Annotated in this window: 52 protein-coding genes and 2 tRNA genes (1 of these 54 running past the window's edge); 18 read left to right on the top strand and 36 right to left on the bottom strand. The window is 62.0% G+C overall.

All coding sequences use genetic code 11. The annotated features are described in order from the left end of the window. The 10 genes from ABE528_RS05990 to mrcB form a co-directional block, all read right to left on the bottom strand. Positions 1 to 191, bottom strand: a 191-nt coding sequence (locus tag ABE528_RS05990; RefSeq protein ID WP_346652436.1) for a hypothetical protein, incomplete at its 3' end; no start/stop codon positions are given. A gap of 214 nt (positions 192 to 405) precedes the next feature. Further along, positions 406 to 1017, bottom strand: coding sequence for a protein-methionine-sulfoxide reductase heme-binding subunit MsrQ (msrQ, locus tag ABE528_RS05995; protein ID WP_346652437.1), 612 nt, complete (start codon positions 1015 to 1017; stop codon positions 406 to 408). Continuing rightward, positions 1017 to 2030, bottom strand: coding sequence for a protein-methionine-sulfoxide reductase catalytic subunit MsrP (msrP, locus tag ABE528_RS06000; protein ID WP_346652438.1), 1014 nt, complete (start codon positions 2028 to 2030; stop codon positions 1017 to 1019). The genes msrQ and msrP overlap by 1 nt, the downstream gene beginning before the upstream one ends. Before the next feature lie 79 nt (positions 2031 to 2109). Further along, a complete protein-coding gene (gene pssA, locus ABE528_RS06005; RefSeq protein ID WP_027917652.1) occupies positions 2110 to 2952 on the bottom strand; it encodes a CDP-diacylglycerol--serine O-phosphatidyltransferase in 843 nt (280 codons plus the stop codon). A gap of 150 nt (positions 2953 to 3102) precedes the next feature. Continuing rightward, positions 3103 to 4119: a ketol-acid reductoisomerase gene (gene ilvC / locus ABE528_RS06010; RefSeq protein WP_003250043.1), complete on the bottom strand. Its 1017-nt coding sequence runs from the start codon at positions 4117 to 4119 to the stop codon at positions 3103 to 3105. A gap of 56 nt (positions 4120 to 4175) precedes the next feature. Continuing rightward, positions 4176 to 4667, bottom strand: coding sequence for an acetolactate synthase small subunit (gene ilvN, locus ABE528_RS06015; protein ID WP_003250040.1), 492 nt, complete (start codon positions 4665 to 4667; stop codon positions 4176 to 4178). 1 nt (position 4668) lies between these two features. Further along, entirely contained in the window at positions 4669 to 6393 is a 1725-nt protein-coding gene (locus ABE528_RS06020) for an acetolactate synthase 3 large subunit (RefSeq protein WP_346652439.1), read from the bottom strand. 408 nt (positions 6394 to 6801) lie between these two features. Continuing rightward, the gene (locus tag ABE528_RS06025; protein ID WP_152955866.1) at positions 6802 to 7134 is read right to left on the bottom strand and encodes a YqcC family protein; all 333 of its coding nucleotides are present in this window, start codon (positions 7132 to 7134) and stop codon (positions 6802 to 6804) included. Continuing rightward, complete coding sequence (locus ABE528_RS06030) at positions 7134 to 7937, bottom strand: tetratricopeptide repeat protein (RefSeq protein WP_152955867.1); 804 nt, start codon at positions 7935 to 7937, stop codon at positions 7134 to 7136. Before ABE528_RS06030 ends, ABE528_RS06025 begins: the two co-directional genes overlap by 1 nt. A 16-nt stretch (positions 7938 to 7953) precedes the next feature. Continuing rightward, a complete protein-coding gene (gene mrcB / locus ABE528_RS06035) occupies positions 7954 to 10275 on the bottom strand; it encodes a penicillin-binding protein 1B (protein ID WP_346652440.1) in 2322 nt (773 codons plus the stop codon). A 117-nt stretch (positions 10276 to 10392) separates the two neighbouring features. On the opposite strand from mrcB, the gene ABE528_RS06040 reads away from it, so the two are divergent. Both ABE528_RS06040 and ABE528_RS06045 read left to right on the top strand, forming a co-directional pair. Then, a complete protein-coding gene (locus tag ABE528_RS06040; RefSeq protein WP_346652441.1) occupies positions 10393 to 11955 on the top strand; it encodes a bifunctional aminoglycoside phosphotransferase/ATP-binding protein in 1563 nt (520 codons plus the stop codon). A gap of 185 nt (positions 11956 to 12140) precedes the next feature. Continuing rightward, positions 12141 to 12416 carry a TfoX/Sxy family protein gene (locus tag ABE528_RS06045; protein ID WP_152955870.1) on the top strand — a complete coding sequence of 92 codons (276 nt, stop codon included), beginning with the start codon at positions 12141 to 12143 and terminating at the stop codon, positions 12414 to 12416. A 200-nt stretch (positions 12417 to 12616) separates the two neighbouring features. On the opposite strand, the gene ABE528_RS06050 is transcribed toward ABE528_RS06045, so the two are convergent. The 4 genes from ABE528_RS06050 to ABE528_RS06065 are packed head-to-tail and all read right to left on the bottom strand — an operon-like array spanning position 12617 to position 16193. Then, positions 12617 to 13504: a ChaN family lipoprotein gene (locus ABE528_RS06050; RefSeq protein WP_346652442.1), complete on the bottom strand. Its 888-nt coding sequence runs from the start codon at positions 13502 to 13504 to the stop codon at positions 12617 to 12619. A 12-nt stretch (positions 13505 to 13516) separates the two neighbouring features. Next, on the bottom strand, positions 13517 to 14284 hold the full coding sequence (locus tag ABE528_RS06055; protein ID WP_346652443.1) for a heme ABC transporter ATP-binding protein: 768 nt from the start codon (positions 14282 to 14284) through the stop codon (positions 13517 to 13519). Continuing rightward, positions 14284 to 15267: an iron ABC transporter permease gene (locus tag ABE528_RS06060; RefSeq protein WP_346652530.1), complete on the bottom strand. Its 984-nt coding sequence runs from the start codon at positions 15265 to 15267 to the stop codon at positions 14284 to 14286. Before ABE528_RS06060 ends, ABE528_RS06055 begins: the two co-directional genes overlap by 1 nt. A 50-nt stretch (positions 15268 to 15317) precedes the next feature. Beyond that, positions 15318 to 16193: an ABC transporter substrate-binding protein gene (locus ABE528_RS06065; RefSeq protein WP_346652444.1), complete on the bottom strand. Its 876-nt coding sequence runs from the start codon at positions 16191 to 16193 to the stop codon at positions 15318 to 15320. A 148-nt stretch (positions 16194 to 16341) separates the two neighbouring features. Between ABE528_RS06065 and ABE528_RS06070 the strand changes: the two genes are divergently transcribed. Beyond that, complete coding sequence (locus tag ABE528_RS06070) at positions 16342 to 16659, top strand: Rieske (2Fe-2S) protein (protein WP_152955875.1); 318 nt, start codon at positions 16342 to 16344, stop codon at positions 16657 to 16659. On the opposite strand, the gene sfsA is transcribed toward ABE528_RS06070, so the two are convergent. Together sfsA and ABE528_RS06080 are read right to left on the bottom strand one after the other, a co-directional pair. Next, positions 16649 to 17362, bottom strand: coding sequence for a DNA/RNA nuclease SfsA (sfsA, locus tag ABE528_RS06075; protein WP_346652445.1), 714 nt, complete (start codon positions 17360 to 17362; stop codon positions 16649 to 16651). The genes ABE528_RS06070 and sfsA overlap by 11 nt on opposite strands. Beyond that, the gene (locus ABE528_RS06080; protein WP_346652446.1) at positions 17363 to 18535 is read right to left on the bottom strand and encodes a pyridoxal phosphate-dependent aminotransferase; all 1173 of its coding nucleotides are present in this window, start codon (positions 18533 to 18535) and stop codon (positions 17363 to 17365) included. Positions 18536 to 18745: 210 nt separating this feature from the next. Here ABE528_RS06080 and dksA point away from each other — a divergent pair, with 210 nt between their 5' ends. The 13 genes from dksA (at position 18746) to ABE528_RS06145 (ending at position 37191) form a co-directional block, all read left to right on the top strand. Then, positions 18746 to 19192 (top strand): RNA polymerase-binding protein DksA, encoded by a 447-nt coding sequence (gene dksA, locus ABE528_RS06085; RefSeq protein ID WP_152955878.1) that lies wholly within the window; start codon positions 18746 to 18748, stop codon positions 19190 to 19192. Positions 19193 to 19255: 63 nt separating this feature from the next. Beyond that, positions 19256 to 20143 (top strand): tRNA glutamyl-Q(34) synthetase GluQRS, encoded by an 888-nt coding sequence (gluQRS, locus tag ABE528_RS06090; RefSeq protein WP_346652447.1) that lies wholly within the window; start codon positions 19256 to 19258, stop codon positions 20141 to 20143. Positions 20144 to 20289: 146 nt separating this feature from the next. Then, on the top strand, positions 20290 to 20466 hold the full coding sequence (locus ABE528_RS06095; RefSeq protein WP_003250005.1) for a hypothetical protein: 177 nt from the start codon (positions 20290 to 20292) through the stop codon (positions 20464 to 20466). Further along, the gene (locus ABE528_RS06100; protein ID WP_346652448.1) at positions 20450 to 23425 is read left to right on the top strand and encodes an ATP-binding protein; all 2976 of its coding nucleotides are present in this window, start codon (positions 20450 to 20452) and stop codon (positions 23423 to 23425) included. Before ABE528_RS06095 ends, ABE528_RS06100 begins: the two co-directional genes overlap by 17 nt. A gap of 4 nt (positions 23426 to 23429) precedes the next feature. Continuing rightward, a complete protein-coding gene (locus tag ABE528_RS06105; RefSeq protein WP_346652449.1) occupies positions 23430 to 24881 on the top strand; it encodes a sigma-54 dependent transcriptional regulator in 1452 nt (483 codons plus the stop codon). A gap of 732 nt (positions 24882 to 25613) precedes the next feature. Next, entirely contained in the window at positions 25614 to 27005 is a 1392-nt protein-coding gene (locus ABE528_RS06110) for a polynucleotide adenylyltransferase PcnB (protein WP_152955882.1), read from the top strand. Beyond that, the gene (folK, locus tag ABE528_RS06115) at positions 27002 to 27481 is read left to right on the top strand and encodes a 2-amino-4-hydroxy-6-hydroxymethyldihydropteridine diphosphokinase (RefSeq protein WP_346652450.1); all 480 of its coding nucleotides are present in this window, start codon (positions 27002 to 27004) and stop codon (positions 27479 to 27481) included. The genes ABE528_RS06110 and folK overlap by 4 nt, the downstream gene beginning before the upstream one ends. A gap of 262 nt (positions 27482 to 27743) precedes the next feature. Continuing rightward, a complete protein-coding gene (panB, locus tag ABE528_RS06120; RefSeq protein ID WP_346652451.1) occupies positions 27744 to 28544 on the top strand; it encodes a 3-methyl-2-oxobutanoate hydroxymethyltransferase in 801 nt (266 codons plus the stop codon). Next, entirely contained in the window at positions 28541 to 29404 is an 864-nt protein-coding gene (panC, locus tag ABE528_RS06125) for a pantoate--beta-alanine ligase (protein ID WP_152955884.1), read from the top strand. Before panB ends, panC begins: the two co-directional genes overlap by 4 nt. A gap of 144 nt (positions 29405 to 29548) precedes the next feature. Then, positions 29549 to 31213 (top strand): glucose-6-phosphate isomerase, encoded by a 1665-nt coding sequence (pgi, locus tag ABE528_RS06130; protein ID WP_152955885.1) that lies wholly within the window; start codon positions 29549 to 29551, stop codon positions 31211 to 31213. A gap of 115 nt (positions 31214 to 31328) precedes the next feature. Next, complete coding sequence (gene acs, locus ABE528_RS06135; RefSeq protein WP_346652452.1) at positions 31329 to 33263, top strand: acetate--CoA ligase; 1935 nt, start codon at positions 31329 to 31331, stop codon at positions 33261 to 33263. A gap of 42 nt (positions 33264 to 33305) precedes the next feature. Continuing rightward, a complete protein-coding gene (locus ABE528_RS06140) occupies positions 33306 to 34175 on the top strand; it encodes an oxygenase MpaB family protein (RefSeq protein WP_346652453.1) in 870 nt (289 codons plus the stop codon). A gap of 79 nt (positions 34176 to 34254) precedes the next feature. Continuing rightward, positions 34255 to 37191, top strand: coding sequence for a DUF748 domain-containing protein (locus ABE528_RS06145; RefSeq protein WP_346652454.1), 2937 nt, complete (start codon positions 34255 to 34257; stop codon positions 37189 to 37191). A 31-nt stretch (positions 37192 to 37222) separates the two neighbouring features. Here ABE528_RS06145 and ABE528_RS06150 read toward each other — a convergent pair whose 3' ends face one another. Beyond that, positions 37223 to 37636, bottom strand: coding sequence for a VOC family protein (locus ABE528_RS06150; protein ID WP_054885629.1), 414 nt, complete (start codon positions 37634 to 37636; stop codon positions 37223 to 37225). A gap of 60 nt (positions 37637 to 37696) precedes the next feature. Here ABE528_RS06150 and ABE528_RS06155 point away from each other — a divergent pair, with 60 nt between their 5' ends. Continuing rightward, on the top strand, positions 37697 to 37999 hold the full coding sequence (locus ABE528_RS06155) for a putative quinol monooxygenase (protein WP_346652455.1): 303 nt from the start codon (positions 37697 to 37699) through the stop codon (positions 37997 to 37999). Positions 38000 to 38076: 77 nt separating this feature from the next. Here the strand turns inward: ABE528_RS06155 and ABE528_RS06160 are convergent, their stop codons facing one another. The 16 genes from ABE528_RS06160 to rlmE all read right to left on the bottom strand — a co-directional run bounded on the left by ABE528_RS06160 (position 38077) and on the right by rlmE (position 54063). Beyond that, positions 38077 to 38427, bottom strand: a complete 351-nt coding sequence (locus tag ABE528_RS06160) for a BON domain-containing protein (RefSeq protein ID WP_152955890.1) — start codon at positions 38425 to 38427, stop codon at positions 38077 to 38079. A 263-nt stretch (positions 38428 to 38690) separates the two neighbouring features. Then, positions 38691 to 40796 (bottom strand): polyribonucleotide nucleotidyltransferase, encoded by a 2106-nt coding sequence (gene pnp, locus ABE528_RS06165; protein ID WP_346652456.1) that lies wholly within the window; start codon positions 40794 to 40796, stop codon positions 38691 to 38693. Positions 40797 to 41045: 249 nt separating this feature from the next. Next, positions 41046 to 41315, bottom strand: coding sequence for a 30S ribosomal protein S15 (rpsO, locus tag ABE528_RS06170; RefSeq protein ID WP_016391796.1), 270 nt, complete (start codon positions 41313 to 41315; stop codon positions 41046 to 41048). 149 nt (positions 41316 to 41464) lie between these two features. Continuing rightward, the gene (gene truB / locus ABE528_RS06175) at positions 41465 to 42382 is read right to left on the bottom strand and encodes a tRNA pseudouridine(55) synthase TruB (protein WP_346652457.1); all 918 of its coding nucleotides are present in this window, start codon (positions 42380 to 42382) and stop codon (positions 41465 to 41467) included. 3 nt (positions 42383 to 42385) lie between these two features. After that, complete coding sequence (gene rbfA, locus ABE528_RS06180; RefSeq protein WP_152955891.1) at positions 42386 to 42784, bottom strand: 30S ribosome-binding factor RbfA; 399 nt, start codon at positions 42782 to 42784, stop codon at positions 42386 to 42388. 116 nt (positions 42785 to 42900) lie between these two features. After that, positions 42901 to 45447, bottom strand: coding sequence for a translation initiation factor IF-2 (gene infB / locus ABE528_RS06185; RefSeq protein ID WP_152955892.1), 2547 nt, complete (start codon positions 45445 to 45447; stop codon positions 42901 to 42903). Positions 45448 to 45474: 27 nt separating this feature from the next. Next, the gene (nusA, locus tag ABE528_RS06190) at positions 45475 to 46956 is read right to left on the bottom strand and encodes a transcription termination factor NusA (protein WP_152955893.1); all 1482 of its coding nucleotides are present in this window, start codon (positions 46954 to 46956) and stop codon (positions 45475 to 45477) included. Positions 46957 to 47015: 59 nt separating this feature from the next. Then, the gene (gene rimP / locus ABE528_RS06195; RefSeq protein ID WP_346652531.1) at positions 47016 to 47474 is read right to left on the bottom strand and encodes a ribosome maturation factor RimP; all 459 of its coding nucleotides are present in this window, start codon (positions 47472 to 47474) and stop codon (positions 47016 to 47018) included. A 132-nt stretch (positions 47475 to 47606) separates the two neighbouring features. Further along, positions 47607 to 47683, bottom strand: a tRNA-Met gene (locus ABE528_RS06200). A gap of 100 nt (positions 47684 to 47783) precedes the next feature. Further along, positions 47784 to 47869 (bottom strand) — tRNA-Leu (locus tag ABE528_RS06205). 20 nt (positions 47870 to 47889) lie between these two features. Beyond that, on the bottom strand, positions 47890 to 48285 hold the full coding sequence (gene secG / locus ABE528_RS06210) for a preprotein translocase subunit SecG (RefSeq protein WP_110639658.1): 396 nt from the start codon (positions 48283 to 48285) through the stop codon (positions 47890 to 47892). Between the two features lie 4 nt (positions 48286 to 48289). Beyond that, the gene (tpiA, locus tag ABE528_RS06215) at positions 48290 to 49045 is read right to left on the bottom strand and encodes a triose-phosphate isomerase (RefSeq protein ID WP_346652458.1); all 756 of its coding nucleotides are present in this window, start codon (positions 49043 to 49045) and stop codon (positions 48290 to 48292) included. A 66-nt stretch (positions 49046 to 49111) separates the two neighbouring features. Then, on the bottom strand, positions 49112 to 50452 hold the full coding sequence (gene glmM / locus ABE528_RS06220; protein WP_346652459.1) for a phosphoglucosamine mutase: 1341 nt from the start codon (positions 50450 to 50452) through the stop codon (positions 49112 to 49114). 16 nt (positions 50453 to 50468) lie between these two features. Further along, a complete protein-coding gene (gene folP, locus ABE528_RS06225; protein WP_346652460.1) occupies positions 50469 to 51320 on the bottom strand; it encodes a dihydropteroate synthase in 852 nt (283 codons plus the stop codon). 8 nt (positions 51321 to 51328) lie between these two features. After that, on the bottom strand, positions 51329 to 53233 hold the full coding sequence (gene ftsH / locus ABE528_RS06230) for an ATP-dependent zinc metalloprotease FtsH (protein WP_152955897.1): 1905 nt from the start codon (positions 53231 to 53233) through the stop codon (positions 51329 to 51331). Between the two features lie 203 nt (positions 53234 to 53436). Next, entirely contained in the window at positions 53437 to 54063 is a 627-nt protein-coding gene (gene rlmE, locus ABE528_RS06235) for a 23S rRNA (uridine(2552)-2'-O)-methyltransferase RlmE (RefSeq protein ID WP_060509365.1), read from the bottom strand. A gap of 102 nt (positions 54064 to 54165) precedes the next feature. Between rlmE and yhbY the strand changes: the two genes are divergently transcribed. Then, positions 54166 to 54474 carry a ribosome assembly RNA-binding protein YhbY gene (gene yhbY, locus ABE528_RS06240; protein WP_027917692.1) on the top strand — a complete coding sequence of 103 codons (309 nt, stop codon included), beginning with the start codon at positions 54166 to 54168 and terminating at the stop codon, positions 54472 to 54474. Between the two features lie 12 nt (positions 54475 to 54486). Here yhbY and ABE528_RS06245 read toward each other — a convergent pair whose 3' ends face one another. The 3 genes in view from ABE528_RS06245 to carB are tightly spaced (each overlapping or abutting the next) and all read right to left on the bottom strand, a layout consistent with a single transcriptional unit that may run on beyond the window. After that, the gene (locus tag ABE528_RS06245; protein ID WP_079226471.1) at positions 54487 to 54936 is read right to left on the bottom strand and encodes an MFS transporter; all 450 of its coding nucleotides are present in this window, start codon (positions 54934 to 54936) and stop codon (positions 54487 to 54489) included. Next, on the bottom strand, positions 54914 to 55396 hold the full coding sequence (gene greA / locus ABE528_RS06250; RefSeq protein WP_152955898.1) for a transcription elongation factor GreA: 483 nt from the start codon (positions 55394 to 55396) through the stop codon (positions 54914 to 54916). The genes ABE528_RS06245 and greA overlap by 23 nt, the downstream gene beginning before the upstream one ends. Then, positions 55393 to 57671, bottom strand: partial view of a carbamoyl-phosphate synthase large subunit gene (gene carB / locus ABE528_RS06255; protein WP_152955899.1) — the 3' portion only. Its footprint extends 943 nt past the window's final position; 2279 of the gene's 3222 nt are visible here — the last part of the coding sequence; the start codon falls outside the window, past its right edge — the gene reads right to left on this strand; the stop codon is at positions 55393 to 55395. Before carB ends, greA begins: the two co-directional genes overlap by 4 nt.

A 57671-nucleotide genomic window follows, 5' to 3' on the forward strand; every position in this document is an offset into this window, starting at 1 on the left:
TTAAAGAGCGTTTGGTTAAGAGCTTTTCGTCTCAACCGAGGCGCGCATTCTACGCTTTCCTCAGGGTCTGTCAAGCGTTTATTTTGAAGTTTTTTGCGAGAAACTCGTTTAGCTTCAAACACTTGACTCGCTGCGATCTCTCGTAGCGGGAGGCGAATAATACAGCGTTTAAAACCGCTGTCAACCTTCATCTCGACCGCTATCGATCATTTGATCGAAGCCCTTTCAGCTATCTCTTAACAACCTAACCCATTGAATTTCAAGGAGTTTGTCGTTCCGATGTCGCTGGAAGTGGGGCGCATTATAAGGGGATTCGAAAGGCCGTCAACCTTTAATTTCAATAAATTGAAATATAAGAGGAAAAGACCGCGTGAGGGCCACCAGGTGCTCGCCAGCCCCCAACCCTCAAACCGCCCTCCCCTGCCTCCGAGCAAGCCTCGGAAGCACCCGCGAAACCACAGGAACCCGCATCAACATGAGCACAGCACCAACGCATGCATAAACAGCCCACTCCCTCAGATCCGAGCGAACGATCCACAGGAAGTGCAGCAGCCCCAGACCAAGCACCCCATAAACCAGCCTGTGCAGCTTCTTCCACCGCGCGCCCAGTCGCCGCTGGCTATATCGATTCGAGGTAACCGCCAGCACCAGCAACCCGAGAAAGCCGAGCGCACCGACAATAATGTAAGGCCGCTTGCGCAGCTCAACTGCCAACTGCCCCCAATCCAACCCAAGGATAAAGAACAGGTAGGCCAGGATGTGCAGCACGATATAGGCAAACACCCACAACCCCAGCTGTCGCCGCACCACGATCCAGCCCGACCACCCCGTGGCTTTCTGCAGTGGCGTCATGCTCAAGGTAACCAGCAGGAAGGTCAGCGCCCCAAGCCCAAGGCGGTCCATCATGATCTTCCCGGGGTCCGGCCCCAGCAGGCTCATTGCGGCCTCATACAACCACCACACGGGGAAGAAACAGCCCACGACAAAGATGCCCAGACGCAACCAGGGATAGCGCATCAATAGTTCTTCCGCAGATCGAGACCGGTATACAGCGACGCCACTTCATCGGCGTAGCCATTGAACATCTGTGTCTGCCGCACATTGGGGCTGAACAGCCCGCTGGGCAAGCGCCGCTCGCGCGCCTGAGTCCAGCGCGGATGGTCAACGGTCGGATTCACATTGGCATAGAAGCCATACTCATCAGGTGCCAGCCCCTGCCAGGTAGTCTCCGGCTGCTCGGCCACCAGGCTGATTCGCACGATAGACTTGATACTCTTGAAGCCGTACTTCCAAGGCACCACCAGACGCAACGGTGCACCATTCTGGTTAGGCAGCTCCCGGCCATACATCCCTACGGCCAGAATTGCCAGCGGATGCATCGCCTCATCCAGGCGCAAGCCTTCTCTATATGGCCAGTCGATCAAGGCAAAGCCTGAACGCTGCCCGGGCATATGCTGCGGATCGTTCAGCGTCTCGAAACGGACATAGCGTGCCCTCGACGTCGGCTCGACCTGTTTGAGCACCTGCGCCAAGGGAAAACCCAGCCAGGGAATGACCATCGACCACGCCTCGACACAGCGCAGCCGGTAGATGCGTTCTTCAAGTTGATAGGGTTTGACGAAGTCTTCCAGTGCATAACGCCCTGGCTTGCCCACCTCGCCATCCACCACGACCGACCAAGGCTCGGTTTTCAAGCTGCCGCCATTGGCGGCCGGGTCGCCCTTGTCGGGCCCGAACTCGTAGAAGTTGTTGTAGTGGGTGGCATCCTTGAACGGTGTGATCGCCTCGTCCTTGACCGTCACCGCCTGCCAGCGAGCGGCAGCGAGCTTGTCAGTGAACCAGCCTGGCGCAGCGCCGGGCGCCACATCGGCATAGCGCGACACATCAGCCGCGCTCGCCCCGCCGGGCAACGCGCCCAGGGCCAGACCGGCCAGCGAGCCACCGAGCAAAGTACGACGGGAAAGGTAGATACCTTCGGGGGTGATCTCCGCTGCCTTGCAGTCGGAAGACCTGGGAAGCTTGAAGAGCATGGTCGGCTCCATAGCACTGGATATCGGATGTACCAGTAAGACTATGGAGCCGGAGGGTTATTCCAGCATTAAATCATTATCACGCTTTGCGCCGACGACCGCGCAGCAGGAACTGGATCGGCCCCGATGCCGCATAGGCGAGGAATATCAGCAGCAGGATGCGCGGTGGGTCGCTGAACACCACGGCAAACACCAGCACCACCGCGAGGATTGCCACGAACGGCACGCGCCCCTTGAGGTCCAGCTCCTTGAAGCTGTTGTACTTGATGTTGCTGACCATCAGCATGCCGGCAGCGGCAACCAGCAGTGCCACCAGGAACGACAGCTTCGAACCCTGGATGCCGTAGTCGCTGAATGCCCAGACGGTCCCGGCGACCACACCGGCGGCGGCCGGGCTGGCCAGGCCAATGAAGTAGCGCTTGTCGGCAGTGCCGACCTGGGTATTGAACCGCGCCAGACGCAACGCAGCACCCGCTACATAGATGAAAGCGACCATCCAGCCGACCTTGCCCATGTCACCCAGCGCCCAGCCGAAGGCCAGCAAGGCCGGGGCCACGCCAAAGGCGACCATGTCCGACAGCGAGTCGTACTCGGCACCGAAGGCGCTCTGGGTATTGGTCATGCGCGCCACACGGCCGTCGAGGCCGTCGAGCACCATGGCCACGAAGATCGCAATGGCGGCGAAGGCGAAATACTTGCTCGCCTCGCGCGGGTCGCCAGCGCTCTGCGCACTCATGGAGCTGATGATGGAATAGAAACCGGCAAACAGGTTGGCGGTGGTGAACAGGTTAGGCAGCAGATAGATGCCGCGATGACGCACCTTGCGCCCTTCGGCGTCATGCCCTTCTTCAACGTGCTCATCGACAGGTAGCAGGCTTTCGGCGTCGGAGGGCTTGTTCGGCTCTTCGGGACGTTCGCTCATGGAGGGTACCTTGCAACGGGATGGAAAATGTTCGACACGGGCCCGCGAAACAGGTTCTGACGGCGAGCCACTGGTCTGCTTTATACCAGAAGCTGACTGCCAGAACGAAAAAACGCGGCCGAAGCCGCGTTTTTCATCTTTCGATAAGACTTAGTTCTTGGTCTTGTCGACGATTTTGTTAGCCGAAATCCAAGGCATCATCGAACGCAGCTGCTCGCCGATGATTTCGATGCCGTGAGCGGCGTTGTTGCGGCGCTTGGCGGTCATCGATGGGTAGTTGGTAGCACCTTCGGAGATGAACATCTTCGCGTACTCGCCGTCCTGGATGCGCTTCAGAGCGTTGCGCATGGCCTTGCGGGATTCTTCGTTGATGACTTCCGGACCGGTGACGTACTCACCGTACTCGGCGTTGTTGGAGATCGAGTAGTTCATGTTGGCGATGCCGCCTTCGTACATGAGGTCAACGATCAGCTTCAGCTCGTGCAGGCATTCGAAGTAGGCCATTTCTGGCGCGTAGCCAGCTTCGACCAGGGTTTCGAAACCGGCTTTGACCAGCTCGACGGTACCGCCGCACAGAACAGCCTGCTCACCGAACAGGTCGGTTTCGGTCTCGTCCTTGAAGGTGGTTTCGATGATGCCGGTACGGCCGCCGCCTACGCCCGAAGCGTAAGACAGAGCGACGTTCTTGGCGTTGCCGGAAGCGTCCTGGTAGATGGCGATCAGGTCAGGGATGCCACCGCCTTTGACGAACTCGGAGCGAACGGTGTGGCCCGGGGCCTTCGGCGCGATCATGATCACGTCGAGGTCGGCACGCGGAACAACCTGGTTGTAATGAATCGAGAAGCCGTGGGAGAAGGCCAGGGTAGCGCCCTTCTTGATGTTCGGCTCGATTTCGTTCTTGTACAGAGCGCCCTGGAACTCGTCCGGGGTCAGGATCATGACCAGGTCGGCAGCAGCGACGGCGGTAGCCACGTCGGCAACTTTCAGGCCGTGGGCTTCAGCCTTGGCAACGGTTGCCGAACCTTTACGCAGACCGACGGTAACGTCTACACCGGAGTCCTTCAGGTTGCACGCTTGAGCGTGGCCCTGGGAACCGTAACCGATGATGGCGACTTTCTTACCTTGGATGATGGAAAGGTCGCAGTCTTTATCGTAGAAAACTTTCATGAAAATACCCCTGGTTATATCTCGGCCCCCTGCGGAGCCATCGCTAATTTTTGAATTTAGATGCTGAGCACTTTGTCGCCACGGGCAATGCCGGTAACGCCGCTGCGCACGGTTTCGAGAATCGATGCGGTGCCGATCGCCTGGATGAAGCTGTCCAGTTTGTCGCTGGTGCCGCTCAGCTGCACGGTGTACACGCTGGCGGTCACATCGACGATCTGGCCACGGAAGATATCCGTGGTGCGCTTGATCTCGGCGCGCTGGGCACCGGTGGCCTTGACCTTGACCAGCATCAGTTCACGCTCGATGTGAGCGCTTTCCGACAGGTCGACAAGCTTTACCACTTCGACCAGTTTGTTCAGGTTCTTGGTGATCTGTTCGATCACTTCGTCATGGCCAACGGTGGTCAGCGTCAGACGCGACAGGGTCGGGTCTTCGGTCGGCGCCACGGTCAGGCTTTCAATGTTGTAGTTGCGCTGGGAGAACAGGCCGACCACACGGGACAGAGCACCGGGTTCGTTTTCCAGCAGCAGGGAAATGATGTGCCGCATATCAGGTACGCTCCGTCTTGCTCAGCCACATATCACGCATCGAGCCATCCTTGATCTGCATCGGATAGACGTGCTCGCTGCGGTCGACCGCGATGTCGATGAACACCAGGCGGTCCTTCATCGCAAACGCTTCTTCCAGCTTCGGCTTGAGATCCTTCAGGCTGGTGATGCGGATACCGACATGGCCATAGGCCTCGGCCAGCTTGATGAAATCAGGCAGCGACTCGACGTACGAGTGCGAGTGACGACCGTTGTAGGCCATGTCCTGCCATTGGCGGACCATACCCAACACACCGTTGTTCAGGTTGACGATCTTCACCGGCAGGCCGTACTGCATGCAGGTGGACAGCTCTTGGATGTTCATCTGGATGCTGCCTTCGCCGGTCACACAGGCAACGTCCTGGTCCGGGAAGTTGAGCTTGACGCCCATCGCCGCCGGGAAGCCGAAGCCCATGGTGCCCAGGCCACCGGAGTTGATCCAGCGGTTTGGCTTGTTGAAGCGGTAGTACTGCGCCGCGAACATCTGGTGCTGGCCAACGTCGGAGGTGACGAAGGCATCGCCATGGGTCACTTCGCACAGGGTCTCGATGACTTTTTGCGGCTTGATGACGTTGCCGTCGCCCTTGTCGTAAGGGAACAGTTCGCCATTGCCACGCCACTCGTCGATCTGCTTCCACCAGGCATCCAGCGCCACCTTGTCAGGCTGCTCGCCGATTTCCTTGAGGATGCCGAGCATTTCGCTGAGCACGCTGTCGACCGGGCCGACGATCGGCACGTCGGCCTTGATCATCTTGGAGATCGACGCCGGGTCGATGTCGACATGGATGATCTTGGCGTTCGGGCAGAACTTGGCCGGGCCATTGACCACGCGGTCGTCGAAACGCGCGCCGACAGCGAAGATCACGTCGGCATTGTGCATGGCCATGTTGGCGGTGTAGCTGCCGTGCATGCCGAGCATGCCGAGGAACTGACGGTCGGTACCCGGGAAGCCACCCAGCCCCATCAGGGTGTTGGTGACTGGCAGGTTCAGCGACTTGGCGATTTCGGTCAGGGCTTCGGAGCCACCACCGAGGATCACGCCGCCACCGGCGTAGACGATCGGACGCTTGGCGGCCAGGAGCATCTCGGCAGCCTTGCGGATCTGGCCGGAGTGACCGCGCACAGCCGGGCTGTACGAGCGCAGCTTGACCTTCTTCGGATAGACGTACTCGAACTTCTCGGCCGGATTGGTCATATCTTTTGGAATGTCGACCACGACCGGGCCTGGGCGACCGGATTGCGCCAGGTAGAAGGCTTTCTTGAGTACTTCAGGGATCTCGGTCGGGTTCTTGATCATGAAGCTGTGCTTCACGATCGGCCGCGAGATACCAATCATGTCGGTTTCCTGGAAGGCATCGGTACCTACCATGGTGCTAGGCACCTGGCCGGACAGGATGACCATCGGAATCGAATCCATGTAGGCGGTGGCAATGCCGGTAATGGCATTGGTCGCGCCTGGGCCGGAGGTTACCAGCACCACACCGGCCTTGCCGGTGGCGCGGGCGTAGCCGTCCGCCATATGGGTTGCCGCCTGCTCGTGACGAACCAGGATGTGTTCCACTTCCGGTTCTTTGAACAGTGCGTCGTAAACATGAAGGAGAGCACCACCAGGGTACCCGTAGATGTGCTTAACGCCTTCGTCACGCAAGAAGCGGACGACCATTTCAGCGCCAGATAAAAGCTCCACGTTGTTCACCTCTAAAACGCCAGAATACCGCCCTCACTGGGCGGGTCTTAATAGGTTTACTGCCAAGCAGAGCATGAGCGAACGTTCAGCACTGACTGAGCAAGTATTGGGAGCACCCCAGAGTGTTGCGGGGTTTTCCCACCCAGCGCGAGGTAACGCGTTGCGGGGTGTAACAGGCGGCGCGGGTATGCGCCTCATGATCTGCTTAGCGGGTCTGCTTCTGGCAGTCCCTCTACAGCGGAATCTGGATTCTTGTGATTTGGCGCCTACAAGTCAAGAAAAATTATTGCCAATTTTTCCCCAAGATGAATTCCTGCCACCACTAAAAACCGAGTCAGCAGCAGAATAAATAAGATTTCCATAAAAAAGGGCCACAATCTGCGGCCCTTGAAGGAAAAACTGAAGAAATCAGGCGGAAGGAGCGATCAATTGATCGAATGCTGCCAACAGCCGGCGCAGCTCGCGACTTTCTTCCGGACGATCGGTGAACACGGTTTCCGCCATCACCAGGATGCTTGAGGCATTGGGCAGCGGGTGGCCGAGCTCGATGATGATCTTCATGCGCGGCAGGAAGATCCACTGCAACCACTGCTCGAAGCTGAGCGTGTCGACCGCGAACGGCACGGTACTGGCCAGCGCTTCGTCACTGGGCGGCGCGTCATCCCACCAACCCTGCACCTGCAGCTCACGCTCGATGAGCAGCAGGTGGTCGGCGATATCGAGAATGCGTTGCTCGACCATCACGAGTTGACCCGCGCTTTCTGCCGCGCCAGGGCGGCACCGGCGCTGTCACCTTGCTTCTCACGGGCCTGGGCGATGGTGTTCCACAGCTCGGCCTGCAGGTCGGGGCGACCATTGGCGTAGGTCAGCGCACGGCGGGCCAGTTGCTCGGCCTGTGGTGCGTCGCCTTGCGACAGGCGTACCTGCGCCAGGCGGAACAGTACCTGCGGCTCGCGCGGGGCGATGCGCTGGGCACGCTCCAGGCTCGACGCGGCACCATTGTAGTCACCGCTGCCCTGCTGCGACTGGGCAGTGGTCAGCAAAGCCAGTACCGGGCCGTCGAGCTGTTCATCGGCCGAGAGGCCACCGGAAGCCGCGTTGCTACGCGGAATGCCGGTCGGTGCGCTGGCAGCGACCGGCGCGTTGCTCATCGAGGCAATGTCGAACGGTTCGTCGGCGATCGGATTGGGATTGGTGGTCATCGGTGCCGAAGTGACCGGGCCCGACGTGACAGGGCCTGGCGTGATCGGGCCGGTACTGATCGGCGCCGCGCCATTGCCCGCCGGGAAGGTCTGGATGCCAGCGGCACCCGCACCTTGCGGAATCATCACGGTCACACCCGAGTCCTCGGGCAGCGACTGTGCCTGCGCGGTGCCGTTGCTCATGCCCGCAGCCGAACGGTGGGCCTGGACGCGCTCACTATTGGACACCCGGGTGCTCGAGTCCACTACCGGAATGTTGCCTCGCGGCACGCTGGAACAACCCTGGAGCACCACCAGCGCCGTCACGGCAGGAAACAGCCACTTATTCAATTCACACCTCATCAATGCTGCATTGGGCTCAGTTCATCCAGCCCTTGACCCAGTCCATGACCGACTCTACGGGATTCTGCTCGCCGCCACAGGTTGCGCCGGCGGGCGGTTCACTGCCGCGAATATACGGCATCTGCACGGCTCCCGGACAGCTTCTGTCGGAGCCATGGCCGCTGTACGGATCAATCCACGCCTGCACCACGTTGTCGGGCTGCGGCATGTCCAACGGCAGCGGGTCGGCCTTCTTCATGAAGCTGGTCCAGACCTGCAGGGCGCCGGTGGCACCGGTAAATGGCGTCTTGCCGTTGTCGTCACGGCCCATCCACACCACCGCCAGCAGGTCCTGGCTGAAGCCGGAGAACCAGCTGTCGCGTGAATCGTTACTGGTGCCGGTCTTGCCCGCCAGGGTCAGCGAGCTTGGCAGCACGTTGTAGACCGAGCGGCCGGTACCCTCGCGCATCACCCGCTGCATGGCGTTCTGCACCAGGTAGATGGAACCCGGGTCGAAGGTCTGCTGGATCTGGAACGGGTAGCGCTTGAGCGGCTCGCCTTCGGCGGTGAGCACGCTGCGGATGCCGCGCATCGGCGTGTTGAAGCCACCGTTGGCGATGGTCTGGTACATGGTCGCGACCTGCATTGGCGACATGCCGCCAGCGCCCAGCAGCATCGCCGGGAAGGCTGGCCAGTCGACGTTGACGCCGAGGCGGCCAATGGTCTTGATCACATTCGGCACACCCACTTCCAGGCCGAGCTTGGCGGTCGACAGGTTCAGCGAGTTGGCCAGGCCCTGATACAGGTAGATCGTACCGTGCGAACGCCGGTCATAGTTTTGCGGGCGCCATACCTGGCCGTCGGCACCCTTGACCGAGAACGGTTCGTCCTGCACCCAGGTGGTCAGGGTGTACTTGCTTGGCTGCTCCAGCGCGGTCAGGTAGACCGCCGGCTTGACCAGCGAGCCGATCGGCCGCACGGCGTCGATGGCACGGTTGAAACCGGCAAAGCCGGACTGGCGGCTGCCGATCAGTGCCTGCACTTCGCCGGTTTCCGGGTTGGTCACGACCATCGCCGATTCCACCTCGTCGGCACCTTTGCGCCCGGCCAGGCGCTTGAAGGTTTCGGCCATGGAGGTTTCGGCCTTCATCTGCAGGATCGGGTCGAAGCTGGTGAAGATGCGCAGGCCTTCTTCGGTCAAGTCTTCGTCGCGGTAGTCCTGGCGCAGCTGGCGCTTGACCAGGTCAAGGAACGCCGGGAACGAACTGTCGGCAAGGCTGCCGCGCTTGGTCACGCCCAGCGGCATCTTCTTCGCCGCATCGACTTCCGCCTGGCTGGCCACGCCCTGCTCGGCCACCAGGTCGAGGACCAGGTTACGCCGCGCCAGCGCACGGTCAGGGTAACGCCGCGGGTTGTAGTAGGACGGCCCCTTGACCATGCCTACCAGCAAGGCGATCTGGTGCAGTTTCAGCTCCGAAAGCGGCTGGCTGAAGAAGAACTGGCTGGCCAGGCCGAAGCCATGCACCGCGCGCTGGCCATCCTGGCCGACGAACACTTCGTTGAGGTAGGCCTCGAGGATTTCGCGCTTGTCGTAGTGCATCTCCAGCAGCACGGCCATCATCGCTTCAGTCAGCTTGCGGCTGAGGCTACGTTCGCTGGTCAGGTAGAAGTTCTTCACCAACTGCTGGGTCAGGGTACTGCCGCCCTGGCGCATCGAGCCGGCCGAGGTGTTGACCCACATGGCCCGGGCGATGGACTTGGGCGACACGCCGAAGTGGCTGTAGAAGTCCCGGTCCTCGGTGGCTACCAGGGTTTCGAGCAGGTATGGCGGCACCTGGTCGATCTTGATCAGGATGCGGTCTTCGAGGTTTTTCGGGTAGATACCGCCGATCATCAGCGGTTCCAGGCGCACCACGTCAAGCTTCTTGCCATTGGCACCGGCAAGGTCTGCCACGTAGTCGCCGGAGAAGCGCACACGCACGAACTGCGCAGGCTCCATGCCCTCGTAGAACTGGAAGCCACGGGTATTGAGGTCGACGGTATTGCCGTTGATCGCCGCCGCACCCGGGCCGTTGGCTGCGCTTTCACGCCGGTAGCCGAGGGCATCGAGCTCGGTGAGGAAGTCGTTCTTGCTCAGTTTCTGGCCGCTGAACAGCTCCAGCGGCCGGGCATACACCTTGGCCGGGATGGTCCAGCGCTTGCCGGAGAACTTCTCCTGAACGATGGCATCAAGGTAAACCGCGAAGCCGGCGACGATCACCAGGCCGACCAGGCTGAGCTTCAAGGCCCAGCCCAGCCAGGCGCGCGAGCGGCCGGTCGGGCGTTTCTGAGGGGTACGGGGATTTCGGGTTCGAGTCATGGCGGCGGATTATACGCACTTTATAAAGGGTAGGCAGGCGCCCTCTGGCGGTAGGCAGGGACGGCACCATTGACCATAATGGCGCTTTCGAATTCCCTGACGCCGGAAGGATTTCCCGTGAGCCAAGCCTTGATCAACGCGTTGCAGAACCCTGCCCTGTTCCCTCACCCCGTGGACGGGTTCCAACTCATCGAGACGCACATCTCATGGGTCCTGCTCACTGGCGAGTACGCCTACAAGATCAAGAAGCCGATGAACTTCGGCTTCCTCGACTTCACCAGCCTGGGCCAGCGCCAGCATTTCTGTAACGAAGAACTGCGCCTGAACCAGCGCCTGACCGAAGGCCTGTACCTTGAAGTCCTGCCGATCACCGGCAGTGCCGAAGCACCACAGATCGGTGGTGACGGCGAAGCGATCGAATATGTGCTGAAGATGCGCCAGTTCCCTCAGGGCCAGATGCTCAACACCCTGCAGGCCAATGGCGAGCTGAACACCGGCCACATCGACCAGATGGCCCGGCAGATTGCCGAGTTCCATCTGCAAGCGCCGAAAGTGTCGCCGGAGCATCCGCTGGGCACCCCGGAGAGCGTGATGGCTCCGGTCGAACAGAACTTCGAGCAGATCCGCCCGTTCCTCAGCGAAAAAGCCGACCTGCAGCAACTGGACAACCTGCAGGCCTGGGCGCGCAGCAGCTTCGAGCGCCTGCATGGCCTGCTGCAGGCGCGCAAGGCCAATGGTTTCATCCGCGAATGCCACGGTGACATTCACCTGGGCAACGCCACCCTGATCGACGGCAAGGTGGTGATCTTCGACTGCATCGAGTTCAACGAGCCGTTCCGCCTGACCGACGTCTACGCCGACGTCGGCTTCCTGGCCATGGACCTGGAAGACCGTGGCCTCAAGTGCCTGGCCCGTCGCTTCATCAGCCAGTACCTGGAGCTCACCGGCGACTACGCAGGCCTGGAACTGCTGAACTTCTACAAGGCCTACCGCGCACTGGTACGGGCCAAGGTCGCCCTGTTCAGCCTGTCGGCCGATGCCGATGCCGTGCAGCGCGCCACCACCCTGCGCACCTACCGCAACTACGCCAACCTGGCGGAAAGCTACAGCGCCATCCCTTCCCGCCTGCTGGCCATTACCCACGGCGTTTCGGCAGTGGGCAAAAGCCACGTGGCCATGCGCCTGGTCGAAGCGCTGGGCGCGGTTCGCGTGCGCTCGGATGTAGAACGCAAGCGCCTGTTCGGTGAACAGACGCAACAGAATGCGGGTCAGCTCGCTGCCGGCATCTATGACCAGGACGCCAGCGTGGCGACCTATCAGCGCCTGCATGAGCTGGCAGCGACGATCTTGCGCGCCGGCTTCCCGGTGGTGCTCGATGCCACCTACCTCAAGGCTGAGCAGCGCCATGCCGCCGCAGCCGTGGCCAGCGAGACTGGCGTGCCGTTCCTGATCCTCGACTGCCATGCCCCGGAAGCGGTAATCGCCAGCTGGCTGGAGCAGCGCCAGGCCGAGAACAGCGACCCCTCGGATGCCACACTGGAGGTGGTCAAGGCCCAGCAGGCCAGCCGTGAACCACTGGATGCCCAGGAGCGGGTACACAGCACCCGCATCGATACCCAGGAAGCCAGCGGCATGGACCAGGTGATCGAGCAGATTCGCCAGCGTCTGCCTGGCCTGTAAGTTCACCGTTTCCTGTTGTCAGCCTCTTCGCGGGCACGCCCGCGAAGAGGCCGGTACAGGCCGCCACTGTCAGCTCGTCGTCCCCGATGGCAAAAGGCCGCGCATTTCCCAACCCCCGCTACACTCCTCTCTGACCTGCTCGCGATTTATCCCCTAGACCCGTTCAGCCATCGCAAGGAGGCTCGATGAACGATGAATTGCAGCACCTGAAGAATCTTGGCAAGACCTCTGCACAGTGGTTGCACGCGGCCGGCATCCACAGTGCATCGGACTTGCGCCGGCTGGGCGCGGTGGGTGCCTACCAAGCGGTGAAAACACGAGGTTTCCGGGCGTCGAAGGTGCTGTTGTACGCCATTGAAGGTGCATTGCTGGACATGCACTGGAACGATTTGCCAGCCGAACGCAAGGAAGCGCTCAATCAACAACTCGATGCGAAATGCCCTGTACCCAAAAAAAACTGAAATAAGCGCACGAAGGGGATTGACGCCGTAATGAGAATCGTTATGATTACAACAACTGGTCGCGAGACTGGTTGGATAAGCTAAGAGCCCCTGGTTCGGACTCTCAGATTATCTCCTCATCAGGCTAATCACGGTTATTGACCCGGCATTTTGCCGGGTCTTTTTTTGCCCGCAGGTTTACCCCGCCAGATGCGTGAGCGCTATTGGCGCAACTGGGCACAGTAATCCTGCTCCGGCATCGCCGCGGTGTACCAGACATAGTCGGCCATCCCGGTCTCGACCTGCTCGCCCACCTCGGCCAGTAGCACCACCTTGCTCTCGCCTGTCGCGCCCAGATCGGCGAGGTGCAAAGGCACCCCCAAGTCTTTGCGCACATGGTACGCACCAGCAAGCAGCAATGCCGGCTGCGGCGCCGCCAGCAGCCGTTCGGCAATACGCCGATCCCGTTGTTGTTGCACGGCCAGCATCGCTGGCAGCTGGCTTTCCGGCAGCAGGCCACAATGCCCCTGCTTTACCTGCTCGAGCAGTGCCGCCTTCACCGCTGGCGCATTGGACCGGGTTCCCGACAGCGCCGTCGGGTGCCGATAGGCCTGGCGCATTTCGCTGGGTGACAGGTTGGCCGCCAGCAGCGGCACAGGGTATTGCAAGGCCTCTCGCACGATAGGGCCGTAAAGCTGCCAGTCCCAGCCGTCTTCCCAGGCCAGGGCCTTGGGCAGGTCCTGTGGCAAATGCGCCTGGCCCGCGAGTGCATCGACGCGGGCCTGCTGCTCGGGTTGCAACATTTCCAGCAGCAGGCTGCCCTGCGCCCGGCGTTGCTGCAACGCACGCAGCAACCACAGCTGCAAGGCGTGATGATCCGGGTTGTCATGCTTCTCGCCGACCAACACCCGCGGCGCAGCGGCCAGGGCCTCGATCAGCTGCTCAGGGCTGATCACCTGCCCGCTGGCCAGATCGTGAATCTGCCCCAGTTCGGCGTTATCCCGCCCTTCGCTGCTCTGCCAGGCCGGCAGAGGCGGCAGGCTGGCCTGGCAGCCCCCCAACGCCAGCGCCAGGCACAGTAATGATCCGCACAGCAAAGGGTGACCCATGGGCAGTGCCTCCTAACGGGTAATGATCAACGGGTGGCCCCGTTCCGGGTGCGCCTGCACCAGCACTTCGATCCCGAACACGGCCTTGAGTGAGGCAGGCGTCAGTACCTCCGGTGGTGCGGCCAGGGCATGGCAACGCCCGCTTTCGAGGAGCAGGATGCGATCACAGTAGCGCGCTGCCAGGTTCAGGTCATGCAGGATCACCAGTACCGCTGCACCCCGGTCGGCGAAGCTGCGCACAGCCTCCAGCGTCGTATGCTGGTGCAAAGGGTCGAGCATGGAGGTCGGTTCGTCGAGCAACAGCGTGGCACCCTGTTCACCCGGCCACAGCTGGGCCAGAACTCGAGCCAGATGCACACGTTGGCGCTCGCCACCGGACAGCGCCAGGTAACTGCGCTCGACCAGATGCCAGGCATCGGCGGCACGCAACGCTGCCTCGACAATCTCCCGGTCACGCTGCCGACCACTGCCATGGGGCAGCCGCCCCATGCCGACCACTTCTTCGACACGGAAGGCAAAGCCCAGGCTGCATACCTGTGGTAACACCGCCAGGCGCTGTGCCCGCGCCTGGCCCGGCCATTCGGCCAGGGCTTTGCCCTGCAAGGTCACCTGCCCGTGGCTTGGCGTGAGCTCACCGCACAAGGCCCCCAGCAGGCTGCTCTTGCCCGCGCCATTGGGCCCCAGCACACCCAGTACCTGGCCAGGCAGCAGCTGCAGGTTGATGCCATGCAGCACTTCATTGCTGCCTCGGCGCAACTGCAGGTTTTGCACTTCGAGCATCAATTGCGCCCTCGAACCAGCAGAAACAGGAAGAACGGAGCCCCGATGAAAGCGGTCACGATGCCAATGGGCAATTCAGCCGGCGCCAACACCAGGCGCGCCACCAGGTCGGCGAACAATAGCAAGGTCCCCCCCGCCAACAACGAGGCTGGCAACAATACCCTGTGGTCGGGGCCAGCCAACAACCGCACCAGATGCGGCACCACCAGGCCAACGAAACCGATGAGGCCCGCTGCGGCAACTGCGGCGCCAACCCCCAAAGCCGTACAGAACACCAGCTCACGCTTGAGCCGCTCCACCTCGATGCCCAGGTGCCGCGCTTCCGACTCACCGAGCAGTAATGCATTGAGCGCCTGAGCCCGGCGCGGCAGCCACAGCGCAACCCCCGCCGTCACCAGCAACAAAGGCCAGAGCCGCTGGTAACTGGCGCCATTGAGGCTGCCCAGATTCCAGAAAGTCAGCGTGCGCAGCGTGGCGTCATCGGCCAGGTAGGTGAACAGCCCCACCGCCGAGCTGCCCAGCGCTGTCAGCGCAATACCGGCCAACAGCATGGTGGCGACGTTGGTCTGACCATCGCGCCGTCCCAACCGGTACACCAGTGCCGTAACGCCCAACCCGCCGATGAAGGCGCAGGCCGACAGCAGGTACGGGCCAAACCATTCCGGGATGCCCCCTAGCCAGCTGCCGCCGACAATCGCCACCGCCGCCCCCAGTGCCGCGCCACTGGCGACGCCGACCAGGCCAGGGTCCGCCAGCGGGTTGCGGAACAGCCCCTGCATGGCCACACCGCAAAGCGCCAGCACAGCGCCCACTGCCAGCCCCAGCAGCGTGCGGGGCATGCGGATCTGGCCAAGGATCATGTCGGCCTGTTCCAGGCCCCCCGGGGCAATTGGCAGCCCGAGCAAACGCAGGCCGGCGCGCAAGGTGTCCCATAGCGGCAGGCTGACCGGCCCCAAGGCCAGCGACAGCCAGACGGCCAGCAGGCACAACAATGTCAGGCAAACAAAAAGCGTTCGCGGCTGGATGCGTTGTTTCATTGGGCAGCGCTTGGCGGGTAGAACACAGTCGCCAGTTCCTGCAAGGCGGTTGGCAGGCGCGGGCCAAGGCCCCCCACCAGCAATGTCGGGTCGAGCGACACCAGGCGCTTGTCGCGCACGGCACGGGAAGCGGCCAGCGCCGGATTTTCCTTGAGCAACGCCTGCAACGCCTGCTCGCCGCTCAACGCACGATCAGAGAACACCACGACATCCGGGTCGAGCGCCGCCAGCGCCTCGTTGGAGAAGTTCTTGTAGCCTTGGTGCCCGGCCAGGTTGCGCGCCCCCGCCTGGCGCAGCACCCAGTCACCTGCGGTACCCTGCCCGGCAATCAGCGGCTTGGCGCCCGCATGCCCAACCAGCAGCAACACACCAGGTGCCTTGTGATTTTGCTGAGCCTGCTTGACCTGCAATTGCAGCGCTCCGAGTTGCTGGTGATAGCCCGCCGCCAACTGGGCGGCTTTCTCCTCAGCGCCCAGCAAGGTCCCCAGGTGCCTGAGGTTCTCGTCCACGGCAGCCAGATCGGCCTGGCTGGAGAACAACTCGACCCGCACCCCCGCTTTGCGCACCTGCGCCAGCACGGGCGGCGGCCCCATCTCTTCGGTGCCCACCAGTACATCCGGGCGCAGGCTGAGAATGCCCTCGGCCGACAACTGCCGCTGATAACCGACACTCGGCAAGCCCTTTAGCGATTCGGGGTGCTGGCTGGTGGTATCGACGCCCACCAGGCGTGGCTCGCCGCCCAGTTCACTGATCCACTCGCTCAGTGCCCCGCCAGCGCTGACCCAGCGCTGCGGCAATTCGGCGGCCAAGGCCTGGGTGGAAGCAACGAAAGCTGCGCACAGGGCGAGCAAGGCAGCGGGAAGGCGCATCATCGGATTCCTTCTGAAGGCGGGCCGCACGCCTTGTGGCGGGCGGCGGAACTGCGCACCATAGGCGGGCGGCGCAGCAAATGCGGCCAATTTGATAATTATTCGCATTGACGCGTCAAGCCATCACTTTGTTTCACGAGCCTTCCCTGCAATGCATTATCTCTGTCCTTCCACGGCCCTGGCCGAGGGCCACAGCCGCGCCTTCAGCGTAGACGGCATCGACCTGTTCGGTGTGCGCCGCCAAGGCCAGGTGTACCTGTACCGCAACCGCTGCCCTCACCGTGGCATCCCGCTGAACTGGGCGCAAGACGCCTTTCTCGACGACAGCGCCAGCCTGATCCACTGCGCCCATCATGGCGCACTGTTTCTGATGGAAAGTGGTGAGTGCGTGGCCGGCCCCTGCGAAGGCGAAATGCTGCAGGCCCTGGACTGCCATGAAGACAGCCAGGGGATCTGGCTCAAGGGTTGAGCAGCACCGGCAGCGGGCGGTCGATGACGATTTGCTCGCTATCCAGGCGTACGCCGTAGGCCAGCACCTCGACCCCATCTGCCACCGCAGCGCGCAAGGCGTTGGCATAAGCGAGGTCGATTTCATCGGCAGGGCGTACCGCCGCGATGCCGCTAAGGTTCACGCAGTACAGCTGCACCGCGCGAATGCCCTGACGGGCCAAGGCTGCCAGCTCGCGCAAGTGCTTGGCGCCACGCTGGGTCACGGCATCCGGGAACGCCGCCACGGCGGTATCCGGATAACCCAGGGTCACGCTCTTGACCTCGACATAGGCCGGCCCGCCGGCAAATTCCAGGCGAAAATCCACCCGGCTGCGTTCTTCGCCGTAGGCCACTTCACGCTTCAACGCGGTAAAACCAGCCAGTTCGTGGATCAACCCGGCGCGCAGTGCCTCTTCAACCAATGCATTGGCACGGCCGGTATTGATGCAGGCCAGGCGCCCCTGGGGCGTTTCGCTGATTTCCCAGGTGCCTGGCAGCTTGCGCTTGGGGTCGTTGGAGCGGCTGAACCACACCTGCCCGCCCTCGCGCATGCAGTTGAGCATGGAACCGGTGTTCGGGCAGTGGATGGTCAGTTGCTCGCCACTGGTCAGCTCGATGTCAGCCAGGAAGCGCTTGTAGCGACGCAGCAGGCGCCCCTGCTCAAGTTGGGGAAAGAACACCATTCAGCCCTGCCAGCTCCGCAGCCCACGGGCAATGCGCTCGACCGCCTGTTCCAGGCGCGGCAGGCTCTGGGTATAGGCAAACCGCACATGGTGGCCGGCCAGGTGGCGGCCGAAGTCCAGGCCCGGGGTGAAGGCCAGGTGCTCGGTTTCGAGGAAGTGCTGGCAGAAGGCAAAGGCATCGCCACCGAACGCGCTGATGTCGGCATACAGGTAGAACGCCCCCTGCGGCTCGACGGCAATGCGGAAGCCCAGTTCACGCAGGGCCGGCAACAGGTAGTCGCGGCGGCGGGCGAATTCGGCACGGCGCTCTTCGAAAATCGCCAGCGTCTCTGGCTGGAAGCAGGCCAGCGCCGCATGCTGGGCCATGCTCGGCGCACTGATGTAGAGGTTCTGCGCCAGCTTCTCCAGGTCGGCCACGGCATTGGGTGGCGCCACCAGCCAGCCAAGCCGCCAGCCGGTCATGCCGAAATACTTGGAAAAACTATTAAGGACGAACGCCGAGTCGTCCACTTCCAGCACACTCGGCGCATCCATGCCATAGGTCAGGCCGTGGTAGATCTCGTCCACCACCAGGTGCCCATGGCGCTCACGGGTGGCCTTGGACAGGCTGGCCAACTCGTCGCGGCCCAGCACGGTACCCGTCGGGTTGGCTGGCGAGGCGACCAGGGCGCCGACGCTGTCCTTGTCCCAGTACCGCTCGACCAGGTCGGCAGTCAGCTGGTAGTTGACTTCCGGCCCCACCGGCACCAGTTGCGCGCCGCCCTCGACCAGGCGCAGGAAGTGGCGGTTGCACGGGTAACCCGGGTCGGCCAGCAACCAGTGCTTGCCGGGGTCGACCAACAGGCTGCTGGCCAGCAGCAGCGCCCCGGAACCGCCCGGCGTGACGAGAATCCGCTCAGGGTCGATCTGCAGGCCGTAACGTTGGCCATAGAAGCCCGCGATGGCCTCGCGCAGCGCTGGCAGCCCGCGGGCGGCGGTATAGCGGGTATGCCCGGCAGCCAATGCGGCCTGCCCGGCAGCGACGATCGGTGCGGCGGTGGTGAAGTCCGGCTCGCCGATTTCGAGGTGGATCACATCATGGCCGGCCGCTTGCAGCTCGTTGGCCCGCGCCAGCAAGGCCATGACGTGGAAGGGTTCGATGGCGCGGCTGCGCGCACTGTAGGTGTGGGCCATGACCTTCTCTCAATTGGGTCTAAACTGTTGATTCTACCTTTGCACGGCAGCGAACGTGAGGCGCGTGCCGCTGTCAACAGCTAGGGTCGGGCGGGGTAGCGCACCCCCGATCTATCTGGTAAGTTCGGCGGCTCGCAGTCGCAGGGCCGGCGGGTGCCGGAGATGGAGCAGCCTGCGCATTGGATCAGATGAGTGAGAGGCGGTCTATTCATGTCCACCGTAGAAAAGCAAAAAACCGGTCAGACCATGTACGGTGTCGAGCCCTATAAAGAGACCAAGGGCGAAGAGTACATGGGCGAGCCCATGAAAAAGCACTTCACCAAGCTTCTCGGGGCCTGGAAGCAAGAGCTCATGACCAGTGTGGACCGCACTGTGGACCACATGAAGGACGAGGCAGCCAACTTCCCCGACCCGGCCGACCGCGCCAGCCAGGAAGAAGAGTTCGCCCTGGAGCTGCGCAACCGCGATCGCGAGCGCAAGCTGATCAAAAAGATCGACAAGACCCTGCAGAAGATCCAGGACAACGATTACGGCTGGTGTGAGTCCTGCGGTATCGAGATCGGCCTGCGCCGTCTGGAAGCCCGCCCGACCGCCGACCTGTGCTTCGACTGCAAGGAAATCTCGGAGAAAAAGGAAAAGACCGTCGGCAAAGGCTGACTCTTCCTCTATCCGAATGGGGCGCATCATGCGCCCCGTTTCATTTATATGCCCGGCAATGCCATGAAAGACTCCCGTTACATCGGACGCTTCGCCCCTACTCCGAGCGGTTTCCTGCACTTCGGCTCGCTGGTCGCCGCCCTGGCCTCGTGGCTCGACGCTCGCGCTGTAGACGGCCGCTGGCTGCTGCGCATGGAAGACACCGACCCGCCCCGGGAAATGCCAGGGGCTCGCGACGCGATCCTGCAGACCCTCGAACGCTACGGCCTGGAATGGGATGGCGAAGTGGTTTATCAAAGCCAGCGCCACGAAGCCTATGCCGCTGTGGTCGACCGCATGTTCAGCATGGGCCTGGCCTACGCCTGTACCTGCTCGCGCAAGCAGCTGGAGGGGCACAACGGCATTTACCCAGGCTTTTGCCGCAACGCCGGGCATGCCCGTGAAGGTGCGGCGATCCGGCTGCGGGTGCCAGAACTGACCTACCGCTTCACTGACCGGGTGCAGGGCGAGTTCCAGCAGCACCTGGGGCGCGAAGTGGGCGATTTCGTCATCCAGCGCCGTGATGGGCTGTATGCCTATCAACTGGCGGTGGTGCTGGACGATGCCTGGCAAGGCATCACCGACATCGTGCGCGGCGCCGACCTGCTCGACAACACGCCGCGCCAACTGTACCTGCAGGAGTTGCTGGGCTTTTCGCAACCGCGTTACCTGCATATTCCACTGATCGTGCAACCGGATGGGCACAAGCTGGGCAAGTCGTACCGTTCGCCGCCGTTGCAGGCGGAGCATGCGACGCCGCTGTTGTTGAGAGCGTTGCGGGCATTGGGCCAGGAAGCAGACCCGGAGTTGCTGCTGGCGACCCCTGCTGAGGTGCTGGCGATTGCCCGCAAGCAGTGGCGGCCGGACGCGATTGCGCAGCGGGCCACGGTGCCAGAGGCCGACTTGTTGTGAGGCCAGCACAGGCAACACACCTCTAATAATCAAAAGCCCAACAAATTCAAACCCTTGGCGAACCCTATGGATTCCCGCTAGCATCCCCCCAGCCATTTGCGCCAATAATAAGTCCAAGCCCGCAGCGCCCAACCATCGAGGCCAGCATGTACATCTATCGTTTGGTCCTGCTTCTGGTCGTGGGGATCTACCTGTTCTCCCCGGCCATCATGGACTGGTGGATCGAACCGACCGGTGCCTGGTACCGCCCCTACCTGCTCTGGCTGATCCTGATCGTCGTCACCTTCATCCTGCAGAGCCAACGAGATGCCGATGAGCTTTAGCCTGACCCAGATGATCCTGATCAGCGCCGCGTACCTCATGGTGCTGTTCGGCGTGGCCTGGATCAGCGAGCGTGGGCTGATCCCGCGTTCCATCATTCGCCACCCACTGACCTACACCCTGTCGCTTGGCGTCTACGCCAGTGCCTGGGCTTTCTATGGTTCGGTGGGCCTGGCCTATCAATACGGTTACGGCTTCCTCGCCTGTTACCTGGGGGTGTCCGGTGCCTTCCTGCTGGCGCCGGTGCTGCTGTATCCGATCCTCAAGATCACCCGTACCTACCAGTTGTCGTCACTGGCCGACCTGCTGGCGTTCCGCTTTCGCAGCACCTGGGCCGGCGCACTGACCACCGTCATCATGCTGATCGGCGTGCTGCCCTTGCTGGCCCTGCAGATCCAGGCGGTGGCGGACTCGATCAGCATCCTCACCGGCGAACCGGTCAAGGCCCGGGTGGCCTTTGCCTTCTGTACGCTGATCATCCTGTTCACCATCTTCTTCGGCTCGCGCCACATCGCCACCCGTGAGAAACACGAAGGCCTGGTGTTCGCCATCGCCTTTGAATCGGTGATCAAGCTGCTGGCCCTGGGCGGCATCGGCCTGTACGCGCTGTATGGCGTGTTCGGCGGCCCGCACCAGCTGGAAGTGTGGCTGCTGCAGAACCAGACTGCCCTGGCGGCATTGCATACACCGCTGCAGGAAGGGCCATGGCGCACGCTGCTGCTGGTGTTCTTCGCCTCTGCCATCGTCATGCCGCACATGTACCACATGGCCTTCACCGAAAACCTCAACCCGCGCTCGCTGGTCAGCGCCAGCTGGGGCCTGCCGCTGTTCCTGCTGCTGATGAGCCTGGCTGTACCGCTGGTGCTGTGGGCCGGCCTGCGCCTGGGCGCCAGCACCAACCCCGAGTACTTCACCCTGGGCCTGGGGATCGCCGCCAACAACCAGGCGCTGGCCTTGCTGGCCTACGTTGGCGGGCTTGCGTCCGCCAGCGGGCTGATCATCGTCACCACCCTGGCGCTGTCGGGCATGGCCCTCAACCACCTGGTGCTGCCGCTGTACCAGCCACCGGCCGAAGGCAATATCTACCGCTGGCTGAAATGGACCCGCCGGGCGCTGATCGTCGCCATCATCACGGCCGGTTTCGTCTTCTACCTGACCCAGAACAACCACCAGAGCCTGGCCAACCTGGGCATCGTCGCCTTCGTCGCCACCTTGCAGTTCCTGCCAGGTGTGCTGTCGGTGCTGTACTGGCCGACCGCCAACCGCCGCGGTTTCATCGCCGGGTTGCTGGCCGGGACCGTGGTGTGGCTGGTGACCATGTTGCTGCCGCTGCTGGGCAACCTGCAGGGCTTCTACATCCCGCTGCTGGACATGATCTATGTGCTCGACGACACCAGCTGGCACATGGCGGCCATCGCTTCGCTGGCAGCCAATGTTCTGCTGTTCACGCTGATTTCACTGTTCACCAATGCCAGCAGCGAAGAAGTCAGCGCGGCCGAAGCCTGCGCCGTGGATAACGTGCGCCGGCCACAGCGCCGCGAGCTGCATGCCGCATCGCCACAGGAATTCGCCACCCAGCTGGCCAAGCCGCTGGGCGCCAAGGCGGCGCAAAAGGAAGTTGAACAGGCCCTGCGCGACCTCTACCTGCCGTTCGACGAGCGCCGCCCCTATGCCTTGCGCCGCCTGCGTGACCGCATCGAGGCCAACCTCTCTGGCCTGATGGGGCCGAGTGTGGCCCAGGACATGGTCGAGACCTTCCTGCCATACAAGTCCGGTAACGAGAACTACGTCACCGAGGACATCCACTTCATCGAAAGCCGCCTGGAAGACTACCACTCGCGCCTCACCGGCCTGGCCGCCGAACTCGACGCCCTGCGCCGCTACCACCGCCAGACCCTGCAGGAGCTGCCCATGGGCGTCTGCTCGCTGGCCAAGGACCAGGAAATCCTGATGTGGAACAAGGCCATGGAAGAGCTGACCGGCATCGCTGCCAAGCACGTGGTCGGCTCGCGCCTGGTGACCATTGACGAGCCCTGGCGCGGCCTGTTGCAAGGCTTCATCAACGTGCCCGACGAGCACCTGCACAAGCAGCGCCTGGCGCTGGACGGCCAGCCGCGCTGGCTGAACCTGCACAAGGCGGCCATCGACGAGCCCCTGGCGCCCGGTAACAGCGGCCTGGTGCTGCTGGTCGAAGACCTCACCGAAACCCAGGCCCTGGAAGACAAGCTGGTGCATTCCGAGCGCCTGGCCAGCATCGGCCGCCTGGCGGCCGGCGTGGCTCACGAAATCGGCAACCCGATCACCGGCATCGCCTGCCTGGCGCAGAACCTGCGCGAGGAGCGCGAAGGCGATGGCGAAATCATCGAGCTGTCCAGCCAGATCCTCGAACAGACCAAGCGCGTGTCGCGCATCGTCCAGTCGCTGATGAGCTTCGCCCACGCTGGCGGCAGCCATCAGAACAGCGAAGAACCGGTATGCCTGGCCGAGGTGGCGCAAGACGCCATCGGTCTGCTGGCATTGAACCGGCGCAACTTCGAAGTACAGTTCTTCAACCTCTGCGACCCGGACCATTGGGCCGAGGGGGATCCGCAGCGCCTTGCCCAGGTGCTGATCAACCTGCTCTCCAACGCCCGCGACGCATCAAAGCCCGGCAGCGCCGTGCGGGTGCGCAGCGAAGTCAGCGAGCACACCGTCGACCTGATCGTCGAGGACGAAGGCAGCGGGATCCCGAAGAACATCATGGACCGCCTGTTCGAACCGTTCTTCACCACCAAGGACCCGGGCGAAGGAACCGGACTGGGGCTCGCTCTGGTCTATTCCATCGTGGAAGAGCATTATGGGCAAATCACCATCGACAGCCCGGCCGACATCGAACGGCAACGTGGCACCCGGATCCGCGTGACCCTGCCCCGGCATGTCGTAGCGACGTCCCCTGAAATTCGAGACCGTCGAGAGAATTGAATCAATGCCGCATATTCTGATCGTCGAAGACGAAACCATCATCCGCTCGGCCCTGCGTCGGCTACTCGAACGCAACCAGTACCAGGTCAGCGAAGCCGGCTCGGTGCAGGAAGCCCAGGAACGCTTCAGCATTGCCACCTTCGACCTGATCGTCAGCGACCTGCGCCTGCCGGGCGCCCCGGGCACCGAGCTGATCAAGCTCGGCCAGGGCACCCCGGTGCTGATCATGACCAGCTACGCCAGCCTGCGCTCGGCGGTGGACTCGATGAAGATGGGCGCGGTGGACTACATCGCCAAACCCTTTGACCACGATGAAATGCTCCAGGCCGTGGCGCGCATCCTGCGCGACCGCCAGAACGCCCCGGCAGCCGCGCCAGCCCCGGCCGCCGAGCCGCGGGCCAACGGCAAGGCCGCGCCAGCCGACAAGGCTGCCGCCGCCGCCAATGGCGAGATCGGCATCATCGGTTCGTGCCCGCCGATGCAGGACATGTACAGCAAGATCCGCAAGGTTGCGCCCACCGACTCCAACGTGCTGATCCAGGGTGAGTCGGGCACCGGTAAAGAGCTGGTCGCCCGTGCCCTGCACAACCTGTCGCGGCGCGCCAAGGCGCCGATGATTTCGGTGAACTGCGCGGCGATTCCGGAAACCCTGATCGAATCGGAACTGTTCGGCCACGAAAAAGGTGCCTTCACCGGCGCCAGTGCCGGTCGTGCCGGCCTGGTGGAAGCCGCCGACGGTGGCACCCTGTTCCTCGACGAAATCGGTGAGCTGCCGCTCGAAGCCCAGGCGCGCCTGCTGCGCGTGCTGCAGGAAGGCGAGATTCGCCGGGTCGGTTCGGTACAGTCGCAAAAAGTCGACGTGCGCCTGATCGCCGCGACCCACCGCGACCTGAAGAACCTGGCCAAGGCCGGGCAGTTCCGCGAAGACCTTTATTACCGCCTGCACGTGATCGCCCTGAAGTTGCCGGCCCTGCGCGAACGCGGCAGTGACGTCAACGAGATCGCCAATGCCTTCCTCGCCCGCCAGAGCGCACGCATCGGCCGTGACGACCTGCACTTCTCGGCCGAAGCCGAGCAAGCCATTCGTCATTACAGCTGGCCGGGTAACGTACGCGAACTGGAAAACGCCGTTGAGCGCGCGGTGATCCTCAGCGAGAGCGCGGAGATTTCCGCCGACATGCTGGGCATCGACATCGAGCTGAGCGACCTTGAAGAGGATGACCTCCTCGACAATGCCCTGGTCGCGGCCAGCGCCAGCGCGAGCAGTGCCAGCCATGAGCCGACCGAAGACCTTTCGCTGGAAGACTACTTCCAGCACTTCGTGCTCGAGCACCAGGACCACATGACCGAGACCGAGCTGGCACGCAAGCTCGGTGTCAGCCGCAAGTGCCTGTGGGAACGGCGCCAGCGCCTGGGCATCCCGCGGCGCAAGAGCAACGTAACCAGCGACAACTGATTCAGAGCGCCATCCGCCTTACCGCCCGCTTCGCGGCGGTAAGGCCACAGCCCCTCCCCCAGGTAACACCTCAGGCCCCGCACAAATCTGTTACCCAACCTTTCCGACGTAACAGTTCCCGAGGTGTACGGTAACGAAAAACCTGCATTTTCGACCTGCCGAAATCCGCCGAATCGCCTCAACCCCTTGATTTTACTGGGTTTCAAAAAGTTGGCACGGCACCTGCTATATCTCTGGTACAAGAACAATAACAAGCACAGCAACTCAGAATAAGAACAAGACGAAACGGCTCACGCACAATAAAAACAAGACGGCGGAGGCGCAGCTAACTGATTCTTTTGGAGAGGATGCGTGTTTGGGGCTTGCCCCACGACCAGGCAGAGAACAACAAAAACTGCACTTAAAAGCAGCGCCTGAACTGGTTGGATCGAAGGATCAACGTGACATCAGCGGCCAAAGCAATCCGTTTGCTCTTTACCCCTGGATTGGGGGTCGTCCACAAGCTTTGAGATTTGTGGACAGGGCACTCAACAAAAACAAGAAGCCCAGTAAAAAAACAATAAGAGCACGCAACGACTTCTTGGGGAGCTTAGGCTCCCCTTGTCGTTTCTCCCCTTCGGCAGGCTCTCCTGCTACCGCCTACACCATTCCCCGAGTAAATGCTAGAATCCCCGCCCATCATGCGGCCATTCTCCTATTCTTGGCCGAACATTCCTTCAAACAGTGCATCCCATGCTGAAGAAGCTGTTCCAGTCGTTCCGCCCTCCCGTACCGGGCCAGCACCACCGGCGCACCACGCCTGAGGTGATCAACAAGAGCCAACATTCGCTGCAGCGCCACCAGTTCAGCCGCCACGCGGTGAACATCGTCGAGCGCCTGCAGAGTGCGGGCTACCAGGCATATCTGGTCGGTGGCTGCGTCCGCGACCTGATGCTGGGCATCACGCCCAAGGACTTCGACGTCGCCACCAGCGCCACGCCCGAGCAGGTCCGTGCCGAGTTCCGCAACGCGCGCATCATTGGTCGGCGCTTCAAGCTGGTCCACGTGCATTTCGGCCGTGAGATCATCGAAGTCGCCACCTTCCGTGCGCCACACTCGGAAGACGACCAGGGCGATAGCCACCGTTCGTCGCACAACGCCAGTGGTCGCATCCTGCGTGACAACGTGTACGGCACCTTGGAAGAAGACGCGCAACGCCGCGACTTCACCATCAACGCCCTGTACTACGATCCGGTCAGCGAGCGCATCCTCGACTACGCCAACGGCGTGCACGACATCCGCAACCGCCTGTTGCGCCTGATCGGCGACCCGACCCACCGTTACCAGGAAGACCCGGTGCGCATGCTGCGCGCGGTGCGCTTTGCGGCCAAGCTCAACTTCGGCATCGAGAAGCACACCTTCCAGCCGATTCGCAAACTGGCCCCGCTGCTGCGCGAGATCCCGCCAGCACGCCTGTTCGAGGAATGCCTCAAGCTATTCCTCTCCGGGCAGGGCGCCATCGCCTTCGAAATGCTGGTCGACCTGGAGCTGTTCGAGCCGCTGTTCCCAGCCAGTGCCCATGCCCTGGACGAGCGCCCGACCTACACCCATACCCTGATCAGCCAGGCGCTGAACAACACCGACCTGCGCGTCAAACAAGGCAAGCCGGTCACCCCGGCCTTCCTGTTCGCCGCCCTGCTCTGGCCAGCCCTGCCAGGCCGCGTGCTGCATCTGCAGAACCAAGGCGTGCCGCCGATCCCCGCCATGAACGGCGCGGCCCACGATCTGATCGCCGAGCAGTGCGCGCGCATCGCCATTCCGAAGCGCTTCACCCTGCCGATCCGCGAGATCTGGGACATGCAGGAACGCCTGCCGCGCCGCAGCGGCAAGCGTGCCGACCTGCTGCTCGACAACCCACGCTTCCGTGCCGGTTACGACTTCCTGCTGCTGCGCGAAAGCGCCGGCGAGGAAACCGACGAGCTCGGCCAGTGGTGGACCGACTACCAGGATGCCAATGACAGCGAGCGCCGCGAGATGATCCGCGAGCTTGGCAGCCGTGACGAAGGCACCGGTGCCGGCCCGCGCAAACGCAAGCGCAGTGGCAGCAAGCGCAAGCGCAGCGGCGGTGACGAGGCGTTCGAGTGACCACGCGCGCCTTCATCGGCCTCGGTAGCAATCTGGACGCGCCCGCAGAACAACTGCGCAGCGCCCTGCAGGCGCTCGACCAGATTACCGACAGCCGCCTGGCGGGCGCATCGGCGCTGTACACCAGCGATTCGCTGTTGCCCGGCCAGCCGCGCTATACCAACGCGGTGGCAGCCCTGGACACCACCCTGGCACCACTGGACCTGCTCGACGCCCTGCAGGCCATCGAGAACGACCAGGGCCGCGTGCGCCAGGAGCGCTGGGGCCCGCGCACCCTCGACCTGGATATCCTGCTGTTCGGTAACCAAGTCATCGACGTGCCACGCCTGCAGGTGCCGCACTACCACATGCATGCACGCCCCTTCGTGCTGTACCCCTTGGCCGAACTGGTGGCGGACGACTTCTGCCTGGCCGATGGCCGCGCGCTCGCCCAACTCCTCGAAGCCTGCCCATTCGTCGGCCTGGAACGCCTGTAAACCGGGCGTTTGAGATATTCACCAGGACACGGTAACGCCAGTAACACCCTGTTAGTAACAATGCGGTAACAGGGTGATTGACTTCCCCCACCTCGCTCACGACTATAGGCGTCCCGTGTGGCACCAAAGTGCCGCATACCCGTATTTAGGCCCGGACGGACCTGTGCCCGAACATCACGCGCGATGATGTGCCGCTCCGGAAGATGACTACACGCGTTGTATGCAGTCGTTTTTCACAGCGCCTGAACGAGGATTTTCCTACATGCCTGAAGTAACCCTGACCACCCTGCATGGCCTCAAGGCCAAGGGTGAAAAGATCACCATGCTGACCTGCTACGATGCGACCTTCGCCAAGGCCTGCAGCCAGGCCGGCGTCGACGTGTTGCTGGTGGGCGACTCCCTGGGCATGGTCCTGCAAGGCCATGACAGTACGCTGCCCGTCACCACTGCCGAGATGGCCTACCACACGGCCTGCGTCAAACGCGGCAATGAGGGTGCGCTGATCCTCGCCGACCTGCCGTTCATGGCCCACGCCACCCCCGAGCAGGCCTTCGCCAACTGCGCCACGCTGATGCAGGCCGGCGCCCACATGATCAAGCTCGAAGGCGCCGCCTGGCTGGCCGAAACCATCCGCCTGCTGGCCGAACGCGGCGTACCGGTGTGTGCGCACATGGGCCTGACCCCGCAGACCGTCAACGTGCTGGGCGGTTACAAGGTCCAGGGCCGCCAGGAAGCGCAAGCGCGGCAGATGCGCGCCGATGCCATTGCCCTGGAGCAAGCCGGCGCGGCGATGCTGCTGCTCGAATGCGTACCAAGCGAACTGGCTGCAGAAATCACCCAGGCGGTGAACATTCCGGTGATCGGCATCGGTGCCGGTAACGCCACCGATGGCCAGGTACTGGTCCTGCACGACATGCTCGGCCTGTCGCTGAGCGGCCGGGTACCGAAGTTCGTGAAGAACTTCATGGAAGGCCAGCCGGATATCCAGAGCGCCCTCACCGCCTACGTCAAGGCCGTCAAGGACGTTACCTTCCCCGCCGCCGAGCACGGATTCAGCGCATGAACACAGTCAAGACCGTCCGCGAACTGCGTGCCGCCGTCGCCCGTGCACGCGGTGAAGGCAAGCGCATCGGCTTCGTGCCGACCATGGGCAACCTGCACAGCGGCCACGCCGCGCTGGTGACCAAGGCCGCCCAACGTGCCGATTTCGTGGTCGCCAGCATCTTCGTCAACCCACTGCAGTTCGGTGCCAACGAAGACCTCGACAAATACCCGCGCACCCTCGCCGCCGACCAGGAGCGCCTGCTGCAGGCCGGTTGCAACCTGCTGTTCGCGCCCACCGTGGAAGAGATGTACCCCGACGGCATGAGCGTACAAACCCGCGTCAGCGTGCCCAACCTGTCCGAAGGCCTGTGCGGTGCCAGCCGCCCAGGGCACTTCGAAGGTGTGGCGACCGTGGTCAACAAGCTGTTCAACATGGTCCAGCCGGACCTGGCCGTGTTCGGTGAGAAGGACTACCAGCAACTGGCGGTGATCCGCGCCATGGTGCGCGACCTGAACATGCCGATCCAGATCATCGGTGAGCCAACCGTGCGCGCCGAAGATGGCCTGGCGCTGTCGTCGCGCAACGGTTACCTGACGCCTGAGCAACGGGCCACGGCGCCGGTGGTGTATCGCACCTTGCAGCAGATCGGCGAGGCGCTTGGCCGCGGCCAGGTCGATTTCGCGGCACTGATCGAGCAAGGCAAGGCGCAGCTGAGCGCTGCCGGCCTGCGCCCGGACTACCTGGAAGTACGCCATGCGCTGAACCTGCGCCCGGCGACCTTTGGTGACCGGGACCTGGTGATCCTGGTGGCGGCGTATCTGGGTAACACCCGGTTGATCGACAACCTGTATCTGCACCTGGACGAGAAGACCGCCTAACCCTCCTGGGGCCGCTTGGCGGCCCCAAAATCCTCCCTTCATACCCATTCCCTGCGCGCGGCCTTTGCCTATAATGATGGCCAGTCTGAACCCGGCAATCACTGCCCTGTCCAAGGCTCACCACGCATCAAGGAATTCCGCGCAATGGCGTATTACCGTACCCCCCACGATGTGACGGCCCTGCCTGCCTGGCAGGCCCTGCAGAAACACCGCGACGCCATGCAAGGCTTCAGCATGCGCGAAGCCTTCGCCGCCGATGCCAAACGCTTCGATCAGTTCTCCCTGAGCTGCTGCGGCCTGTTCCTCGACTACTCGAAAAACCTGATCACCGACGAAAGCCGCAAGCTGCTGGTGGACCTGGCCGAACAGGTCGGCCTGCAGGATGCGATCAAGTCGATGTTCAGCGGCGAGATCATCAACGCCTCGGAAGGCCGCCCGGTGCTGCACACCGCACTGCGCCGCCCGGTAGGCGACAAGCTCAGCGTCAACGGCGTCAACGTGATGCCGGAAGTACACAAGGTACTCAACCAGATCACTGAGCTGGTCGGCCGTATTCATGATGGCCTGTGGCGTGGCTACAGCGAAAAGCCGATCACCGATGTGGTCAACATCGGTATCGGTGGCTCGTTCCTCGGCCCCGAGCTGGTCTCTGAAGCGTTGCTGCCTTACGCCCAGCGCGGCGTGCGTTGCCACTACCTGGCCAATATCGACGGCAGCGAATTCCATGAGCTGTCGGCGAACCTGCGCGCCGAAACCACGCTGTTCATCGTCTCGTCGAAGTCGTTCAACACCCTCGAGACCCTGAAGAACGCCATGGCCGCGCGCACCTGGTACCTGGCCCAGGGCGGCTCGGAAGCCGAGCTGTACCGCCACTTCATCGCGGTGTCCAGCAACAAGGCCGCCGCCGTGGCCTTCGGCATTCGTGAAGAGAACATCTTCCCGATGTGGGACTGGGTAGGCGGGCGCTACTCGCTGTGGTCGGCCATCGGCCTGCCGATTGCCCTGGCCATCGGCACCGCCAACTTCAAGGAGCTGCTGTCGGGTGCCTACACCATGGACCAGCACTTCCAGACCGCGCCGTTCGACAAGAACATGCCGGTGCTGCTGGCCCTGCTGGGCGTCTGGTATGGCAACTTCTGGGGCGCCAACAGCCACGCGATCCTGCCATACGACCATTACCTGCGTAACATCACCAAGCACTTGCAGCAGCTGGACATGGAGTCCAACGGCAAGAGCGTGCTGCAGGATGGCACCCCGGTGAAGACCGATACCGGCCCGGTGATCTGGGGCGGCGTCGGCTGCAACGGCCAGCATGCCTACCACCAGTTGCTGCACCAAGGCACCCAGCTGATTCCGGCTGACTTCATCGTGCCCGTGGTCAGCTTCAACCCGGTGGCCGACCACCATCAGTGGCTGTACGCCAACTGCCTGTCGCAGAGCCAGGCGCTGATGCTCGGCAAGACCCGTGAAGAAGCCGAGACCGAACTGCGCCAGAAAGGCCTGAACGAAGCGGACATCGAAAAGCTCGCGCCGCACAAGGTGATCCCGGGCAACCGCCCGAGCAACACCCTGGTGGTCGAACGCATCAGCCCGCGCCGCCTGGGCGCACTGGTGGCGATGTACGAGCACAAGGTGTTCGTGCAGAGCGTGATCTGGGGCATCAACGCCTTCGACCAGTGGGGCGTGGAGCTGGGCAAGGAGCTGGGCAAAGGTGTCTACCAGCGTCTTGTGGGAAGCCTCGAAGACAGCGCCGAAGATGGCTCCACCCAAGGCCTGATCAACTATTTCCGCGGCCGTCACCGCGGTTGACCGCAAACCTGTGCCGACCTTGGGGTCGGCACAGGTTGAACGCGCCCTCCAGCTACACTGTCCATCGAATAGCCGCTGCTGTCCCTCGCCCCTCACAAGAGCAGGACCACCCGCCATGTTCGATATCAAGCAGTATCCCCAGGCCCTGGCCGTCAGCCAGTCCGCCAGCCTCTGCGCCGACGACTATCGCCGCCTCTACCGCCAGTCGGTCGATGACCCCGACACCTTCTGGGCCGAACAGGCCAAACGCCTGGACTGGGTCAAACCCTGGTCAAGCGTGCAGCAATGCGACCTGAACACCGGCAAGGCTCGCTGGTTCGACGGCGCCCAACTCAACGTCAGCTACAACTGCATCGATCGTCACCTGGCCCAGCGTGGCGAGCAGACTGCCCTGCTGTGGGAAGGTGACGACCCCAAGGACTCCAAGGCCATCAGCTACCGCGAGCTGCACCGCCAGGTCTGCCGCCTGGCCAATGCCCTGAAGGCACGCGGTGTGCACAAAGGCGACCGGGTGTGCATCTACATGCCGATGATTCCCGAAGCCGCCTATGCCATGCTCGCCTGCACACGCATTGGTGCCATCCATTCGGTGGTGTTCGGCGGTTTCTCCCCGGATGCCCTGCGTGATCGCATTCTCGATGCCGACTGCCGCACCGTGATCACCGCCGATGAGAGCGTGCGTGGCGGCAAGCGCATCCCGCTCAAGCAGAACGTCGACAAGGCCCTGGCCAGCTGCCCGGCGGTAAGCCGCGTGTTCGTGGTGCGTCGAACCGGCGGCGATGTCGCCTGGAGCGAGGGCCGCGACCACTGGTATCACGAAGTCACCGAAAAGGCCGGCGACGACTGCCCGTCCGAACCGATGGACGCTGAAGACCCACTGTTCATCCTGTATACCTCCGGCAGTACCGGCAAACCCAAGGGCGTACTGCATACCACCGCTGGCTACCTGCTGCAGGCGACGATGACCTTCAAGGTGGTGTTCGACTACCGCGATGGCGAGGTGTTCTGGTGCACGGCCGACGTCGGCTGGGTCACGGGCCACAGTTACATCGTCTACGGGCCACTGGCCAACGGTGCGATTTCGCTGATGTTCGAAGGCGTACCCAACTACCCGGACACCTCGCGCTTCTGGCAAGTGGTGGACAAACACCAGGTGAACATCTTCTACACCGCGCCCACCGCCCTGCGTGCGTTGATGCGTGAGGGTTCGGCACCACTGCAGAGTACCTCGCGCAAAAGCCTGCGCCTGCTCGGCAGCGTGGGCGAGCCGATCAACCCGGAAGCCTGGGAGTGGTACTTCGAAGCCGTCGGGCAGCAACGTTGCCCCATTGTCGACACCTGGTGGCAGACCGAAACCGGCGGCATCATGCTCACCCCACTGCCGGGGGCCCAAAGGCTCAAGCCCGGCTGTGCCACCCAGCCGATGTTCGGCGTGCAACCCGCGCTGCTGGATGAAAAAGGCCAGCTGATCGAAGGCCCCGGCGCCGGCCTGCTGGTAATCAAGGCCAGCTGGCCCGGGCAGATCCGCAGCGTCTACGGCGACCACCAGCGCATGGTCGACACCTACTTCAAACCCATGCCCGGCTACTACTTCACCGGTGACGGCGCCCGCCGCGATGCCGACGGCGACTACTGGATCACCGGCCGCATCGATGATGTGATCAACGTCTCCGGCCACCGCATCGGCACCGCCGAGGTGGAAAGCGCGCTGGTGCTGCACGACAGCGTCGCCGAGGCTGCCGTGGTCGGCTACCCGCATGACCTCAAGGGCCAGGGCGTATATGCCTTCGTTACCCCCATGAACGGCATCGACCCGGACGACACGCTAAAGGCCGAGTTGCTGGCGCTGGTCAGCAAGGAGATCGGCAGTTTCGCCAAGCCGGAGCTGATTCAGTGGGCCCCGGCCTTGCCCAAGACCCGCTCGGGCAAGATCATGCGGCGTATACTGCGCAAGATTGCCTGCAACGAACTGGACAACCTCGGCGACACTTCGACCCTGGCCGACCCAAGCGTGGTACAGGGCCTGATCGACACACGCCTCAATCAATAACGGGCGGCCACTTGCCATGGCCGTCCTGACGCACAGGACGCCATGGAAGCCCTACGCCGACGCATCGAAACCCAGGTCATGAGCCTAACCGGGCTGGCCCTCGGTCAGCTCGACCTCGAATCCCCCAAGGGCGACCCCGGCCTGTTCGGCCCACACAGCATCAGCTGGAGGGTGCATGGTGATTTCCCGAGCATGCTGGTCGGCGGCATCAGCGCCCTGATGCTGCAACTGCTGCACCCGCTGGCCCTGGCCGGGGTGTGGGACCACTCCAATTTCCGCGAAGACCTGCTCGGTCGCCTGCGGCGCACCAGCCAGTTCATCTCCGGCACCACGTTCGGCTCCACCCGCGATGCCGAATGGCTGATCGACAAGGTGCGCACCATCCACTTGCAGGTAACCGGTACCGCGCCGGATGGCCGTCCATATGCCGCCAGCGACCCGGACCTGCTGACCTGGGTGCACGTGGCCGAAGTGAGCAGCTTCCTCGCTGCCCACCTGCGCTACCGCGATCCCCGCCTGTCACGTGCCGAGCAGGACGCCTATTACGCCGAGATCGCCCTGATTGCCGAACGCCTGGGTGCCCGTGGGGTGCCACGCTCCTGCCAGCAGGTCGAGGACTATCTGCAGCAGATGCGCCCACAACTGCAATGCAGCGCACGTAGCCTGGAAGTGGTCGGGATCCTGCTCGAGGCCCCGGCCCCGAGCCGCCTTGCCGAGCCAGTCGGCAAGCTGATGCTGCAGGCAGGCATCGACCTGCTGCCGGACTGGGCCCAGGCCATGCTCGGCCTGCAGCAGGGGCCGCTGCAACGGCGCATGATCCGCCTTGGCCTGCAGCACACAGCACCGATCCTGCGCTGGGCCATGCGCGACGGCTCGGCGCACCGGGCCAGGCGACGCATGGGTATCGAGTGACGGGAAAATGGTCGCCCCAGCGGAACCGATTTAACGTGCCATACTCCAAGCACTCCTGCTTAGACAGACGAAGCGACACATGTACAAAGGATTGACTCGCGCCCTCGGCGCCCTGTTGGCTCTCGTGGCCCTCTACAGCCTGCTCGGCTTCCTCATTCTCCCTGGTGTCGCCTTGCGTATCGCCAACCAGCAGCTGGCGCAATACGCCACCGTGCCGGCGCACCTGCAACGCATCGAACTCAACCCCTTCAGCCTTGAGCTGACAGTGTGGGGCCTGCAACTCGGCGAACCCGGCAAGGAGCAGGTCGGCTTCGAACGGCTGTACGCCAACCTGGCACTCGACAGCCTGTGGAAACGTGCCCTGCACCTGCAGGCGATCGAGCTCGACAAGCCGCGCAACGAGGTGCTGTTCGCCAAGGACGGTACCCTCAACCTGACCCAACTGTTCAAGTTACCTGCCAGCGAACCCCAACCCGAAGCCCCCCCAAGCGACCCGTTCCCGCTGCGTATCGACAGCATCAAGCTCAGTGGCGGCTACCTGCACTTCGAGGATGAGCGCCCCAGCGAGCCGATCGAATTCATCTACGACGACATGAACCTGGAGCTGAAGAACCTCAGCACCCTGCCGGACGACAACGCCGACATGACCTTGGTGGCGCTTGGCCCCAACGGCGGGCGGGTGGACTGGAACGGCACCCTCAGCCTGGCGCCGATCGCCTCGCAAGGCACGCTGAAAGTCACCGACGGCAAGATGAAGCTGTTCTGGCCCTATGTGCGCGATGCCTTGCCCCTTGTGCTCGAAGACGGCGTGGTCAACCTCGACACCCACTACAAGCTCAACCTGTCCAAGGAAACCGAGCTGTTGCTCGACAACACCTCGCTCAAGGTTGCGCCTTTCGCCATCAAAGCACCGGATGGCCGGCCGCTGGTGCGCCTGGCCAACCTGGAGGTGAGCGAGACGTCCATCGACCTGGCCAAGCAACTGGTCACCGTCGGCAAGGTCCGCAGCGAAAAACTGGAAACCTGGGCGGCCCTGGAAAAGGATGGCCAGCTCGACTGGCAGACGCTGTTCGCCAGCCAGCCGGCCAAGCCCTCACCGAAAGAAAAGGCCGAGCCGGCGGCTGCCGAACCGACCGCAGAAGAAAAAGCCGCTAAAGCGCCAAGCAAGCCCTGGCAGGTACTGCTCAAGGACGTGCAGCTGCGCAACTATCAGGTGCACCTCGCCGACCGTAGCCAGAAGGAGCCGGTGGCGCTGGACGTTGGCCCGCTGAACCTCGACATGCAGGGTTTCGACAGCCTCAACCAGTCGCCTTTCACCCTCAAGCTCGACACCGGCATTGGTAAACAAGGCAAGCTGCAGGCGGCAGGTGAAGTGAACCTGGCGCCGGTCACGGCCAAGCTCGATGTCAGCACCCGTGACATCGACCTGCGCGTCGCCCAGGCCTACATCAGCCCGTTCATTCGCCTCGAACTGCGCAGTGGCATGCTCGCCAGCGACCTCAAGGTCGACCTCAAGAGCACCGAACCACTGGCCTTCAGCGTTGCCGGCAAGGCTCAGGTCAACCAGCTGCACACCCTGGACACCATCAAGGGCCGAGACTTCGTCAAATGGCAGCAAGTCAACGTCGACGGCCTGTCGTATGTACACGGTGATGCCTTGTCGATCGACAAGGTGACCCTGCTGCAGCCCTATGCGCGCTTCATCATCAACGAAGACCGCACCACCAGCGTCGACGACCTGCTCATCCCGCAGCCGGCCGGCGCGCCGGCCCGCAGCCCGGCCAAGCCAGGCAGTGCCTCGGGCAGCAAGCCCTTGGGCATCCACATCGGCCAGATCGACATCAACGATGGCTCGGCCAACTTCGCCGACCTGACCCTGACCCCGAACTTCGCCACCGCCATCCAGCAGCTCAATGGCCAGATCGGCACCATCGACAACCGCAAGCCGGCACCGGCCAAGGTCGATGTCAAAGGCAAGGTCGACCGTTATGCCCCGGTCACCATCAAGGGCGCACTCAACCCGTTCAACCCGCTGGCCAGCCTGGATATCGCCACCAGCTTCAAGCGCGTCGAACTGACCACCTTGACGCCCTACTCCGGCAAGTTCGCTGGCTTTCGCATCCGCAAGGGGCGCTTGAACCTCGACCTGCATTACCTGATCACCAACGGCCAGCTCAAGGCCGAGAACAAGGTGGTGGTCGAGCAGCTGCAACTGGGTGAAAAGGTCGACAGCCCGGATGCGGTGGACCTGCCGATCCGCCTGGCGATTGCCCTGCTCAAGGACACCGAAGGGCGGATCTCCATCGAACTGCCGGTTTCAGGTGACCTGAACAACCCGCAGTTCAGCGTCATGCCGATCGTTTGGCAGACCCTGCGCAACCTGGTGCTGCGTGCGGCCCAGGCGCCGTTCAAGTTTATCGGTGGGCTGATTTCTGGTGGCGGCTCGGAAGACCTCGGTACGGTGGCGTTTGCCCCTGGCTCCAGTGAACTCAGTGGCGATGCGCAGTCGACGCTGGACAAGCTCGCTTCCGCCCTCAAGGAACGCCCGGAGCTGCGCCTGGAGATCGAGGGGACCAGCGCGCAGAGCAGCGACGGCCCATTGATTGCCCAGCAACGCCTGGAGCGCGAATACCAGGCGAACTGGTACAAGATCCTGCAGCGTCGTGGTGACAAGGTACCGGCCAATGCCTCGATGCTACAGGTCGATGACAGCGACAAGCCGGCGATGCTCGAAGGTATCTACCGCACCCGCCTGAAGCAGCAGCCACCGGCTGAATGGGAACAACTGAGCCGGGACGAGCGCACCGCCAAGCTGCGCGAGGCGGTGATCAAGTCGTGGGCTGAAAGCACGGCATTGCTGCGCACCCTTGGCCAGGAGCGGGCCAGCAGCATCAAGGACTACCTGGTCGACAAGGGCAAGCTCGAGGATGACCGGGTGTACTTCATCGATACCAACCTGGGGCAGGCTGAGAGCGATGGGCGGGTGGTCACGCCGATGCATCTGGATGCTGAATGAGCGGCGTCAGCCGCCAAGGGCCGGGGCAGGCTTACACCAGACGCTGGCCCGACACCGACGGGTGATACAGCGGCTGCACCTTGTTGCCCGCCGGGTCCAGCAAGTGGAAGCTGCGCGCTCCATCACCATGGTTGAACGGCTTGTCGAGCAAGGTAACCCCACGCGCCTTGAAGTACTGATACCAGGCCTCCAACTCCTCGACGCTATCGACGATGAAACCGTAATGGTCCAGGGTCTGCAGCCCATTGGCCGCCCCTGCCCCACGCCCCAGCGACAGGTTGTCGTTACCGCAGGTCAGGTATACCAGGTCTTCGTTGGCCCGGTTCAGCACCTCCATGCCCATCACATCGACATAGAAACGCTCGCACTCCTCCAGGTTGGGCACCAGCAAGGCAATATGGCGCAGGCCATTCAGGCGACCGGGACGGGCAGGTAATTCGGACATTGGCGAGACTCCATTTTTGTATACAATTCATAATTGAATTTAAAACAAAAGGAGCGCCTTGTGTATAGCCTGTTCATCAAGACCCGCGTCAAACCCGGCTGCGCAGAAGACTTTCTCACCGCCATCAAGGTCAATGCCGCTGCCTCCGTCGCCACCGAGCCAGGCTGCCTGGTGTTCGATGTCTCCCAGGACCGCATCGACCCAGACGTGATCTACCTGTACGAGATCTATCGCGACGACGATGCGTACGAAGCGCACACCCAGACAGCCCATTTCCGCGACAGCCGCCCGTTGGTCGAGCCACTGATCGTCGAGCAGGCGTGCTTTGAAAGCGATGTGATCGCCCGTAACCCGGTGTACTGAGGCCCAATGAAAAAGCCCCGGCAATTGCCGGGGCTTCGCTGCAGGTGGCCAAATCCCTCTGGCCGACGGGACATTCCTTATTCGGCTTTCAAGCCATCAGCCATCACGCTTTTTACGCCTTTGATGTTCTTGGTGATGCGGACAGCTTCAGCCTTTTGCGATTCAGTCACCTTCACGTCAGAAGACAGCGAAACGACACCGTGGCTGGTTTCCACTTTGATATCGCTACCCGGTACGCCTTTCTCGGTCATCAGGTCAGCTTTGACCTTGGTGGTGATCCAGGTATCAGAGCCTTCCTGTTTGGCGTTGTCCACGGTATTGGCAGCCATCATCAGCGGAGCCTGAGTGGCCTCGGCAGCAAAGGCACCGTTGGCCATGGTCAGGGTCAGCGCGGTAGCAGTAGCGGCAGCAATGGCGAACTTCTTCATTTGGGTCACTCCTGTTTGTCGAAAGGTCTGCGCCGTATGTCCTGGCGGCAGGTAAGAGTGTAGCTGCATGTGCTGTGCCAGCTTTTCCGCTTCGCTTGTTCCCTTATAAATCAATAAGTTAGGGAAAATTGACGCTAACGGATGTCGTGCATTTTGCAATCAGGGCGAAAAACCTGCATGCAAGATGCAAGTCCGCAAAAGGTTCCCGAAAGCCATAAAAAAAGGGCCCCGACGGGGCCCTTCTTCTGGTGCGTGTCAGTCGCTTAGACGCCCGAAGCCTTGGCAGCGGCAACGTCTTTGATCGACAGCTTGATACGGCCGCGGTTGTCCACGTCCAGTACCAGCACTTCGACTTCCTGACCTTCTTTCAGCACGTCGGTCACTTTCTCTACGCGAGCGTCGCTCAGCATCGAGATGTGCACCAGGCCGTCCTTGCCAGGCAGGATGTTGACGAAGGCGCCGAAATCGACGATGCGCTCGACCTTGCCGACGTAGATCTTGCCGATCTCGGCCTCGGCGGTGATACCCAGGATGCGCTGCTTGGCAGCGTCTGCCGCTTCCTTGGTCTCGCCGAAGATCTTGATCGAGCCGTCGTCTTCGATGTCGATCGACGCTTTGGTCTCTTCGCAGATGGCGCGAATGGTAGCGCCGCCTTTGCCGATGACATCACGGATCTTGTCGGTGTCGATCTTCATCGCGATCATGGTCGGGGCGTTGGCCGACAGCTCGGTACGCGACTCGCCAATGATCTGGTTCATCTGGCCGAGGATGTTCAGGCGCGCTTCCAGGGCTTGGCCCAGGGCGATTTCCATGATCTCTTCGGTGATGCCGTTGATCTTGATGTCCATCTGCAGTGCGGTAACACCTTTGGCGGTACCTGCAACCTTGAAGTCCATGTCGCCGAGGTGGTCTTCGTCACCGAGGATGTCGGTCAGGACTGCGAACTTCTCGCCTTCCTTGACCAGGCCCATGGCGATACCGGCAACTGGAGCCTTCATCGGTACGCCAGCGTCCATCAGTGCCAGGGAGGCACCGCAGACCGAAGCCATGGAGCTGGAACCGTTGGATTCGGTGATTTCCGAAACCACGCGGATGGTGTACGGGAACACGTCAGCGGCAGGCAGCATGGCCTGAACCGAACGACGGGCCAGACGGCCGTGGCCGATTTCGCGGCGGCCGGCACCACCCATGCGACCACACTCGCCTACCGAGAACGGTGGGAAGTTGTAGTGCAGCATGAACGGGTCTTTCTTCTCGCCTTCGAGGGTGTCCAGCAGCTGGGCGTCACGTGCAGTACCGAGGGTCGCTACGACCAGGGCCTGGGTTTCACCACGGGTGAACAGTGCCGAACCGTGAGTCTTCGGCAGCACACCGACTTCGATGTTCAGCGGGCGAACAGTTTTGGTGTCGCGGCCGTCGATACGTGGCTTGCCGTTGACGATGTTTTCGCGAACGGTGCGGTATTCGATTTCGCCGAAGATGTCTTTGACTTCACCAGCCGAAGGTTGGCCTTCTTCACCGGAGAACTTGGCAACCGCCTGGTCGCGCAGCTCGCCCAGGCGCGCATAGCGGTCGGCCTTGACGGTGATGGTATAAGCCTGGGAAACGGCTTCGCCGAATTCGGCGCGGATGGCGTTGAACAGTTCAGTGTTGGCAACGGCCGGTTTCCAGTCCCAGGTCGGCTTGGCAGCTTCAGCGGCCAGCTCTTTGACAGCCTGGATAACAACCTGGAACTCGTCGTGGGCGAACAGGACGGCGCCCAGCATCTGGTCTTCGGTCAGCTCTTGAGCTTCCGATTCAACCATCAGCACAGCGTCGGAAGTACCGGCAACGACCATGTCCAGGCTCGAGGCAGCCAGTTGCTCGTAGGTCGGGTTCAGCAGGTAGCCGGTGCTTTCGTGGAAGGCAACGCGGGCAGCGCCGATCGGGCCTTCAAACGGAATGCCGGAGATCGCGAGGGCAGCCGAGGTACCGATCATCGCAGCGATGTCCGGATCGGTCTTCTTGCTGGTGGAAACCACGGTGCAGACAACCTGCACTTCGTTCATGAAACCTTCTGGGAACAGCGGGCGGATCGGACGGTCGATCAGGCGCGAGGTCAGCGTCTCTTTCTCGGAAGGACGGCCTTCACGCTTGAAGAAGCCACCCGGGATCTTGCCGGCGGCGTAGGTCTTTTCCTGGTAGTGGACCGACAGCGGGAAGAAACCCTTGCCTGGATCGGCCTGTTTGGCACCGACCACGGTCACCAGCACGGTGACATCGTTGTCGACGGTAACCAGCACGGCGCCGGTTGCCTGACGGGCGATACGGCCCGTTTCGAGAGTAACGGTCGATTGACCGAACTGGAATTTCTTGATTACCGGGTTCACGGTTTCCTACCTTTTTCAGTGGCTCTGGGGGAACTGGTTTCTTGCGAATTCTTGGGCAGAACGGGGAATCGGCCCCATTGACCGTCCAGATACAACACGAGGTTGGGAGCCTGGCTGCTGCGCGGTAAACCGCTCAGCAAAACCAGGCTGCCAACCTCGGAGATACGCGTGGCGTGCCCGACGGCGAAGCTGCAAAACAGCATAGCCGAAGCTTGCGACACGCCATGCACACCACTGACCAGGCCGCTATTAGCGACGCAGGCCCAGGCGACCGATCAGGGCGCTGTAACGAGTGGTGTCTTTACCCTTCAGGTAGTCCAGCAGCTTACGACGCTGGTTAACCATACGGATCAGACCACGACGGGAGTGGTGGTCTTTGTCGTTGGCCTTGAAGTGGCCTTGCAGCTTGTTGATGTTGGCGGTCAGCAGAGCAACCTGCACTTCCGGGCTACCGGTATCGCCGGCGGCTTGCTGGTAATCGGCAACGATCTGAGCTTTTTCTTCAACGCTGAGGGCCATGAGGCTTCTCCAAATTAAACGGATCCCGCAAGCGGGTTCCAATAGGCCAGGGACAAAACCCTGTATTAATAAAATGAGCTGTGACCGTGCCTACTGACAGCCACCCTCGGTCCACCGGTTTCAGCCAAAGCCTCGGCCTGTGGTTTCGGTCATTCCGACCGAATCAGTCGACGCGGCGCAATGCGCCCGTCTTCGCTCACTTCACCGATACCGATGAAGCGACCATTGTGATCCTGTACGCGGACCATGCCGAACTGCGGTGCATCCGGCGCACGCACTGCCTGGCCATGCAGCCAGTAGAAAGCGCTGTGCTCGGACAGGCACACAAGTGGCCAGTCCAGCAGCCCGCTGTCGGACGGCATCAGGAAGCCATCGAGCGCTTCGTTGCCACCTTCGGCATGGGCCTGCTCGAGTTCCTCGAGGGTTACCGTCTGGGCCAGGGCGAAAGGCCCGGCCTGGGTCCGGCGCAGTTCGGCGACATAAGCGCCGCAGCCCAGGGCCTCGCCGATATCCTCCACCAGGGTGCGGATATAGGTGCCTTTGCTGCAGCCAACCGACAACCGCGCACGGGTGCCTTCGCACTCGAGCAACTCCAAGCGGCCAATAGTAACAGAACGCGCCTCGCGCTCCACTACCTCTCCTGCACGCGCCAGTTTGTACAGCGGCTGGCCGTCGCGCTTGAGCGCCGAGTACATCGGCGGTACTTGAAGGATTTCACCGCGAAAACGCGGGATCACGGCTTCGATATCGGCGCGACCAACGGTCACCTCGCGGGTCTGCAGGACTTCGCCTTCAGCGTCCGCGGTGCTGGTAGTCTGCCCCATCTGCATGACCGTTTCGTAGCCCTTGTCGGAATCGAGCAGGTACTGCGAAAACTTGGTCGCCTCACCGAAGCACAACGGCAGCACGCCGGTGGCCAGCGGGTCGAGGCTGCCGGTGTGGCCGGCCTTCTCGGCATTGAGCAGCCAGCGGACCTTCTGCAGCGCAGCGTTGGAGGTGAAACCCAGCGGCTTGTCGAGCAGGATGATGCCGCTGACATTGCGGCGGATACGTTTGACCTGGGCCACCGTTTACTCCTTGGCGTCCAGCTCGTCGGCATCCTTGTGCAGGCGGTCTTCGGCCACTGCACGCTCGATCAGCGCCGACAGGTGGACACCGCGGCTGACACTTTCATCGAAGTGGAAGTGCAACTGCGGCACGCTGCGCAGCTGCATCGAGCGGCCCAGGTGCAGGCGCAGGAAGCTTGCGGCGCTGTTCAGGGCCTTGAGCGACTGCTGCACGGCGTCTGGCGCTTCTTCGCCCATGACGGTGATGAAGACCTTGGCATGGCCCAGGTCGCGGCTCACATCCACGGCGGTGATGGTCACCAGACCGACGCGTGGGTCTTTGACTTCACGGCGGATCAGCTCGGCCAGCTCACGCTGCATCTGATCACCGATACGTTGGGTACGGCTGTATTCTTTGGCCATTCTTGCTACCTGTAACTTAAAGCGGCAAACGCCCGGTGAGGCTGAAGCCTGACCGGGCGCTACCTACTGAGGCGCTGCCCACCGCCCTGCGGCGGGGGCTGGCGCCCTGCTCACCCTTAAAGGGTACGAGCAACCTGGACTTTCTCGAAGACTTCGATCTTGTCGCCGACCTTGACGTCGTTGTAGCTCTTGACGCCAATACCGCACTCCATGCCCGAACGTACTTCGGAAGCGTCGTCCTTGAAGCGACGCAGCGATTCCAGCTCGCCTTCGAAGATCACAACGTCTTCGCGCAGTACGCGGATCGGACGGTTGCGGTACACGGTACCTTCGATGACCATACAGCCAGCGATGGCGCCGAACTTCGGCGAACGGAACACGTCACGGACTTCTGCAACACCCAGGATGTTCTCGCGAACATCGCTGCCGAGCATGCCGGTCAGGGCCTTCTTGACGTCTTCGATGATGTCGTAGATCACGTTGTAGTAACGCATATCCAGACCTTCCTGCTCGACGATCTTGCGCGCGCCGGCATCGGCACGCACGTTGAAGCCGAACAGTACTGCATTCGAAGCCAGCGCCAGGTTGGCGTCGCTTTCGGTGATACCACCGACGCCGCCACCGATCACACGCACCTGAACTTCGTCGTTGCCCAGACCAGCAAGCGAGCCCTGCAGTGCTTCCAGGGAACCGCGCACGTCGGTCTTGAGGACGATGTTGAGGGTCTTCTTCTCTTCCTGACCCATGGTCTCGAAGATGTTTTCCAGCTTGCCGGCGTGAGCACGGGCCAGCTTGACCTCGCGGTACTTGCCTTGACGGAACAGGGCAACTTCGCGGGCCTTCTTCTCGTCGGCAACCACGGACAGCTCGTCACCGGCTTCCGGGGTACCGTCCAGGCCGAGGATCTCGACCGGGATCGACGGGCCGGCTTCCTTCACAGGCTTGCCGTTCTCGTCGAGCATGGCGCGCACGCGGCCATAGTTGGAGCCGCACAGGACCATGTCGCCCTGACGCAGGGTACCGTCCTGAACCAGGATGGTCGCCACCGGGCCACGGCCCTTGTCCAGGCGCGATTCAACGACCACGCCACGACCTGGAGCGGTCGGAGTAGCCTTGAGCTCGAGGATCTCGGCCTGCAGCAGAACGGCTTCGAGCAGTTCGTCTACACCCGTACCCATCTTCGCCGAAACCTTGACGAACGGCGTGTCACCACCCCAGTCCTCGGAGGTCACGCCTTCGACCGACAGTTCGTTGCGGATGCGATCGAGATCGGCGCCCGGTTTGTCGATCTTGTTCACCGCTACCACCAGCGGAACGCCAGCTGCCTTGGCATGCTGAACGGCTTCGCGGGTCTGCGGCATCACGCCGTCGTCCGCCGCCACCACCAGGATGACGATGTCGGTAGCCTTGGCACCACGAGCACGCATCTGAGTGAACGCTGCGTGGCCCGGGGTATCGAGGAAGGTGACCATGCCGCGGTCGGTTTCCACGTGGTAGGCACCGATGTGCTGGGTAATACCACCGGCTTCGCCAGCAGCAACCTTGGCACGACGGATGTAGTCGAGCAGCGAGGTCTTGCCATGGTCAACGTGACCCATGACAGTAACCACCGGCGCACGCGACTCGGTCTGGCCTTCGAACTTCAGCGATTCGGCCAGGGAGTCTTCCAGGGCGGTATCGCTGACCAGAGTGACCTTGTGGCCCAGCTCTTCTGCGATCAGCTGAGCGGTTTCCTGGTCGAGCACCTGGTTGATGGTAACCGGGGTGCCCATCTTGAACATGAACTTGACCACTTCGGCGCCCTTGACGGACATCTGGTTGGCCAGTTCGGAAACCGTGATGGTTTCGCCGATGGTCACGTCACGAATGACGGGGCCGGTCGGGTTCTGGAAGCCGTGCTGGTTACGCTTCTTCAGCTTGCTCTTGCCACCACGGCCACGACGAGCGCCATCGCTCTCTTCGTCGGTGGTGCGCGGTGCGGCGCGAGGAGTCGGAGCCTTTTCCTTCTCCTTGACCTTGACCTTGATCGACACGCGCGGCGCTTCGCCACGACGCTCGCCACCACGACGGTCTTCGTCACGGGTGCGGCCTTCGTTGCGACGGGCTTCGTCCTTCTTGCGCTCGGCAGCACGGGCTGCGGCGTCTTCGGACGCAGGCACGTCGGCGACTACCGGAGCTGGAGCGGCAGCAGGCGCTGGCTCGGCCTTGGCGGCAGGCGCAGGGGCTGGCGCTGCAGCAGCGCTATCGGCTGCCAGACGGCGAGCCTGATCTTCGTTGCGCTGGCGAACTTCGGCGTCAACCTTGTCGCGAGCGGCATTTTCAGCCGCGCGGCGCTCATCCAGCTCACGCTTCTGCTCAGCCTGGACTTCTTCCGGGCTGCGCTGCACGAAAACTTTCTTCTTGCGTACTTCTACGCTGATGCTCTTGCTACCGGCGACACGCAGGGTGCTGGTGGTCTTGCGCTGCAAGGTAATCTTGCGCGGCTCTTCCACCTTGCTCTTGTGGCTGCTCTTCAAATGGGTCAGCAGAGTCTGCTTCTCATTGTCGGTCACTACCTGACCGGCGTCGGTGTGCGGCAGACCTGCCTCACGCATCTGCTGCAGCAGGCGCTCTACCGGTGCCTCGACCTCTTGGGCCAGTTCTTTCACCGTGACTTGCGTCATGCACTTCTCTCCTCAGGCCGCGCCTAATTACTCGAACCAATGGGCTCGGGCGGCCATGATCAACTTGCCGGCACGCTCTTCGTCGATGCCGTCGATGTCGAGCAGGTCGTCAATCGACTGCTCGGCCAGGTCTTCGCGGTTAACCACGCCGCGCACCGCCAGTTCAGCCGCCAGGTCCTTGTCCATGCCCTCAAGGGAGAGCAGGTCTTCGGCCGGGTGGGCGTCTGCCAGTTTTTCTTCGGTAGCGATGGCCTTGGTCAACAAACGGTCCTTGGCTCGAGCGCGGAGCTCATTGACGATATCTTCGTCAAAGCCATCGATGTTGAGCATTTCTTCCAACGGTACGTAGGCAATTTCTTCGAGGCTAGTGAAGCCTTCGTCGACCAGCACTTGGGCCAGCTCCTCGTCGACTTCCAGTTCATCGATGAAATTGCGCAGGATGTCGCCGGTTTCGGCCTGTTGCTTGGCCTGGATGTCCTTCTCGGTCATCACGTTCAGGGTCCAGCCGGTCAGCTGACTGGCCAAACGAACGTTCTGACCGCCACGGCCAATGGCCTGGGCCAGGTTGTCCTCGGCGACGGCGATGTCCATGGCATGGGCATCCTCGTCAACGATGATCGCCGCGACTTCAGCCGGCGACATGGCGTTGATGACGAACTGCGCCGGGTTATCGTCCCACAGGACGATATCCACACGCTCACCGCCCAACTCTCCGGATACGGCCTGGACACGCGAACCGCGCATGCCGATACAGGCACCTTGCGGGTCGATGCGCTTGTCCTTGGAGCGGACGGCGATCTTGGCACGCGACCCCGGATCACGGGATGCAGCCATGACTTCGATAAGGCCTTCAGCAATTTCCGGCACTTCAATGCGGAACAGCTCGATCAGCATCTGCGGCGCAGTGCGCGAAAGAATCAGCTGAGGGCCACGGTTTTCGGTGCGAATTTCCTTGAGCAGTGCGCGCAGGCGCACACCGACCCGGAAGGTCTCGCGTGGAATGATGTCTTCGCGCGCCAGCAAGGCCTCGGCGTTGTTGCCCAGGTCGACGATGACGTTGTCGCGGGTGACCTTCTTGACGGTGCCGGAGATGATCTCGTTGACCCGCTCGCGGTAGGCGTCGACCACCTGGGCGCGCTCGGCTTCACGGACCTTCTGCACGATGACCTGCTTGGCGGTCTGCGCGGCGATACGGCCGAACTCGATGGACTCGATCTTTTCTTCGATCACATCACCGACTTTCGCTTCCGGGTGAGTGTCCTTGATCTTGTCCAGCCAGGTTTCGATCGCCGGATCGTCCAGGTCGTTCTCGTCGACCACGGTCCAGCGACGGAAAGTCTCGTAGCTACCGGTGTGGCGGTTGATTTCCACACGCAGGTCGACTTCGTCCTCAAAACGTTTTTTGGTTGCAGTAGCCAGGGCCACTTCCAGCGCTTCGAAAATGACGCCGGGCGGTACACCTTTTTCGTTGGATACCGATTCAACAACCAGCAGTACTTCTTTGCTCATCGTACGCCTCGCCTTGCGCAAGCCATTGGGCCCGGATAGTCCGCCGGGCCCGGCACGTCTCAGTCAAAACTGGGAATAATATTGGCCTTGTCGATCGAGTCGATCGGCAGCAGGAACTCTTGGTTATCCACCTGGACCACCACATCCTGATCCTCCACACCGCGGAGAAGGCCCTGGAAGTTACGACGACCCTCGAAGGGTGAACGCAGCTTGATCTTCACTTGTTCGCCGGCATGCGAGGCAAACTGTTCCAGAGTGAACAGTGGGCGATCCATGCCTGGAGAGGAGACCTCAAGGGTGTATTCGCTGCTGATCGGATCTTCCACATCGAGGATCGCGCTGGCCTGACGGCTGACTGCTTCGCAGTCGTCCACCAGGATGCCGTCTTTCTTGTCGATATAGATGCGCAGTACCGAATGCTTACCCTGGGATACGAATTCGATCCCCCAGCACTGATAGCCCAGACCCTCGACCACCGGGGCCAACAAGGCCTGCAACTGTTCTAGCTTGCTCGACACCTGAACCCCCTCGTGCATGCTGTGCAAATAAAAAATGGGCGAAGCGCCCATCCCTGAAAGCGCCGTAGGACAACGACGCCGTAAATTTTGTTCGGCTAGCAAAAAGCCCCTGAAAAGGGGCTCCGCTGAAGCTGGTTGCGGGGGCTGGATTTGAACCAACGACCTTCGGGTTATGAGCCCGACGAGCTACCAAGCTGCTCCACCCCGCGACAAAGCTGGGGCGAAAGTATAAGACTTAACCTGCTTATGGGTCAAACCCAAACCTTCACCTGCAAGAAAGCCCGCTAAAGCGGGCTCTCAAGCTTCAATTGGTACCGAGAAGGGGACTCGAACCCCTACACCCTATGGGCACAACCACCTCAAGGTTGCGTGTCTACCAATTCCACCACCTCGGCAATACTACATTTGAAACCCGTTACTTCTGCTCTTCGGCTGGAGGAGGAACATCACCTTTAGGGGCGGTGTCACTCTTCTGCTCCTGGAGCACCGGTACATCATCATTAACTGCCGGTTTCTGCGGCTCTTTCACTTCAAGCACTGCTGGATCTGGAAGACCTGCTTGGCTAAGCTGGTGAGCTTGTTGCTTCGCGAAGTATCCTAACCCAAGTGCTGTCAAAAAGAAAGTGGCAGCGAGTATTGCAGTCAATTTACTCAGGAACGTTGCAGAGCCTTGGCTCCCGAACACGGTATTAGAGGCACCCGCGCCGAAAGATGCACCTGCTTCCGCACCTTTACCCTGTTGAAGCAGAACCAGCACTACCAGCGAAAGCGCTGCCAACAGATGAAAAACAACGATAACTGTTTCCAGCATTTGTTCAGTTTCCTGCGGCGCGACAAATTGCACCGAATTCGTCTGCGTTCAGGGACGCTCCACCAATGAGCCCCCCATCGATATCCGGCATGCCGAACAGTTCGGCCGCATTGGCCGCCTTCACGCTGCCGCCGTAGAGAAGCTGCACATTCGCGGCAACTTCGGCGTCTTCGGCCGCCAACTGAGCACGGATGGCTGCATGCACATCCTGAGCCTGCTGAGGCGAAGCCGTCAAACCTGTGCCAATGGCCCAAACCGGCTCATAGGCGATTACAGCATTGGCAAAAGCCTTAACACCGAACGCGTCGATGATACTGCTTAGTTGACCCCCGACAACTTCGAGTGTCTTGCCTGCCTCGCGCTCTTCGAGAGTCTCCCCTACGCAGAGCACCGGCATTAAACCACTAAGTTGAGCGGCTGCAAACTTCTCTTTCAGCACTTCTTCACTTTCGCCGATGATCTGGCGACGCTCGGAGTGGCCAATCAAGACCAACTTGCAACCCGCTTCAACCAACTGACTTGGTGCAACTTCACCGGTCAGCGCGCCCTCTTCGGGCTTTACCGCAGAATTCTGTGCTCCGACAGTGATCCCCTTGCCCTTCAGCCCATCAACCACTTGATTGATGAACAGCGTTGGCGGGAACACTGCGACTTCAACACCATTTGGCACCGGCATGTTGCCCAGGCCCAGGATCAGCTCAGCGACGCTGGCGCGGGTACCGTGCATCTTCCAGTTACCAGCTACCATAGGGCGACGCATGCTTTACCTCGTCGGTCAAAGTGGGCGCAGATCTTACCCAACCCGATCTGCGCTGGCAAGCCTCTTTCAGGCACAAACTTCTGCGACCAGCTTGGCCAGGGTTTCGGCATGGCCACGCACCTGGTTTTCGTCGTCACCTTCGACCATCACCCGCACCAAAGGCTCGGTGCCGGACTTGCGCAGCAGCACACGCCCACGCCCAGCCATGGCCTCAGTGACCTTGGCACTGGCTTCCTTGACGGCCGGATGCGCCAGGGGATCAACCTTGCTAGCACCGAAACGCACGTTGATCAGCACCTGCGGGCATTTGCGCAGGGCCTGACGCGCCTGCGCCAGGGTCTCGCCGCGGCGTTTGAGCGCCATCAGCACCTGCAGCGCGGCAATGATCGCATCACCGGTAGTGGTGTGGTTGCAGCACACGACGTGCCCCGAGTTCTCACCACCCAGCAGCCAGTCGCGCTCGAGCAACTCGGCCATCACATAGCGATCGCCGACCTTGGCCCGCACGAACGGAATGTCCAGGTCCTTGAGCGCAAGCTCCAGGCCCAGGTTGCTCATCAACGTGCCAACTACGCCGCCTTGCAGCTTGCCGCGCTCATGCAGGTCACGAGCGATGATGAACAGCAGCTCATCGCCATCGACGATGGCCCCGGTGTGATCGACCATCAATACCCGGTCACCATCGCCGTCGAAGGCAATGCCCAAGTCGGCATGCCCCACCAGCACGGCAGCCTGCAACGATTCGATGTGGGTCGAACCGCAGCCCTCATTGATGTTCAGGCCATCCGGCTGTGCATGCAGCACGGTCACATCGGCACCAAGCTCGCGGAATACGCTCGGGGCAACCTTGTAGGTGGCACCGTGGGCGCAGTCGACCACCAGCTTGAGCCCGTCGAAGCTGGTGCTGCTCGGCACGCTGCTTTTGCAGAATTCGATATAGCGACCAGCCGCATCGTTGATACGGGAAACCTTGCCCAGCTTGCTCGACTCGACCACGGTCATTGGCTGATCGAGCAACTCCTCGATCATCAGCTCGACTTCGTCGGGCAGCTTGGTGCCCTGGCCGGAGAAGAACTTGATGCCGTTGTCGTCGTGCGGGTTGTGCGAAGCACTGATGACGATGCCAGCCTCGGCATGGAAGGTGCGGGTCAGGTAAGCGATGGCCGGCGTCGGCATCGGCCCGAGCAGCATCACATCAGCCCCCGCTGCAGACAAGCCGGCTTCGAGCGCAGACTCGAACATGTAACCGGAAATACGCGTGTCCTTGCCCACCAGCACGCGGCAATGGCCCTGCTTGCGGAAGGCCATGCCGGCAGCCCAGCCCAACTTCAGCATGAAGTCCGGGGTGATCGGAAATTCGCCGACGCGGCCACGGATGCCGTCGGTACCAAAGTATTTTCTGCTCATAGGGACTCCAATGTTCTTATTCGGCGTTCTGTACCGCGGCAATCATGCGCACCACATCGACAGTCTCGGCCACATCATGGACGCGCAGGATACTGGCCCCCTTGGTCATGGCCAGAGCCGCCAGCGCGAGGCTGCCGTACAGTCGCTCACCGACCGGACGATCCAGCGTCAGGCCGATCATGCTCTTGCGCGAAACGCCCACCAGTAGTGGGCGCCCAAGGCGATAGAGCGCTTCCATGTGCTTGAACAGGCTGAGGTTGTGCGCCAGTGTCTTGGCGAAGCCGAAGCCTGGATCAAGAATGATTCGTTCGGCAGGGATGCCCGCTGCTGCGCAGGCGGCCATCCGCTGTTCAAGATAGCGCGTTACGTCGGCAGTCACATCTTCGTAATGCGGATCGTCCTGCATGTTCCCCGGCTCGCCACGCATGTGCATCAGGCATACCGGTAAGCCGGTATCCGCCGCCGCATCCAGGGCGCCATCGCGCTCCAGGGCTCGCACATCGTTGATCAGGCCAGCACCCAGCCGCGCCGACTCGCGAATCACCGCAGGCGTTGAGGTATCCACCGAAATGACCACATCGAGACGGCTGTTGATGGCTTCGACCATCGGCGCAACGCGCTCCAACTCTTCGGTCACGGAAACTGCACGCGCACCGGGGCGAGTCGACTCACCACCGATATCGATCAGCGTGGCGCCCGCCGCAACCATCGCCTCGGCATGACGCAACGCTTCATCGCGCTGGCTGAAACGGCCACCGTCGGAGAAGGAATCGGGAGTGATATTCAGGATACCCATGACATGGGTACGGGAAAGATCAAGAACCCGGTTGCCGCAAGGCAACCGGGTCGGGTACAGCTCTGAGCTCATAAGTGCCCTTAGTGTTGAGCCGCTGGGCCGCCGATTGGCGATTCCGGGCGATCATTCTGGGCAGTCGGGGTGCCCGAATCCTTGTCGTCATCCCAATCACGGGGTTCGCGCGGAGTGCGGCCAGCCATGATGTCGTCAATCTGATCGGCATCGATGGTCTCATACTTCATCAGCGCTTCCGTCATCGCCTCGAGCTTGTCGCGATTGTCGATCAGCAGCTGCTTGGCAGTGGCATAGCACTGATCGATGATGCTGCGCACTTCGGAGTCGATCAGCTTTGCCGTCTCGCCGGAGACGCTGGCGTGCTGGCTGGCAGCACTACGACCGAGGAACACCTCGCCCTCCTCTTCCGCATACATCAGCGGACCGAGCTTTTCCGACAGGCCCCACTTGGTCACCATGTTACGAGCGATCTGACTGGCTCGCATGATGTCGTTGGAAGCACCGGTGGTAACGCCATCGAAGCCCAGGGTCATCTCCTCGGCGATCCGGCCACCGTACAGGGAGCAGATCTGGCTGATCAGCGCACGCTTGGACAGGCTGTAGCGGTCTTCTTCCGGCAGGAACATGGTGACACCCAGGGCACGACCACGCGGGATGATCGAAACCTTGTAGACCGGATCGTGCTCAGGCACCAGGCGACCGACAATAGCGTGACCGGCCTCGTGATAGGCGGTGTTCCTTTTCTCCTTCTCGGACATGACCATGGTCTTGCGCTCGGCGCCCATCATGATCTTGTCCTTGGCCAGCTCGAACTCTTTCATCTCGACCAGGCGCTTGTTGGAGCGGGCGGCGAACAGCGACGCCTCGTTGACCAGGTTGGCCAGGTCGGCACCGGAGAAGCCCGGGGTACCACGGGCAATGACCGCCGGGTTGACGTTTTCGCCGACCGGCACCTTGCGCATGTGTACCTTGAGGATCTGCTCACGCCCACGGATATCCGGCAGGCCGACCACGACCTGACGGTCGAAGCGACCAGGGCGCAGCAGCGCAGGGTCGAGCACGTCCGGGCGGTTGGTGGCGGCAATGACGATGATGCCATCGTTCATTTCGAAGCCATCCATTTCCACCAGCAACTGGTTGAGGGTCTGCTCGCGCTCGTCGTGACCACCACCCATGCCGGCGCCGCGGTGGCGACCCACGGCGTCAATCTCGTCAATGAAGATGATGCACGGCGCGTGTTTCTTGGCCTGTTCGAACATGTCACGAACACGGCTGGCACCGACACCGACGAACATCTCGACGAAGTCGGAACCGGAAATGGTGAAGAACGGCACCTTGGCTTCACCTGCAATGGCCTTGGCCAGCAGGGTCTTACCGGTACCGGGCGGGCCGACCATCAGCACGCCACGCGGGATGCGGCCACCCAGGCGCTGGAACTTGCCTGGGTCACGCAGGAATTCGACCAGCTCACCAACCTCTTCCTTGGCCTCGTCGCAACCGGCGACGTCAGCCAGGGTGGTCTTGACCTGGTCTTCGGACAGCAGGCGCGCCTTGCTCTTGCCGAAGCTCATCGGCCCGCCCTTGCCGCCTGCACCACCTTGCATCTGGCGCATGAAGAACATGAACACGGCGATGATCACCAGGATCGGGAAGCTCGCGACCAGCAACTGAGTCCAGATGCTCTGCTGTTCAGGCTGCTTGCCTTCTACGACCACATGGTTGTCGACCAGGTCGCCGATCAGGCCATTGTCGGTGATGGCCGGACGCACGGTCTTGAAGTTGTCCCCGTCGGCGCGCTTGCCGGTAATGATGTAGCCGTCGACGGTCACACGCTCGACCTTGCCATCCTTGACCTGCTGGATGAAGTCGGAGTAGTTGAGGGTCTGCGGCTCGTTAGGGCTGGAGAAGTTGTTCATCACTGTCACCAGGACAGCTGCGATGATCAACCACAGGATCAGATTCTTTGCCATGTCGTTCAATTCGCTACCCTCTGAGGCCGGCGCACGACGCAGCCGTGCCTCGCATGATATTCATCGCCCTAACTTACTACATTACCTACGCATCCGCAGGCACCGTCTGTAACCCTTTGTGAAACCTAGACTACACGAAGTTCGGACGATCCAGACGGGGCAGCCGATTGGAAATAACTATCAGCCACCACGTGTCACGCCTTTCAAACGCCTTTGAAACCTTTGCCCAACAGGTACTGCTCGCGAGAACGGTCCCGCGAAGAGGACGGCTTGCGCATTTGTACCTTGTCGAACTTGGTGCGCACGTCCTTCAGGTACATATCGAAGCCTTCGCCCTGGAAAATCTTGATCAGGAAATCACCGCCAGGCTTCAGTACGCGGGTTGCCAGATCCAGGGCCAGCTCGCAAAGGAACATGGCGCGCGGCATGTCCACTTCGGGCGTACCACTCATATTGGGGGCCATGTCGGAAATCACAAGGTCTACGTGCGAATCGCCGACCGCCTGCAAAATCTGCTGGAGCACCGCGTCATCGGTGAAGTCGCCCTGAATGAAGGTCACATCCGGGATCGAGTCCATTTCCAGGATGTCAGAAGCGATCAGGCGGCCCTGGCCACCAATCAGACGACTGGTCACCTGTGACCAGCCACCCGGGGCCGCGCCGAGGTCGATTACACTCATGCCAGGGCGGATCAGACGGTCCTTTTCCTGGATCTCAAGGAGCTTGTAGCTCGCACGCGAACGGTAGCCATCCTTCTGTGCCTGTTTCACAAAAGGATCGTTGAAATGCTCTCGCAGCCAGTTTGCGCTGCTTTTGGAACGTTGTACCACGGGGCACCTCGATGATATGCGTCGTGATTGACTGGGCGGAGCCGGTGGCCCTCGGGTAAAATGCCGGTCAATTTTACAGAATCAGACGGAAAGGGTCAGATTATGCCGCTCAATAACGAGCAGAAGAAGCAATACAAGTCCATTGGTCATGACCTGAAGCCGGTCCTGATCGTTGCTGGCAACGGTTTGAACGAAGGCGTGATCGCCGAATTGGAGCGTGCACTGGTCGATCACGAACTGATCAAGGTCGAAATTCGCTCGGAAGATCGCGAAGAGCGCGCCGCCGTCATTGCCGAACTGTGCAAGGCCGGCCGTGCCGAACTGGTGCAGACCATCGGCAAGAAGGCACTGATCTATCGCAAGAATCCGCAGCCGAACAAGCAGCTGTCCAACATCCACCGTTACAAGTGACGGTGGCTCCGCTCAGTGGCGCGCCTGGCGCGCCCTGACCGGGACCGGTTGGGCCACCAGCACGATGCCGGAGAAGCCCAACACGAGAAAACAGAACATCTGCCAGCGCTCGCCGACCGAGATGCCATAGCGCAAGGTGTAATACCCCACGCAGGCCGCAAAGCCCAACAACAGCATCTGCCCGCGAAACTGCCGCCACCAGGCCGCCAGGCCGTCCACCCTTGCCAGCACCGCCAGCTGGGTCAACAAGCCAAGCAATGCCACGCCGATCAACCAGCGGTCGATCTGCCCGGCGACGTCCTGCACCAGCAAAGGTGCCAGGCCACTGACTTTCAGCGCCGGCACCAGCCCCACATGGAACACCCACAGGCCACCGACCCAGAAAACTTGGGCCAGCTGCCAGAGGATCCCCTCGAGGGATGGCGCCCGCAGGCGCCGGTCAGATGTGTTTGACTTCGACAATCTCGTACTCGACCGTACCGCTTGGCGTCTTCACCACCACGGTGTCACCTTCTTCCTTGCCAATGATGGCACGGGCGATCGGCGCACTGCTCGAAAGCTTGCCTATTTTCACGTCAGCTTCATCTTCGCCGACGATCTGGTAGGTCACTTCGTCACCGGTCTCGGTGTTGGCCAGCAACACGGTGGTGCCGAAAATCACCTTGCCGGTGTGCGGGATGGTGGTGACGTCGATCACCACCGAGTTCTGCAGACGGCCTTCGATATCGCGGATGCGCGCCTCGACCATGCCCTGCTCTTCACGAGCGGCATGGTATTCGGCGTTTTCCTTGAGGTCGCCCAGCTCACGCGCTTCGCCAATGGCTTGGCTCAGGCGCGGGCGCTCGGTCTTGCTCAGGAACAGATGCTCTTCTTCCAGGGCGCGAGCGCCCTGGACGGTCATCGGGTATTTGGTAATGCTCATGCTTTGAGTCCTGCGTGCAGATCCTGCAAGCGACGAACGGTCTTTTCAGGCCCAAATTTCAGCGCTTCGCAGATGGCTTCACCGGCCGCAATGGTAGTGGTGCAGTAGATCTTGTGCTGCAGCGCATTGCGACGAATCGAGTAGGAATCGGCGATCGACTGGCGGCCTTCGGTAGTGTTGATGATCAACGACACTTCGTCGTTCTTGATCATGTCGACCACGTGCGGGCGACCTTCGGTCACCTTGTTCACACGGCGCACTTTCAGGCCAGCCGCTTCGATGACCTTGGCAGTGCCTGCCGTTGCAACCACTTCGAAGCCCAGGGCGATCAGGTCGCGGGCAACGCCAGCCACTTGTGGCTTGTCGTCGTCACGCACGCTGATGAACGCGGTACCGCCGGTCGGCAGCACTTCGCTGGCACCCATCTGGGCTTTGGCGAAGGCTTCACCGAAGCTGTCGCCGACACCCATGACTTCACCGGTCGATTTCATCTCAGGGCCGAGGATCGGGTCAACCCCTGGGAACTTGGCGAACGGGAAGACGGCTTCCTTGACGCTGTAGAAGTTCGGGATGATTTCCTGGGTGAAGCCCAGTTCTTTCAGGGTTTTGCCGGCCATGACGCGGGCAGCGATCATTGCCAGGGAGGTGCCGATGCACTTGGACACGAACGGCACGGTACGCGAGGCACGCGGGTTGACTTCGATCACGTAGATCTTGTCACCCTGCAGGGCCAGCTGCACGTTCATCAGGCCGACAACGCCCAGCTCCAGGGCCATTTTCGATACCTGTACGCGCACTTCGTCCTGCACTTCCTTGCTCAGCGAGTAAGGTGGCAGCGAGCACGCCGAGTCACCAGAGTGAACGCCGGCCTGTTCGATGTGCTGCATGATCGCGCCGATCACCACGTCGGTACCGTCGCAGACCGCATCCACGTCCATCTCGATGGCGCAGTTGAGGAAGTGGTCGAGCAGTACCGGGCTGTCGTTGGAAACCTGTACGGCTTCACGCAGGTAGCGCTTGAGTTCGTCCAGTTCGTAGACGATTTCCATGGCACGGCCACCCAGCACATAGGATGGGCGCACGACCAGCGGATAACCGATGCCGCCAGCAGCGCGGATGGCTTCGTCTTCGCTGCGCACGGTGGCGTTTGGCGGCTGCAGCAGGTTCAGGCGCTGAACCATCTGCTGGAAGCGCTCACGGTCTTCGGCACGGTCGATGGCGTCCGGGCTGGTACCGATGATCGGTACGCCGGCTTCTTCCAGGGCGCGAGCCAGTTTCAGCGGGGTCTGGCCGCCATAGTGAACGATGACGCCCTTCGGCTTCTCGACGCGGCAGACTTCCAGCACGTCTTCCAGGGTCAGCGGCTCGAAGTACAGGCGGTCGGAAGTGTCGTAGTCGGTGGAGACGGTTTCCGGGTTGCAGTTGACCATGATGGTCTCGTAACCGTCTTCACGCAGCGCCAGAGCAGCGTGTACGCAGCAGTAGTCGAACTCGATACCTTGGCCGATACGGTTCGGGCCGCCACCCAGGATCATGATCTTGTCGCGGGTCGACGGGTTGGCCTCGCACTCTTCCTCATAGGTCGAGTACAGGTAGGCGGTGTCGGTGGCGAACTCGGCGGCGCAGGTGTCGACGCGCTTGTACACCGGGAACACTTCCAGCTTGTGGCGGTGACGACGCAGGTTCTTGTCGGTGATGCCGAGCAGCTTGGCCAGGCGCTGGTCCGAGAAGCCCTTGCGCTTGAGGCGCAGCATGTAGTCCTTGTCGATCGACGACAGGGCCAGGGTCTTGACCTTCTCTTCTTCCTTGATCAGGTCTTCCATCTGCACCAGGAACCACATGTCGATGCCGGTCAGCGCGAAGATTTCTTCACACGACATGCCCGAACGCATGGCGTCGGCGACGTACCAGATACGCTCGGCACCCGGCACGGTCAGTTCACGCTTGAGGATGCCGGCCGCTTCCGGGCTGGCCAGGTCGACTTTCGGGTCGAGGCCGCAGGCTCCGACTTCCAGGCCGCGCAGGGCTTTCTGCAGGGATTCCTGGAAGGTACGGCCGATGGCCATGACTTCACCCACGGATTTCATCTGGGTGGTCAGGCGGGCGTCGGCTTTCGGGAATTTCTCGAAGGCGAAGCGTGGCAGCTTGGTCACGACGTAGTCGATCGAAGGCTCGAAGGACGCCGGGGTGCGGCCGCCGGTGATGTCGTTCTGCAGTTCGTCGAGGGTGTAACCGATGGCCAGCTTGGCGGCGATCTTGGCGATCGGGAAGCCGG

The organism is Pseudomonas sp. TWI628 (assembly GCF_039673865.1).
Classification (GTDB): Bacteria; Pseudomonadota; Gammaproteobacteria; order Pseudomonadales; family Pseudomonadaceae; genus Aquipseudomonas.

Excerpts from the sequence above, each read along its gene's own strand:
- ABE528_RS06025 (WP_152955866.1), bottom strand. The coding sequence starts at position 7,134 with ATGGTCGAGCAACGCATTCTCGATATCGCCGACCACCTGCTGCTCATC.
- acs (WP_346652452.1), top strand. The coding sequence starts at position 31,329 with ATGTTCGATATCAAGCAGTATCCCCAGGCCCTGGCCGTCAGCCAGTCC.
- pgi (WP_152955885.1), top strand. The coding sequence starts at position 29,549 with ATGGCGTATTACCGTACCCCCCACGATGTGACGGCCCTGCCTGCCTGG.
- panC (WP_152955884.1), top strand. The coding sequence starts at position 28,541 with ATGAACACAGTCAAGACCGTCCGCGAACTGCGTGCCGCCGTCGCCCGT.
- ABE528_RS06080 (WP_346652446.1), bottom strand. The coding sequence starts at position 18,535 with ATGGCCCACACCTACAGTGCGCGCAGCCGCGCCATCGAACCCTTCCAC.
- tpiA (WP_346652458.1), bottom strand. The coding sequence starts at position 49,045 with ATGCGTCGCCCTATGGTAGCTGGTAACTGGAAGATGCACGGTACCCGC.
- ABE528_RS06145 (WP_346652454.1), top strand. The coding sequence starts at position 34,255 with ATGTACAAAGGATTGACTCGCGCCCTCGGCGCCCTGTTGGCTCTCGTG.
- folP (WP_346652460.1), bottom strand. The coding sequence starts at position 51,320 with ATGAGCTCAGAGCTGTACCCGACCCGGTTGCCTTGCGGCAACCGGGTT.
- ilvN (WP_003250040.1), bottom strand. The coding sequence starts at position 4,667 with ATGCGGCACATCATTTCCCTGCTGCTGGAAAACGAACCCGGTGCTCTG.
- pssA (WP_027917652.1), bottom strand. The coding sequence starts at position 2,952 with ATGAGCGAACGTCCCGAAGAGCCGAACAAGCCCTCCGACGCCGAAAGC.
- dksA (WP_152955878.1), top strand. The coding sequence starts at position 18,746 with ATGTCCACCGTAGAAAAGCAAAAAACCGGTCAGACCATGTACGGTGTC.
- greA (WP_152955898.1), bottom strand. The coding sequence starts at position 55,396 with ATGAGCATTACCAAATACCCGATGACCGTCCAGGGCGCTCGCGCCCTG.
- ABE528_RS06065 (WP_346652444.1), bottom strand. The coding sequence starts at position 16,193 with ATGATGCGCCTTCCCGCTGCCTTGCTCGCCCTGTGCGCAGCTTTCGTT.
- ABE528_RS06050 (WP_346652442.1), bottom strand. The coding sequence starts at position 13,504 with ATGGGTCACCCTTTGCTGTGCGGATCATTACTGTGCCTGGCGCTGGCG.
- ABE528_RS06070 (WP_152955875.1), top strand. The coding sequence starts at position 16,342 with ATGCATTATCTCTGTCCTTCCACGGCCCTGGCCGAGGGCCACAGCCGC.
- ilvC (WP_003250043.1), bottom strand. The coding sequence starts at position 4,119 with ATGAAAGTTTTCTACGATAAAGACTGCGACCTTTCCATCATCCAAGGT.
- ABE528_RS06140 (WP_346652453.1), top strand. The coding sequence starts at position 33,306 with ATGGAAGCCCTACGCCGACGCATCGAAACCCAGGTCATGAGCCTAACC.
- ABE528_RS06045 (WP_152955870.1), top strand. The coding sequence starts at position 12,141 with ATGAACGATGAATTGCAGCACCTGAAGAATCTTGGCAAGACCTCTGCA.
- msrP (WP_346652438.1), bottom strand. The coding sequence starts at position 2,030 with ATGCTCTTCAAGCTTCCCAGGTCTTCCGACTGCAAGGCAGCGGAGATC.
- mrcB (WP_346652440.1), bottom strand. The coding sequence starts at position 10,275 with ATGACTCGAACCCGAAATCCCCGTACCCCTCAGAAACGCCCGACCGGC.
- ABE528_RS06030 (WP_152955867.1), bottom strand. The coding sequence starts at position 7,937 with ATGAGGTGTGAATTGAATAAGTGGCTGTTTCCTGCCGTGACGGCGCTG.
- ABE528_RS06095 (WP_003250005.1), top strand. The coding sequence starts at position 20,290 with ATGTACATCTATCGTTTGGTCCTGCTTCTGGTCGTGGGGATCTACCTG.
- ftsH (WP_152955897.1), bottom strand. The coding sequence starts at position 53,233 with ATGGCAAAGAATCTGATCCTGTGGTTGATCATCGCAGCTGTCCTGGTG.
- ABE528_RS06160 (WP_152955890.1), bottom strand. The coding sequence starts at position 38,427 with ATGAAGAAGTTCGCCATTGCTGCCGCTACTGCTACCGCGCTGACCCTG.
- ABE528_RS06105 (WP_346652449.1), top strand. The coding sequence starts at position 23,430 with ATGCCGCATATTCTGATCGTCGAAGACGAAACCATCATCCGCTCGGCC.
- secG (WP_110639658.1), bottom strand. The coding sequence starts at position 48,285 with ATGCTGGAAACAGTTATCGTTGTTTTTCATCTGTTGGCAGCGCTTTCG.
- glmM (WP_346652459.1), bottom strand. The coding sequence starts at position 50,452 with ATGAGCAGAAAATACTTTGGTACCGACGGCATCCGTGGCCGCGTCGGC.
- ABE528_RS06055 (WP_346652443.1), bottom strand. The coding sequence starts at position 14,284 with ATGCTCGAAGTGCAAAACCTGCAGTTGCGCCGAGGCAGCAATGAAGTG.
- infB (WP_152955892.1), bottom strand. The coding sequence starts at position 45,447 with ATGACGCAAGTCACGGTGAAAGAACTGGCCCAAGAGGTCGAGGCACCG.
- rpsO (WP_016391796.1), bottom strand. The coding sequence starts at position 41,315 with ATGGCCCTCAGCGTTGAAGAAAAAGCTCAGATCGTTGCCGATTACCAG.
- nusA (WP_152955893.1), bottom strand. The coding sequence starts at position 46,956 with ATGAGCAAAGAAGTACTGCTGGTTGTTGAATCGGTATCCAACGAAAAA.
- yhbY (WP_027917692.1), top strand. The coding sequence starts at position 54,166 with ATGCCGCTCAATAACGAGCAGAAGAAGCAATACAAGTCCATTGGTCAT.
- ABE528_RS06150 (WP_054885629.1), bottom strand. The coding sequence starts at position 37,636 with ATGTCCGAATTACCTGCCCGTCCCGGTCGCCTGAATGGCCTGCGCCAT.
- panB (WP_346652451.1), top strand. The coding sequence starts at position 27,744 with ATGCCTGAAGTAACCCTGACCACCCTGCATGGCCTCAAGGCCAAGGGT.
- ABE528_RS06110 (WP_152955882.1), top strand. The coding sequence starts at position 25,614 with ATGCTGAAGAAGCTGTTCCAGTCGTTCCGCCCTCCCGTACCGGGCCAG.
- sfsA (WP_346652445.1), bottom strand. The coding sequence starts at position 17,362 with ATGGTGTTCTTTCCCCAACTTGAGCAGGGGCGCCTGCTGCGTCGCTAC.
- msrQ (WP_346652437.1), bottom strand. The coding sequence starts at position 1,017 with ATGCGCTATCCCTGGTTGCGTCTGGGCATCTTTGTCGTGGGCTGTTTC.
- ABE528_RS06100 (WP_346652448.1), top strand. The coding sequence starts at position 20,450 with ATGCCGATGAGCTTTAGCCTGACCCAGATGATCCTGATCAGCGCCGCG.
- gluQRS (WP_346652447.1), top strand. The coding sequence starts at position 19,256 with ATGAAAGACTCCCGTTACATCGGACGCTTCGCCCCTACTCCGAGCGGT.
- rbfA (WP_152955891.1), bottom strand. The coding sequence starts at position 42,784 with ATGGCCAAAGAATACAGCCGTACCCAACGTATCGGTGATCAGATGCAG.